Origin of the sequence: Sporosarcina sp. D27 (assembly GCF_000586555.1) — a bacterium.
Taxonomy (GTDB): Bacteria; Bacillota; Bacilli; order Bacillales_A; family Planococcaceae; genus Sporosarcina.
On record NZ_AZUC01000047.1, the window covers coordinates 346,028 to 403,698 of the forward strand.

Annotated in this window: 61 protein-coding genes and 1 other annotated feature (2 of these 62 running past the window's edge); of the genes, 8 read left to right on the forward strand and 53 right to left on the reverse strand. The window is 42.4% G+C overall.

The window, feature by feature from the left end; all coding sequences use genetic code 11:
* The 38 genes from N693_RS0112330 to N693_RS0112515 all read right to left on the reverse strand — a co-directional run.
* Positions 1–893, reverse strand: partial view of a dihydroorotase gene (locus tag N693_RS0112330; protein ID WP_025785119.1) — the 5' portion only. The gene continues 382 nt to the left of window position 1, outside the view; 893 of the gene's 1,275 nt are visible here — the first part of the coding sequence; its start codon is at positions 891–893; its stop codon lies off the left edge, out of view.
* The gene (locus tag N693_RS0112335) at positions 859–1,770 is read right to left on the reverse strand and encodes an aspartate carbamoyltransferase catalytic subunit (RefSeq protein WP_025785120.1); all 912 of its coding nucleotides are present in this window, start codon (positions 1,768–1,770) and stop codon (positions 859–861) included. The genes N693_RS0112330 and N693_RS0112335 overlap by 35 nt, the downstream gene beginning before the upstream one ends.
* A gap of 151 nt (positions 1,771–1,921) precedes the next feature.
* Entirely contained in the window at positions 1,922–3,235 is a 1,314-nt protein-coding gene (locus N693_RS0112340) for a solute carrier family 23 protein (protein ID WP_025785121.1), read from the reverse strand.
* Positions 3,236–3,263: 28 nt separating this feature from the next.
* On the reverse strand, positions 3,264–3,806 hold the full coding sequence (pyrR, locus tag N693_RS0112345) for a bifunctional pyr operon transcriptional regulator/uracil phosphoribosyltransferase PyrR (protein WP_025785123.1): 543 nt from the start codon (positions 3,804–3,806) through the stop codon (positions 3,264–3,266).
* 266 nt (positions 3,807–4,072) lie between these two features.
* Positions 4,073–4,987 carry an RluA family pseudouridine synthase gene (locus N693_RS0112350; protein WP_025785125.1) on the reverse strand — a complete coding sequence of 305 codons (915 nt, stop codon included), beginning with the start codon at positions 4,985–4,987 and terminating at the stop codon, positions 4,073–4,075.
* Complete coding sequence (gene lspA, locus N693_RS0112355) at positions 4,987–5,466, reverse strand: signal peptidase II (RefSeq protein ID WP_025785126.1); 480 nt, start codon at positions 5,464–5,466, stop codon at positions 4,987–4,989. The genes N693_RS0112350 and lspA overlap by 1 nt, the downstream gene beginning before the upstream one ends.
* 130 nt (positions 5,467–5,596) lie before the next feature.
* Positions 5,597–8,353 carry an isoleucine--tRNA ligase gene (gene ileS, locus N693_RS0112360; protein ID WP_025785127.1) on the reverse strand — a complete coding sequence of 919 codons (2,757 nt, stop codon included), beginning with the start codon at positions 8,351–8,353 and terminating at the stop codon, positions 5,597–5,599.
* Between the two features lie 235 nt (positions 8,354–8,588).
* Positions 8,589–8,805 (reverse strand) — a binding site (T-box leader).
* A gap of 52 nt (positions 8,806–8,857) precedes the next feature.
* The gene (locus N693_RS0112365; protein WP_025785128.1) at positions 8,858–9,364 is read right to left on the reverse strand and encodes a DivIVA domain-containing protein; all 507 of its coding nucleotides are present in this window, start codon (positions 9,362–9,364) and stop codon (positions 8,858–8,860) included.
* Positions 9,365–9,452: 88 nt separating this feature from the next.
* The gene (locus tag N693_RS0112370) at positions 9,453–10,229 is read right to left on the reverse strand and encodes an RNA-binding protein (protein WP_025785129.1); all 777 of its coding nucleotides are present in this window, start codon (positions 10,227–10,229) and stop codon (positions 9,453–9,455) included.
* Between the two features lie 75 nt (positions 10,230–10,304).
* The gene (locus N693_RS0112375) at positions 10,305–10,589 is read right to left on the reverse strand and encodes a YggT family protein (RefSeq protein WP_037593185.1); all 285 of its coding nucleotides are present in this window, start codon (positions 10,587–10,589) and stop codon (positions 10,305–10,307) included.
* Between the two features lie 19 nt (positions 10,590–10,608).
* A complete protein-coding gene (locus N693_RS0112380; protein WP_025785131.1) occupies positions 10,609–11,088 on the reverse strand; it encodes a cell division protein SepF in 480 nt (159 codons plus the stop codon).
* Positions 11,085–11,777 (reverse strand): YggS family pyridoxal phosphate-dependent enzyme, encoded by a 693-nt coding sequence (locus tag N693_RS0112385; protein WP_025785132.1) that lies wholly within the window; start codon positions 11,775–11,777, stop codon positions 11,085–11,087. The genes N693_RS0112380 and N693_RS0112385 overlap by 4 nt, the downstream gene beginning before the upstream one ends.
* Before the next feature lie 68 nt (positions 11,778–11,845).
* The gene (locus tag N693_RS0112390) at positions 11,846–12,091 is read right to left on the reverse strand and encodes a PRC-barrel domain-containing protein (RefSeq protein WP_025785133.1); all 246 of its coding nucleotides are present in this window, start codon (positions 12,089–12,091) and stop codon (positions 11,846–11,848) included.
* Between the two features lie 78 nt (positions 12,092–12,169).
* Positions 12,170–12,955: an RNA polymerase sporulation sigma factor SigG gene (gene sigG, locus N693_RS0112395; RefSeq protein WP_025785134.1), complete on the reverse strand. Its 786-nt coding sequence runs from the start codon at positions 12,953–12,955 to the stop codon at positions 12,170–12,172.
* Between the two features lie 93 nt (positions 12,956–13,048).
* Entirely contained in the window at positions 13,049–13,759 is a 711-nt protein-coding gene (gene sigE, locus N693_RS0112400) for an RNA polymerase sporulation sigma factor SigE (RefSeq protein ID WP_025785135.1), read from the reverse strand.
* Positions 13,749–14,609 carry a sigma-E processing peptidase SpoIIGA gene (locus N693_RS19695; protein WP_025785136.1) on the reverse strand — a complete coding sequence of 287 codons (861 nt, stop codon included), beginning with the start codon at positions 14,607–14,609 and terminating at the stop codon, positions 13,749–13,751. The genes sigE and N693_RS19695 overlap by 11 nt, the downstream gene beginning before the upstream one ends.
* Positions 14,610–14,759: 150 nt before the next feature.
* A complete protein-coding gene (ftsZ, locus tag N693_RS0112410) occupies positions 14,760–15,938 on the reverse strand; it encodes a cell division protein FtsZ (RefSeq protein WP_025785137.1) in 1,179 nt (392 codons plus the stop codon).
* Positions 15,939–15,982: 44 nt separating this feature from the next.
* Positions 15,983–17,260: a cell division protein FtsA gene (ftsA, locus tag N693_RS0112415; RefSeq protein WP_025785138.1), complete on the reverse strand. Its 1,278-nt coding sequence runs from the start codon at positions 17,258–17,260 to the stop codon at positions 15,983–15,985.
* A 91-nt stretch (positions 17,261–17,351) separates the two neighbouring features.
* Entirely contained in the window at positions 17,352–17,723 is a 372-nt protein-coding gene (locus N693_RS0112420; RefSeq protein WP_025785139.1) for a small basic family protein, read from the reverse strand.
* 2 nt (positions 17,724–17,725) lie between these two features.
* The gene (locus N693_RS0112425) at positions 17,726–18,439 is read right to left on the reverse strand and encodes a DUF881 domain-containing protein (protein ID WP_025785140.1); all 714 of its coding nucleotides are present in this window, start codon (positions 18,437–18,439) and stop codon (positions 17,726–17,728) included.
* A gap of 29 nt (positions 18,440–18,468) precedes the next feature.
* Positions 18,469–19,230, reverse strand: a complete 762-nt coding sequence (locus N693_RS0112430; protein ID WP_037593187.1) for a DUF881 domain-containing protein — start codon at positions 19,228–19,230, stop codon at positions 18,469–18,471.
* Entirely contained in the window at positions 19,175–19,990 is an 816-nt protein-coding gene (locus N693_RS0112435) for a cell division protein FtsQ/DivIB (protein WP_025785142.1), read from the reverse strand. Before N693_RS0112435 ends, N693_RS0112430 begins: the two co-directional genes overlap by 56 nt.
* Before the next feature lie 20 nt (positions 19,991–20,010).
* The gene (gene ftsW, locus N693_RS0112440) at positions 20,011–21,063 is read right to left on the reverse strand and encodes a putative lipid II flippase FtsW (protein ID WP_253271188.1); all 1,053 of its coding nucleotides are present in this window, start codon (positions 21,061–21,063) and stop codon (positions 20,011–20,013) included.
* A 78-nt stretch (positions 21,064–21,141) separates the two neighbouring features.
* Positions 21,142–22,497: a UDP-N-acetylmuramoyl-L-alanine--D-glutamate ligase gene (gene murD / locus N693_RS0112445; protein ID WP_025785144.1), complete on the reverse strand. Its 1,356-nt coding sequence runs from the start codon at positions 22,495–22,497 to the stop codon at positions 21,142–21,144.
* Positions 22,498–23,469, reverse strand: coding sequence for a phospho-N-acetylmuramoyl-pentapeptide-transferase (gene mraY, locus N693_RS0112450; RefSeq protein WP_025785145.1), 972 nt, complete (start codon positions 23,467–23,469; stop codon positions 22,498–22,500). It abuts the gene before it with no gap.
* Positions 23,470–23,526: 57 nt separating this feature from the next.
* The gene (locus N693_RS0112455; RefSeq protein ID WP_037593256.1) at positions 23,527–25,422 is read right to left on the reverse strand and encodes a stage V sporulation protein D; all 1,896 of its coding nucleotides are present in this window, start codon (positions 25,420–25,422) and stop codon (positions 23,527–23,529) included.
* Positions 25,423–25,498: 76 nt separating this feature from the next.
* Positions 25,499–27,703, reverse strand: coding sequence for a penicillin-binding transpeptidase domain-containing protein (locus N693_RS0112460; RefSeq protein ID WP_025785147.1), 2,205 nt, complete (start codon positions 27,701–27,703; stop codon positions 25,499–25,501).
* Positions 27,700–28,068, reverse strand: a complete 369-nt coding sequence (gene ftsL / locus N693_RS0112465; RefSeq protein WP_025785149.1) for a cell division protein FtsL — start codon at positions 28,066–28,068, stop codon at positions 27,700–27,702. Before ftsL ends, N693_RS0112460 begins: the two co-directional genes overlap by 4 nt.
* 17 nt (positions 28,069–28,085) lie before the next feature.
* A complete protein-coding gene (gene rsmH / locus N693_RS0112470; RefSeq protein ID WP_025785151.1) occupies positions 28,086–29,018 on the reverse strand; it encodes a 16S rRNA (cytosine(1402)-N(4))-methyltransferase RsmH in 933 nt (310 codons plus the stop codon).
* Between the two features lie 48 nt (positions 29,019–29,066).
* Positions 29,067–29,498: a division/cell wall cluster transcriptional repressor MraZ gene (gene mraZ / locus N693_RS0112475; RefSeq protein WP_025785153.1), complete on the reverse strand. Its 432-nt coding sequence runs from the start codon at positions 29,496–29,498 to the stop codon at positions 29,067–29,069.
* Between the two features lie 182 nt (positions 29,499–29,680).
* Positions 29,681–31,288: a bacillithiol biosynthesis cysteine-adding enzyme BshC gene (gene bshC, locus N693_RS0112480; RefSeq protein ID WP_025785155.1), complete on the reverse strand. Its 1,608-nt coding sequence runs from the start codon at positions 31,286–31,288 to the stop codon at positions 29,681–29,683.
* A gap of 87 nt (positions 31,289–31,375) precedes the next feature.
* Complete coding sequence (locus N693_RS0112485) at positions 31,376–31,768, reverse strand: DUF3397 family protein (RefSeq protein ID WP_025785157.1); 393 nt, start codon at positions 31,766–31,768, stop codon at positions 31,376–31,378.
* On the reverse strand, positions 31,765–32,655 hold the full coding sequence (locus tag N693_RS0112490; RefSeq protein WP_025785159.1) for a 2-dehydropantoate 2-reductase: 891 nt from the start codon (positions 32,653–32,655) through the stop codon (positions 31,765–31,767). Before N693_RS0112490 ends, N693_RS0112485 begins: the two co-directional genes overlap by 4 nt.
* A gap of 58 nt (positions 32,656–32,713) precedes the next feature.
* Complete coding sequence (locus tag N693_RS0112495; protein ID WP_025785161.1) at positions 32,714–34,267, reverse strand: acyl-CoA carboxylase subunit beta; 1,554 nt, start codon at positions 34,265–34,267, stop codon at positions 32,714–32,716.
* A gap of 25 nt (positions 34,268–34,292) precedes the next feature.
* Complete coding sequence (locus N693_RS0112500; protein ID WP_025785162.1) at positions 34,293–34,508, reverse strand: biotin/lipoyl-binding carrier protein; 216 nt, start codon at positions 34,506–34,508, stop codon at positions 34,293–34,295.
* Positions 34,509–34,641: 133 nt separating this feature from the next.
* Positions 34,642–35,397, reverse strand: coding sequence for an enoyl-CoA hydratase/isomerase family protein (locus N693_RS0112505; protein WP_025785163.1), 756 nt, complete (start codon positions 35,395–35,397; stop codon positions 34,642–34,644).
* A gap of 105 nt (positions 35,398–35,502) precedes the next feature.
* Positions 35,503–35,676 carry a 50S ribosomal protein L32 gene (gene rpmF, locus N693_RS0112510; RefSeq protein ID WP_025785164.1) on the reverse strand — a complete coding sequence of 58 codons (174 nt, stop codon included), beginning with the start codon at positions 35,674–35,676 and terminating at the stop codon, positions 35,503–35,505.
* Positions 35,677–35,700: 24 nt separating this feature from the next.
* Positions 35,701–36,237 carry a DUF177 domain-containing protein gene (locus N693_RS0112515; RefSeq protein ID WP_025785166.1) on the reverse strand — a complete coding sequence of 179 codons (537 nt, stop codon included), beginning with the start codon at positions 36,235–36,237 and terminating at the stop codon, positions 35,701–35,703.
* A 131-nt stretch (positions 36,238–36,368) separates the two neighbouring features.
* Here N693_RS0112515 and N693_RS0112520 point away from each other — a divergent pair, with 131 nt between their 5' ends.
* A complete protein-coding gene (locus tag N693_RS0112520; protein ID WP_025785168.1) occupies positions 36,369–37,583 on the forward strand; it encodes a nucleotidyltransferase in 1,215 nt (404 codons plus the stop codon).
* Between the two features lies 1 nt (position 37,584).
* On the opposite strand, the gene N693_RS0112525 is transcribed toward N693_RS0112520, so the two are convergent.
* Entirely contained in the window at positions 37,585–38,634 is a 1,050-nt protein-coding gene (locus N693_RS0112525) for a SepM family pheromone-processing serine protease (RefSeq protein WP_305809372.1), read from the reverse strand.
* Between the two features lie 159 nt (positions 38,635–38,793).
* On the opposite strand from N693_RS0112525, the gene N693_RS0112530 reads away from it, so the two are divergent.
* A complete protein-coding gene (locus tag N693_RS0112530) occupies positions 38,794–39,684 on the forward strand; it encodes a hypothetical protein (protein WP_025785172.1) in 891 nt (296 codons plus the stop codon).
* Between the two features lie 132 nt (positions 39,685–39,816).
* Here N693_RS0112530 and coaD read toward each other — a convergent pair whose 3' ends face one another.
* Complete coding sequence (coaD, locus tag N693_RS19250; protein WP_037593191.1) at positions 39,817–40,296, reverse strand: pantetheine-phosphate adenylyltransferase; 480 nt, start codon at positions 40,294–40,296, stop codon at positions 39,817–39,819.
* A 9-nt stretch (positions 40,297–40,305) separates the two neighbouring features.
* Complete coding sequence (gene rsmD, locus N693_RS19255; protein WP_037593194.1) at positions 40,306–40,854, reverse strand: 16S rRNA (guanine(966)-N(2))-methyltransferase RsmD; 549 nt, start codon at positions 40,852–40,854, stop codon at positions 40,306–40,308.
* 100 nt (positions 40,855–40,954) lie between these two features.
* On the opposite strand from rsmD, the gene N693_RS0112545 reads away from it, so the two are divergent.
* Complete coding sequence (locus N693_RS0112545; protein ID WP_025785174.1) at positions 40,955–41,350, forward strand: hypothetical protein; 396 nt, start codon at positions 40,955–40,957, stop codon at positions 41,348–41,350.
* Between the two features lie 2 nt (positions 41,351–41,352).
* On the opposite strand, the gene N693_RS0112550 is transcribed toward N693_RS0112545, so the two are convergent.
* The gene (locus N693_RS0112550; RefSeq protein ID WP_025785176.1) at positions 41,353–41,625 is read right to left on the reverse strand and encodes a YlbG family protein; all 273 of its coding nucleotides are present in this window, start codon (positions 41,623–41,625) and stop codon (positions 41,353–41,355) included.
* Between the two features lie 128 nt (positions 41,626–41,753).
* On the opposite strand from N693_RS0112550, the gene N693_RS0112555 reads away from it, so the two are divergent.
* The gene (locus tag N693_RS0112555; protein ID WP_025785180.1) at positions 41,754–42,533 is read left to right on the forward strand and encodes a hypothetical protein; all 780 of its coding nucleotides are present in this window, start codon (positions 41,754–41,756) and stop codon (positions 42,531–42,533) included.
* 44 nt (positions 42,534–42,577) lie between these two features.
* Here N693_RS0112555 and N693_RS0112560 read toward each other — a convergent pair whose 3' ends face one another.
* Together N693_RS0112560 and N693_RS0112565 are read right to left on the reverse strand one after the other, a co-directional pair.
* The gene (locus N693_RS0112560; protein ID WP_025785182.1) at positions 42,578–43,021 is read right to left on the reverse strand and encodes a YlbF family regulator; all 444 of its coding nucleotides are present in this window, start codon (positions 43,019–43,021) and stop codon (positions 42,578–42,580) included.
* 61 nt (positions 43,022–43,082) lie between these two features.
* Entirely contained in the window at positions 43,083–44,513 is a 1,431-nt protein-coding gene (locus N693_RS0112565) for a Mur ligase family protein (protein ID WP_025785184.1), read from the reverse strand.
* 112 nt (positions 44,514–44,625) lie between these two features.
* Here N693_RS0112565 and N693_RS0112570 point away from each other — a divergent pair, with 112 nt between their 5' ends.
* On the forward strand, positions 44,626–45,366 hold the full coding sequence (locus tag N693_RS0112570; protein ID WP_025785186.1) for an aspartate kinase: 741 nt from the start codon (positions 44,626–44,628) through the stop codon (positions 45,364–45,366).
* Between the two features lie 5 nt (positions 45,367–45,371).
* Here the strand turns inward: N693_RS0112570 and N693_RS0112575 are convergent, their stop codons facing one another.
* The gene (locus N693_RS0112575; RefSeq protein ID WP_025785188.1) at positions 45,372–46,439 is read right to left on the reverse strand and encodes a CAP domain-containing protein; all 1,068 of its coding nucleotides are present in this window, start codon (positions 46,437–46,439) and stop codon (positions 45,372–45,374) included.
* 202 nt (positions 46,440–46,641) lie between these two features.
* On the opposite strand from N693_RS0112575, the gene N693_RS0112580 reads away from it, so the two are divergent.
* The gene (locus N693_RS0112580; RefSeq protein WP_025785190.1) at positions 46,642–47,007 is read left to right on the forward strand and encodes a YugN family protein; all 366 of its coding nucleotides are present in this window, start codon (positions 46,642–46,644) and stop codon (positions 47,005–47,007) included.
* Between the two features lie 97 nt (positions 47,008–47,104).
* Positions 47,105–48,163 carry a sporulation integral membrane protein YtvI gene (ytvI, locus tag N693_RS0112585; RefSeq protein ID WP_025785191.1) on the forward strand — a complete coding sequence of 353 codons (1,059 nt, stop codon included), beginning with the start codon at positions 47,105–47,107 and terminating at the stop codon, positions 48,161–48,163.
* A gap of 61 nt (positions 48,164–48,224) precedes the next feature.
* Here the strand turns inward: ytvI and N693_RS0112590 are convergent, their stop codons facing one another.
* The 7 genes from N693_RS0112590 to cyoE form a co-directional block, all read right to left on the reverse strand.
* Positions 48,225–48,686, reverse strand: a complete 462-nt coding sequence (locus N693_RS0112590; protein WP_025785192.1) for a DUF420 domain-containing protein — start codon at positions 48,684–48,686, stop codon at positions 48,225–48,227.
* Between the two features lie 32 nt (positions 48,687–48,718).
* Positions 48,719–49,633, reverse strand: coding sequence for a cytochrome c oxidase assembly factor CtaG (gene ctaG, locus N693_RS0112595; RefSeq protein ID WP_025785193.1), 915 nt, complete (start codon positions 49,631–49,633; stop codon positions 48,719–48,721).
* Between the two features lie 139 nt (positions 49,634–49,772).
* Positions 49,773–50,120 carry a cytochrome C oxidase subunit IV family protein gene (locus N693_RS0112600; RefSeq protein ID WP_025785194.1) on the reverse strand — a complete coding sequence of 116 codons (348 nt, stop codon included), beginning with the start codon at positions 50,118–50,120 and terminating at the stop codon, positions 49,773–49,775.
* Between the two features lies 1 nt (position 50,121).
* A complete protein-coding gene (locus tag N693_RS0112605) occupies positions 50,122–50,748 on the reverse strand; it encodes a cytochrome c oxidase subunit 3 (RefSeq protein WP_025785195.1) in 627 nt (208 codons plus the stop codon).
* Positions 50,748–52,628, reverse strand: coding sequence for a cytochrome c oxidase subunit I (locus N693_RS0112610; RefSeq protein ID WP_025785196.1), 1,881 nt, complete (start codon positions 52,626–52,628; stop codon positions 50,748–50,750). The genes N693_RS0112605 and N693_RS0112610 overlap by 1 nt, the downstream gene beginning before the upstream one ends.
* Positions 52,629–52,663: 35 nt before the next feature.
* Positions 52,664–53,728 (reverse strand): cytochrome c oxidase subunit II, encoded by a 1,065-nt coding sequence (gene coxB / locus N693_RS0112615; RefSeq protein WP_025785197.1) that lies wholly within the window; start codon positions 53,726–53,728, stop codon positions 52,664–52,666.
* A gap of 97 nt (positions 53,729–53,825) precedes the next feature.
* Complete coding sequence (cyoE, locus tag N693_RS0112620; protein ID WP_025785198.1) at positions 53,826–54,746, reverse strand: heme o synthase; 921 nt, start codon at positions 54,744–54,746, stop codon at positions 53,826–53,828.
* A 320-nt stretch (positions 54,747–55,066) separates the two neighbouring features.
* Here cyoE and N693_RS0112625 point away from each other — a divergent pair, with 320 nt between their 5' ends.
* Positions 55,067–55,978 carry a heme A synthase gene (locus N693_RS0112625; protein ID WP_025785199.1) on the forward strand — a complete coding sequence of 304 codons (912 nt, stop codon included), beginning with the start codon at positions 55,067–55,069 and terminating at the stop codon, positions 55,976–55,978.
* Between the two features lie 383 nt (positions 55,979–56,361).
* Here the strand turns inward: N693_RS0112625 and pyc are convergent, their stop codons facing one another.
* Positions 56,362–57,671 carry the 3' portion of a pyruvate carboxylase gene (pyc, locus tag N693_RS0112630; RefSeq protein ID WP_025785200.1) on the reverse strand. It continues 2,128 nt past the right edge of the window, so 1,310 of the gene's 3,438 nt are visible here — the last part of the coding sequence; its start codon lies beyond the right edge, outside the window; it ends in the stop codon at positions 56,362–56,364.

Below are 57,671 nucleotides of genomic sequence, written 5' to 3' on the forward strand. Positions count from 1 at the left end.
TCCAGTGTCCCGTCAAGAAGGCCTTCTCGTAATGCGGCCAAGTCTTCGTTTCCACGTAATGGTGGATTCATTTTCCAAACAGCATCATCTTCAGGAATATCATGTTCTGTCAGCAATAAATGATGAGGAGTCACTTCAGCTGTAACATGAACACCCGCACGTTTAGCATCACGGATTACGCGAACAGATTCTTTCGTACTAACGTGGCAAACGTGATAGTGTGCACCCGCAGCTTCAGCAAGAAGAATATCGCGTGCAATATGAACCGACTCTGCAACAGACGGAATGCCCGGCAGTACAAGTTCCTTATTCCGAATTCCTTCGTGCATCGCGCCTCCATAAATGAGCGTATTATCTTCACAATGTGCAACGACCGCCATGTTCAATTTTGCAGCATCTTGCATCGTCTCAAGCATCATACCTGCTTCTTGGATACCCACACCGTCGTCTGTAAACGCAAATGCTCCATGATCTTTTAGTTCCGCCAAATTCGTACGTTCTTTTCCGGCTTCTCGGATTGTTATGGATGCATATGGTAACACGCGAATGACTGCATTTTTTTCTATCAATTCATTTACATGTTCAATATTTTTAATCGTATCTGGAACTGGTCGTGTATTTGGCATCGCACAGATTGTCGTGTAACCGCCTTTTGCAGCAGCTTTCGTTCCACTTTCAATTGTTTCTTTATGCTCTCCACCTGGCTCACGTAAATGCACGTGAACATCGACAAACCCTGGTGCTAGACAGCAACCATTACCGTTGATTACTTCAGCATCACTTACATCTAAATTTTGTCCGATTTCAACAATCTTTCCATCTTTAATTCGTACATCTTTTAAATCTTGTGACGTTTCATTATATAGCCAAATATTTCGGAGCAGCTTGTGCATGAACATTTCCCCCTCTTAAGATCATTTCCATTGCTGCAGCTCGGATGTAAACTCCATTTTCAACCGCTTCGTAAACTCTTAGTTTTGGATGGGTCGAAAGTGGTTCTGCAATTTCCACTCCCCAGTTAATCGGTGCGGGATGCATGATGATTGCGTTATCCTTCATCATTGCTGCACGTTCCTCCGTCAATCCAAATTGTTCGTGATATTCTTCTTTCGTATAACTCATCTTTTCATCATGACGTTCATGTTGAACACGTAGTAGCATGACTACATCAGCTTGACCTATCACACCATCCCAATCTGAAAGTGTTTCATAATCCCCAGACCACTCAGCCGGACAGATGAATTGAACGTTCGCACCCAGTTTTTGTAAAGCTTCTGCATTTGAGGCTGCAACACGGCTATGTGATAAATCTCCAGCGATGACCACGTTAAGTCCTTCGAAATAGCCGAACTCTTCTTTGATCGTAAACAGGTCCAAGAGTGATTGACTTGGATGTTGTCCTGTACCATCTCCGCCGTTGAAAACTGGGATTTTAATGCCCTCGAGCTGTTTGTAATACTCTTTTTCGGGGTGACGAATGACAACTGCGTTAACACCCAATGCTTCCAAAGTTCTAACTGTATCGAAAAGCGTTTCCCCTTTTGTCGTGCTCGAATGACCTGGATCAAATTGGATAATTTCCAATCCTAGTTTTCTTTCAGCGATTTCGAAGCTCAGTTTTGTTCGTGTACTTGGCTCAAAAAACAAGTTGCTCACCAAATATTTCCCGGGCAATTCCCGAATTCCATGGCGCTTCAAGTACTCCGCATAATTCAAGATTTCCATAATATTCTCTTCGCTAAATTGTTTCATTGTAAGTAAGTTATCCATTTTGTCGTCCTCCTCTTAGTTAGGGGAAGGTTTTAAAAAAAGCCTTCCCAGCATATAGGAAGGCCATTTATGTGTACAGGTCCCTCAAAACAATCCCTGCCACATAAACCTTTCCTTGTCTCTCTGTACAATGTTAAAAGGTCTAACGTATTTAGTTGTCTTTATCCACAAGCAATGGTTCTTCTTGAACATCATCCAATGTGTTCTTCTCACGACCTGGGAGTACTAAATTTAGCACTACACCAACAATTGCCGCTAACGCCATTCCTTCAATATGGAAAGTTTCGCTAAAGTTGATGGATGCTCCACCGATTCCAATGACGAGAATGACAGATGTGATAACTAAATTCCGCTGTTTGTCGAAATCCACTTGATGATCGACGAGCATGCGTAATCCGGATGAAGCGATGATTCCGAATAGCAAGATTGAAATTCCACCGAGTACAGCTGTTGGGATGGTTGAAATGAGTGCCATTACTTTCCCCATGAAGGAGAATAGAATCGCAAACACTGCAGCTCCCACGATGACATAGACGCTGTATACTCGTGTGATTGCCATGACTCCGATGTTTTCACCGTAAGTCGTTTTCGGTGGACCACCGAGTAATCCACTTATCAATGTTCCAAGTCCGTCGCCTAGCAACGAACGATTCAGTCCCGGATCGCGGATGAAGTCACGTTCCACTACTTTCCCTAGTACAAGCTGGTGGCCGATATGCTCTGAAATAGTCACAATGGCAATCGGAACCATGACGAACAACAGGGTTGGTGTAACAACAAAGTCATAATCGACTCCTGGTATTAGGAATTCTGGAACTGCAAACCACTTCGCCTCAAGTACTGGCTGAAAGTTCAAAATACCGATTGCAGCCGAGTAAATGTAGCCTATGATAATCCCGATCAACACTGGCATTAAGCTAATGACACCTCTGAAAAACATTAGGCAGATGATTGCTGACGCCAATGTGACGAGAGCTGCTGAGAAATGAAGAAGACTGTAAGTTGACACTCCGTCAACGTCGATACGACTTGCCATACCAACCGCAGTTGGTGCAACTGCGAGACCGATGACCATGATAACTGGTCCCACAACGACTGGAGGTAGGATGTTCATGATCCATTTATGACCTGTCTTCCAAATTAGAAGGGAAACAATCGCGTAAACGAGTGCTACAAACATACTTCCGATCATCGCACTACCAATACCCCCAGTTTCAGTAGCAACTGTAATCGGTACGATGAAAGCGAATGAAGATCCTAAATAAGCCGGAACTTTACCTTGAGTAACGACTACAAAGATGAGTGTCGCGATACCACTCGTAAGTAAAGCGATTGCTGGGCTAAGTCCAACTAGTTGGGGGACTAGAATTGTTGCTCCGAACATCGCGAACATGTGCTGAATACTTAACGCAAGCCATTTACCTGCTTCGGGCTTTTCGTGAATATCCAATACTTTTTCTGCCATAGTCTGTGCGCCTCCAAGCTATTTTCAATTATCTAGAGTGAATGGTGACGCTGTCTTCTGAATCTGTTTCAACTAAGTTCACAACTACTTTTTCCTCACTTGAAGTAGGAATGTTTTTTCCGACGAAGTCGGGTCGAATCGGAAGTTCACGATGTCCACGATCTACCAAGACTCCGAGTTGGATGGATGAAGGTCTTCCTAAGTCCATGACCGCATCCATTGCAGCTCGCACTGTGCGTCCTGTATAGAGGACGTCATCAATCAAAACTACCTTTTCATCTGTTAAGCTGTAGTTGATGTCTACTTGTTTAACAAGCGGTTCTTTGTTTTCATATTTCAGGCCAAGATCATCGCGGTATAAGGAAATATCAAGTTCACCGATGCGGATAGGCTTGCCTTCAATTTGTTCAATTTTTTCTGCGAGTCGGTTTGCAAGGAAAGCTCCTCTTGTTTTGATGCCGACTAAGATACAATGATCAATGCCTTTGTTACGTTCAATGATTTCATGGGCGATACGGGTGAGTGCTCGGTTGATGGCACTTTCATCCAAAATATTAGCTTTTTCTGCCATGTCAAACGCCTCCTTCAGCTTTAGAATAATGCTTAAACCATGGTATTCCCTTTAACTCCAAATACTTTCCTCAAAAAAGCTTTCCATACAAAAAACCTTCCGGCCGTCTTTCGGGCAGGAAGGTGTGCGTGCGTGAAAATGATCCAGCAGTCTGCGCTCGCAAGCGTGACTCTGAACAACGTGCATCCTTCCCAACCTCTCTGGATTGGCGTTAAAGGTTCGCTATGAAGTTTCTATAACAAGCATACAGCTTGAATTTATTTACGTCAACCTTTTTTGGATTTCATTTCATTCAGCAACTGTTCGAAGTCTTCTGGCAGTGGCGCTTTGAATTCCATATACTCTTCCGTCACTGGATGTACAAATCCTAGTGTTCCTGCATGAAGGACTTGACCATCAAAATCGATGGTTTTTTTCGGACCATATTTAGGATCTCCTGCAAGTGGATGACCAATATATTTCATATGAACTCGAATCTGATGGGTTCTCCCTGTCTCTAAGCGGCACTCCACAAGTGTAAAGTCCCCGAATCGCTCAAGCACTTTAAAGTGAGTAACCGCATGCTTGCCTGTGTTCTCGACTGACATGCTTTGGCGATCTTTCTGATTTCTTCCGATAGGCGCATCGATTGTACCGTTATCGTGAGGAATATGGCCATGAACGAGTGCTGTATAAACTCGTGTCACGGACTTCTCCACAAGCTGATTAACGAGTGCCGTATGCGCTTTATCATTTTTTGCAACCATGAGTAATCCTGAAGTATCTTTATCGATACGGTGTACAATCCCTGGTCTCATGATGCCATTGATGCCTGACAAGTCTGTGCAATGATACATAAGACCGTTCACGAGTGTTCCTGTCGTATGTCCAGGCGCCGGGTGGACTACCATGCCACTTCTCTTGTTAACAACAAGTACATCACTGTCCTCATAGACAATTTCAAGGTTTAAATCCTCAGCAGGAATATTGAGTTCTTCAGGCTCTGGTTCATCGACTGTGAGTGTATCTCCAGACTTTACCTTATAATTCGATTTAACCGCAGCACCATTCACTAAGACAATTCCGTCTTTTACCCATTGCTGAATAAGAGTCCGGGACCAATCTGCATTTGCAGATGCAAGCGCTTTGTCAATCCGCTCACCTGCTGTCTGTTCTTCAATTACATATTGAAACTGTTCCATTATGCCACCTTATCTTTCTTATTCTTTTTTTCATCTAATATTAAATGAATGATCACGAGTACGACACCGAATGTCAAGGCTGCATCTGCTACGTTAAAAATCGGGAAATCGTAGTTGATAACTGGGATGAGGACGTTGACAAAGTCCACTACTTCGCCTCGCACCATACGGTCAATAAAGTTACCTATAGCACCACCCAGCAATAACATTAAACTCCATGCAAACAAAGGTTCATTCTTTCCTTCTTTTTGAAAATAGTAAACGATGCCGGCAACGACGACAATCGTAACAATTGCAAATAACCACATTTGCCCTTCCAGCATACCCCATGCCGCACCACGATTTCGATGAGACAGCAAGCCTAGATAGGGTTCGATTATAGGAATTCGTTCGCCGATTTCCATATTTGTAGCGACCAACCATTTTGTCAGCTGATCAACCAAAATGACAAGCGCTGCAATACCATAATAAATAAACAACCCGATTCCCTCCATCCTGCAGTATCTTGTATAGTTTATCATACCCTAACCCTACACGCGCAACTCTAACTAGTATGTATGAAAAAACGCTGCAAGACCCGATAGACGGATTGCAGCGCCTTTTTAGCTATTAAGCATAATGATGCGCGACTACGTCTGCGCAACGCTGACATAACTCAGGATAGTCAGCGTTTGAACAGACTGTCTCTGAAATTGTCCAGCAACGTTCACACTTTTCTCCAGATGCTTTGTCAACAGCTACTTGACCCGTCGCAAGTGAAACTGCGTTATCCGGAATTTCAGATGCAGCAACAGCACTGAATTTCGAAACGATGAAGAATTGAGCAAAGTCAATGTGCTCCGTCGCAAATAGTGGAGCGAGCTCATCACGGACAGCTACAGTTACGTGAGCTTCCAATGATTTACCGATTGTCTTGTTATTGCGTGCTTCTTCCAACGCTTTCAACACATCGTCCCGTACAAGCATCAACTGATCGAACTGCGCACGGAGCTCTGTTGCTTCAATCTCTTTTGCTTCTGGCATATCCGTAAGCTGGATACTTTCTGCTGTTTCATGCTCCAAGTATGCCCACATTTCGTCTGCTGTGTGTGGCAAGATTGGTGCCACTAGCTTCAATAGTGCTAAAAGTGCATCATACATAACTGTTTGCATCGCACGACGGTGTGGATGATTCACAGCTTCGATATAGACAACATCTTTCGCGATATCTAGATAGAAGGAGCTCAATGTACCTGTACAGAATGAATTGATCGCATGGTAGACATTCGCAAATTCATATTGGTCATAAGCAGTTCTCACGTCACGGATCAAATCTTGAAGCTTCACATACACATACTGATCTACTGGGCGTAAATCTTCAAACGCAACCGTATCTGTACCCGGTGTGAAATCAGAAGTATTTCCGTGAAGGAAACGGACTGTGTTACGGATTTTACGGTACACTTCAGAAACTTGCTTAAAGTTTGAATCGGAAACACGGACATCTGCTGTGTAATCGACTGAAGATACCCAAAGACGTAAAATATCAGCTCCGAATTGGTTAGTTACTTTAGAAGGAAGGATAACATTACCAATCGATTTACTCATCTTGCGTCCTTCGCCGTCTAATGTGAATCCGTGGCTCAGCAAGCCTTTATATGGTGCAATCCCGTTAATCGCCACACTTGTCGTCAAGGATGAGTTGAACCATCCACGATATTGGTCAGATCCTTCGAGATAGAGATCTGCCGGATAAGAGAGATCATTGCGCTCCTCAAGAACTCCTTGATGAGTAGAACCGGAGTCGAACCACACGTCCATAATATCCGTTTCTTTCGTAAATGTACCATTCGGGCTGCCATTATGTGAGAAGTCTTTTGGAAGTAAATCTTTTGTATCCCACTCAAACCAGATGTTTGAACCGTGTTCACGGAACAATGCTGAAATGTGTTCGATTGTCTCATCTGTAATGATTGGTTCGCCATCTTCTGCATAAAACACAGGAATCGGAACACCCCATACGCGTTGACGTGAAATACACCAGTCACCACGGTCACGGACCATATTGTAGAGACGCGTTTCACCCCAAGATGGCGTAAAGTTCGTCTTACGGATTGCTTCAAGAAGATCCTCACGGAATGTTTCAATCGATGCAAACCATTGTGCGGTAGCACGGTAAATAACCGGCTTTTTCGTACGCCAATCATGCGGATATGAGTGCGTGAAGAACGAAAGCTTTTCAAGTGCTCCTACTTCTTTCAATTTCTCAGTCACGGCTTTGTTTGCATCTTCATAAAATAATCCTTCAAACAATGGTGCTTCTGCAGTCATTACACCACGGTCGTTGATAGGTGACAAGACACCTAGACCATATTGTTTCGCCACGTAGAAGTCATCTTCACCGTGTCCTGGCGCTGTGTGAACACATCCCGTACCAGCATCAGCTGTCACGTGTTCACCAAGCATTACGAGTGATTCACGATCGTAAATCGGGTGACTTGCTGTGATGCGCTCGAGTTCGCGACCTTTGAATTCTCCTGCTGTCGAATAGTTTTCCCATCCAAGTTCAGTTGCTAGGCCTTCGACTAAGTCTTTTGCGACTAGGAACTTCTTATCGTTTGCTTCTACAATCGTATAAACAAAGTCAGGATGTACGGAAATTCCTAAGTTTGCTGGAATCGTCCAAGGTGTTGTTGTCCAGATCAGAATATTGACGTCTGTATCTAACACACCTTTACCGTCACGAACTGGGAAGCTGACATAAATAGATGGTGACTTTTTGTCTTGGTATTCAATTTCAGCTTCAGCTAATGCTGTTTCAGATGATGGCGACCAGTAGACTGGCTTTAATCCTTTATAGATATAGCCTTTTTTTGCCATGTCGCCGAATACTTTAATTTGACGAGATTCAAATTCAGGTTTTAGTGTGATATACGGGTTATCCCAATCGCCTCGAACTCCTAGACGTTTAAACTGGGTACGCTGATTGTCGATTTGAGTGAGAGCATAGTCTTTACACATTTCACGGAACTCCGCAATGCTGTGCTCTTTACGCTTTACACCTTTGTTCACAAGTGCTTGTTCGATTGGTAGACCATGTGTGTCCCAGCCTGGAACGTATGGTGCATGGAAGCCAGTCATGGATTTATGACGTACGATGATGTCTTTGAGCACTTTGTTAAGCGCATGACCCATGTGAAGGTCGCCGTTAGCATATGGAGGTCCGTCATGTAGAATGAACGTCGGTTTTCCCTTTGTGCGTTCCTGAACTTTTGCATACATATCGTCCTTTTCCCACTGTTCTTGCATTTGCGGTTCTTTCGTCGGTAAACCGCCTCTCATCGGAAAGTCAGTTTTCGGCATAAGTAACGTGTCTTTATAATCCATTCCAATTCCTCCTTTGATGTATGTTACTTTTAACATAGAAATAGCTGATAGTAAGAATAGCCGTTGATTGTAGCGCAGGGCGGCGACTCCGGAGGGATCAGCGAAGATCGAAGACCCTGGACTGAGCTCGGAGAAGGAAGCAGCTGAGATCAAGCCCCTCGGAAAGCGTCCGCCAAAGCGGAAATCAACAAATTAAAACTTAACCTATAAAACACTAAAAAATCCCCGTCCCTGTAAAAGGGACGAGGACTGTGCTCGCGATACCACCCTAGTTGCAGTCGTATGGAAATCACGACTACCTCTCGAACACCGTAACGGGGTGTGCTCCGGGATTGCTGATGCAATCCGGCTCCAGAGTGATTTTCCTTTCCAACCTGCAATCGGGCTCCCACTATCCCCGACTCGCTACATACAGCCTACTTGGAAAGTACTGTCTCTTTCAATGCCTGTCATTCAATATGAACAATATTATAGGGGCGAACTGCCCTTTAAGTCAAGTGACGATTACTCCTGATCAGCAGCTGCTTCCAGTTGTTTCGTGTTCTGCTCATAATCGAGTAGTGTATCCCAATCGTCCATTTTCACTAAATCCAACTGCGCTTCAATTAGCATACGGAAACGGTTGCGGAATACTTTAGACTGTTTTTTCAAATCCTCGATTTCCATTGAAATTTCACGTGAGCGAGAAAGCGCTTCGTTCACAATGCGATCCGCATTCTTTTCAGCTTCTTTAATAATGAGCTTGGATTCTTGTGTAGAATTTCTACGAACATCTTCAGCTGCTTCTTGAGCGATCATGATCGATTTCTGCAACGTTTCTTCGATCGCATTGAAATGCGCTACTTGCTCTTCTGTTTCTTTCAGTTTACGTGTCAACTCTCTGTTTTCATCAAGCAAGTTCTCATAATCTTTCATGAGTTGCTCCAGGAATTCGTTCACTTCATCTTCATCGTATCCACGCCATCTGCTACCGAACGTTTTATTATGTATATCAATTGGTGTAAGCGCCATGCAAGTCTCTCCCCTTTTGATGTTCGTTATTCGTTATATCGTTGACTATAACAGAAAACAGACTTTTTCTAAAGTCTGTCCATAAAAATCATTCCAACTTCCCAGTAACCAATCGAATTTTATCCTTCTTAGTCCTACCTTCAATCGCGATTACTTTAAATCGACCATGACCTCTGATGGAAAGCATATCAGATTCATTCAGCTCAAACGATGGCTGTTCCACCACACGCCAATTCACTTTTACTTTGCCTCCATGGATGTATGTCGAAGCTTTCTGCCTTGCAACATTTAATAATGAAGCAATGACTGTATCTAGTCGAAGCGAACTAATGACTTGCGTTTCTTCGGACCAAACTTCTTCAAGAGTTATCCATCCTTCATGATCGGGCAGCTCTGTAAGATGAATTTTTGCTTTACCAGCTGAAGTGAAATTGACAGCGAGGTACGTATTCAGCTCCAATACAGTCGCAAGTTGTACTTCTCCGTCTTTCAAACGAATGTCGCCAAATTTTCCTCGATCCAATCCAAGCCCCATTAGCGCTCCAAGAATCTCAGGATGTTCTAACGTCAGGAACTTGGAAGCGTAACGCACGTCGAATACAGCTATTTGGAAATCTTGGCGCGTCGGTTCGTAATAATCTGGATAGATGAGCACCCTTTTTCGCTCAGCTCCATCAAATCCTCCGTCCTCAGCTACAAGCAAGCCGCTTCCCTTTACGACGGATTCCACAATAAAACGCTGACGCGGATCAAGAAAATCGGTCAATTTAGGTGAGTATAAATCCTCGACCTCTCTTGCCCAATCCATCGCCATTTCTATAAAAGGCTGCTCTTCTTTTCTAAAGTGTTGTAAGATGCCATCCATTGTACGTGTCTCCTTATAGAAAAATCCCCACAGCGTGAGGATTGGTTCAACGAAATGATTGTTCAGTTCAGCACATTAAAGTAAGCGTAATAAGAAATTAAATACTGGTACAAGCCCTTTCCCAATTAGCTGCAATGCAAACAAGGCAACAATAGGGGAGATATCAATCATTCCAAGAGGTGGAATGAAGTTACGGAAAAACCCTAAATATGGCTCTGCAATTTTTTCAAGGATTTTACCGAACTTCGTGTCTCTGGAAGCCGGTACCCAGGACATCAAAATATAAATGACGAGAAAAATGGAATAGATGGAAAGAGCATACGTAATTATTCGATAAAGCTGGATTAATAATTCTGCCATTACAGTCGGTACACCTCATTTAGTTTCTTTCGTTCAAATAGTCGGAGATCGAACCATTCACTTCAACGTTTTCCGGTACGCAAAGGAAAATATCTGTGCCTATTCGTTGGATATCACCATTTAACGCATATACTGCACCACTAAGGAAATCGACAATTCGTATTCCTTGTTCACGATCAATACGCTGCAAATTCACAATAACCGCACGTTTGTTAGTCAAATGTTCTGAGATATCTTGTGCTTCCGCATAGACACGAGGCTCCACTAAAATAACTTTTGATGACTTTTGGACGCTTTGCAAGCTCACAATGTTCCCTGCTGTCTGAGGTTCTTTGCGATTTTGTTTTGGCAAGGGAGCATTTTTCATCGAGGATTGTTTGCTCGGCTTCCTCTCTGGTTGTGTCGTAGCAACTTGCTGCTTTGCCGCTGCTTCCTGCGCCGCCGCTTCCTCTTCTTCGTCAAGGTAAAACCATTTTTCGAATTTGCCTTTAATACTCATACGTCTCCCTCGCTCTCCGAACCGACGAGTGCAGCCCCAATTCGCACATGGGTTGCGCCCTCTTCGATTGCAATACTGTAATCATTCGACATCCCCATGGACAATTTGGTTAACGGTGCGTGTTGCATCTTTTTAGCCGCAAGTTCATCACGCAGTTCACGCAAGTCTCTAAAAACTTTTCGGATTGTATCTTGATCTTCAGTCAATGGAGCCATAGTCATCAGACCAATTACTCTTATTTTATCATAATCCCTCAATGCCTCAATAAATCCAAGTGTCTCAGCTGGTGACAATCCTGATTTCGAATCTTCAAAAGAAACGTTAACTTGTACGAAACAGTCTACTGGTTCAACAGCACGTTTCTGAATTTCTTTTGCTAAACTCAATCGATCCAACGAATGTAGATAATCAATACGTTCAATAATTTCTTTCACTTTACGACTTTGTACATTTCCGATGAAATGCCAAACAGCGCCTTGAGGAATCGTATGTTGTTTAGCTATAAGCCCTTCAGGTCGGTTCTCACCTAAATGGATGATCCCTTCGTCCAACACGTTTTGTGTACGTTCTTCAGACACTTGTTTTGTGACTGCGATAACCGTAACTTCATCACGCTTTCTACCAACACGCTCACACGCCTGACAGATTGTTTCTTCGATGGTATTTATCCGTTGCTGTAATGGTTTCATCTTAATCACTACTTTTCTCGATACTTTGTTCTATTGTATCAAGCGGCCACTGAGTTATCAACGATTAGTCACTTTTTAGACTCTTTCTTTTGAATTAGTACAATATCCTTTCCAATTGTCACAACCTCATCGTACCCAAATTGCTTTTGGTCTTTCACACGCATTTCCATAAACAAAGATCGTTCCGTATCACCGATATGAAGCGTATCAATTTTCCCTTTCGTTATGTCAATCGCCGCATCTTGAATGAATCCAAGAAATTTCCCGCGTTGCATATCAATCACTTCTTTTTTTTGAAATTCTGAAAAGCGCATAGAAATCCCCCCTTTCCATATTCTATGCAAATAGACGTACAAAAAAAACGCAATGCAGTGATCGCATTGCGTCCAAAATTAATTACTTTGTTCCATTCCTTCACGAATTTGTGCGATTGCTTGCTTCTCCAATCGAGATATTTGAGCTTGAGAAATTCCTAGCTCTCGGGCAATTTCAGTCTGTGTTTGTCCAAGATAAAACCGCTTCGATAAAATCAGTTGCTGGCGATCATCCAGTCCCGTCATAGTTTCCTTCATCGACACATAAGTTGACCAACGCTCTTCCGAGACAGTTTTGTCGTGTAACTGATCCATCATATACACAGGGTCTCCTCCATCACCATTCATCGGTTCATGGAGGGACATCGGATCTTGTATCGCATCGAGTGCAAATAAGATATCTTCTTCCGGTATATCCGTCATTTTAGCTAAGTCTGAAATTCTCGGTTCCTTTTGGTGTTCATTGATGAATTCTTCTTTTGCACGGATTGCTTTATATGCAATATCTCGGAGCGAGCGTGACACCCGAACGGAATGATGATCTCTCAAATGTCGCTTGATTTCTCCGACAATCATAGGAACTGCATATGTCGAAAACCGGACATTGTGTTTTAAATCAAAGTTGTCAATCGACTTAAGCAGTCCCACACATCCTACTTGAAACAAATCATCTGCTTGTTCCCCACGATAGGCAAATCGCTGCACAAGGCTAAGGACGAGGCGCAAATTCGCTGTTACGAGTTCGTCTCTAGCTGATTCATCCCCACTTTGCAACCGGATGAATGTCTCTTTCATGACCTCACTCGACAGAAGAGGCAAAGTAGATGTATCGATACCGCAAATTTCCACTCTTGTACGTACCATCTGAATTCCTCCGTATTCTGTAGATGACTGTACGAAATAGCTTATCCTCTGAGTGGAGTTCTATGCGGTTTTCTGTAACGCCAATTTCAACCATTATGCAATTGGATGATTCAACTGCTCACGAAGTTCCGAAATAATTTTCTTCTCTAAACGAGAGATATACGATTGTGAAATGCCTAATAAATCTGCAACTTCCTTTTGAGTCATCTCGATTTTTCCTGTTAACCCAAATCTACATTCCATAATATGACGTTCTCGATCACTGAGAGTCGTGACTGCGTCTATCATATGCTGTCGTTCAATTTTCTTTTCAACATCATCTGTAATAATATCTTCATCCGTCCCTAAAATGTCAGACAGCAAGAGTTCGTTCCCATCTGCATCAGAATTCAGTGGTTCGTCAAAAGAAATCTCAGAACGCGTACGATTCGTTTTCCGTAGATGCATTAAAATTTCGTTTTCAATACAACGCGAAGCATATGTTGCCAGCTTAATATTTTTATCACTTTTGAATGTTTCAATTGCTTTGATTAGACCTATTGCCCCTATGCTGATTAAATCTTCAATATGCGTATTTGTATTGTCGAAACGGCGAGCGATATAAACAACTAGACGCAAATTTTTCTCTATAAGCCGGTCTCTAGCTTGTTGGTCTCCCGCCATATATGCAGCAATAGTTTCCGCTTCTTCTTCTCTAGTAAGAGGTTTCGGTAACGATTCATGTCCCCCAATATAGTACGTTCCATTTTTCTTTTTAAATATCCCTGCAAGTACGGATAGCCATTTTTTCAATTCATGTAGCATGAAGCATTCCCCTTTCTTCTTCTCTAGTTTCCAAGGCAGATACATGCAAAATCGCAGATGCATTATGTGGATAACGTGCATCGTCAGCTGTTAGAACAATATAACCTTTTTCAAGTAGCCGGTTTCCTTCCAATTCCCACTCGTCAAATCTAATTCCTATCGCCCAATTCGCTCCTTCGACAGTTTGAATACGAATAAGACGTAAATCCTTCCTGTATTGTTCAGGAAATTGGGTAATATCCGGAATAACGCCTTTTGTAGTTCCAATTTGCTGTAGGCTTTCAAGGAATTCATCTGGAATAATTGGTTTTAAAGCCCGAAGTGCGACAAAATGGACAGCATCATTCGATAATGGTTCGGTACAGCTATTGCCTGTATCTATGAATACATGAAGAGGTATAGAAGAGCCGAAAAGATGTAATTGTGAACTACAAGCAAACTCTGAAAACCGGCTGATTTTGCGAACATCGAGCCATTTAACTTTTACAATTTGAAGACAACAATAGGCAAGGGCTACATAGATTATTAAGCGATATTGAAAATCTTGCCCCCACTGACTAAATGGAAGTGCCGATAGTAGCCCTCCAGCTAAAAATGCACCGATTAGCACTAAACCCACTGATGATTTCCAGAGTCGCGCTGAAAAACCGAATGCACAGCCTGTCATGATCGCAAACGCAGTCAACGACGCTATGATGGAACCAGGGAAAGCAACGGCTGGAATTGCTCCTGCAAAGGCTGCTAACGCTAATCGTTTTCTGCTGATTTTTGTATTTCCCGTTGCATTTGCAAATGACAGAACTGTATAATTGAAAACCATATTTATGCCAATCATGACTTCCCCATACATAGGCTGTCCTCCTTGTTTGCAAGACTACCATTTTTCAATTACGAGTTTTGTCACTTTGCGGTACCTAAATGAAAGAAAAGTTCGACAGATTGTTTGAAAGAAAAACACAAAAAACCTCCGACTCGATTGCCGGAGGTTTGTACATTTTAATTATTTGCGACGACGATTACGTAAAAACGTAGGAATATCTAAGCCATCGTCTTGTTGGGTCTGTTGCTGACTGCGCACAGGTTCTTGATGAACTGGTTGCTGATGCTGTGGCTCTTCATGACGAATTTGATTGTTTGGAGTCGGATTACTTTGTGGTGCTTGCGTCTCACGTTGACGAATTCCACCATATCCAGCTGCGCGTGTTCCTCGAACTTGAGCAATCTGCTCATCTGTGAAACCGGTTGCGATGACGGTCACAATGATTTCATCTTTCAAGTCATCATTAATGACAGAACCAAAAATCATATTCACATCTTCATCGGATGCAGAAGCGACAATATCAGCAGCTTCTTGTACTTCGAACAGGCTTAAGTTAGAACCACCGGTAATGTTCATCAACACACCTTTTGCTCCATCAATTGACGTTTCAAGCAATGGACTGGAGATGGCTTTTTTAGCCGCTTCAGATGCGCGATTTTCACCAGTGGACATCCCGATTCCCATGAGAGCCGATCCCTTATTGGACATAATTGTCTTCACATCGGCAAAGTCCAAGTTGATCAATCCAGGTACAGCGATCAAATCTGAAATACCTTGGACACCTTGACGAAGAACATTATCTGCTTCTCGGAATGCTTCGAGCATCGGTGTATTTTTGTCCACAATTTCAAGCAACTTATCATTAGGAATAACAATAAGTGTATCAACAGATTCTTTCATTGCTGTAATTCCACCGATTGCTTGTGTTGAACGTTTACGTCCTTCAAACGTAAATGGACGAGTCACAACACCTACTGTCAACGCACCCAAATCTTTGGCGATTTGTGCAATGACAGGAGCAGCTCCTGTACCTGTACCGCCACCCATACCTGCAGTGACAAATACCATATCAGCGCCTCGAAGCGCCTCTTCCAACTGTTCACGGCTTTCTTCAGCAGCCTTCTTACCCACCTCTGGGTTAGCTCCCGCTCCCAAACCACGTGTCAATTTCCCACCAATTTGAAGTTTCACTTCGGCTTGAGATAAGTTAAGTGCTTGTGCGTCGGTGTTCACCGCTATGAACTCTACACCTTGTACTCCATGCTCAATCATTCTATTTACTGCATTATTACCGCCACCACCAACACCGATTACTTTGATGACTGCGAGCGCTTCAATATTCGTATCAAACTCTAGCATCTCTTCTCCTCCTAATCATTCAACGTCTCATTTGGGTCTTGAATTTATTCGAAAAAGCTGTCGAAAAAGCGTTTTGTTTTACCAAGTAGTGAATCTTTTGCTTGTTTCGGTTCGTGACTCTTTCTTGCAGCTGGTGCAGCTGCCGTTTCTTCATACGCTTGTCCCATTGGTTCAGAGTGTCCTTCCCCAAAGAATGTATCTTCCATACTCGCATAACGAATTAGGCCAACCGCTGTTGAGTACATCGGCTCACGAACGCCGATATATTCTGGCGTATGGATTCGTACGCGCGTGTTGAGTACATGACGTGCCAGTTGCAAAATGCCATCCATTTTGGTCGTGCCACCAGTCAACACAACACCACCCGGAAGATCCCGGATCCCCAAGCGATACAACTCTTCAAGGACAAGCTCAAAGAGTTCCTCGAGCCTTACACCGATAATCTCCGATATGTATTTTTGGCTATACTGATCTTTTGTTTCTGCACCAATTACCGGAACTTCAAATAGCTCGTCATCAGATGCATCATCGTAAAATGCATGACCATATTGGTGCTTGATTTTTCTTGCTTGTTCAGTCGGCGTTTTGAGAATAATCGAGAGATCCTTTGTAATATGATCCCCACCCACAGGTAATACTGTCGTTGCGGCGAATCGATTTTCCCAGAACACGGAAACTGTCGTTGAGCCGCCACCGATATCGATGAACGCCGTTCCATGATTCATTTCGTCTTCTGTTAACGCGAACGTTCCGGAAGCGAGCGGTTGCAAATAGATTTCACGAATGGACAGCCCAGCCCGTTCTACACAACGAAGGATATTGTGCACAAGTGTTTTCGATGTTGTAATCATTGTACCGTCCATTTCAAGACGAACTCCGATCATCCCTCTAGGATCTTTTATCTCATCATAATCATCCACGATGAATTGCTTCGGAATGATATTTACAATTTCTCGTTCAGGTGCAACAGACATTACTTGCGCAGACTCCATGACTCGGTCTAAATCGTCATCTGTAATTTCACGGTTCACGGAATTTACAGCGACAACACCTTTTACATCTTGAAGAGTAACACCATTTGATGGTATTCCAAGTACAACCTCTTTAACTTGTAATCCTGTCATCCGTTCTGCCTGTTCTACCGCTTTACGGATAGATTGTACTGTTGCGTCAATGTCCACAATGGATCCTTTACGAATACCGGCAGATTGAACATTACCCACTCCGATCACATGTAGGGACCCGCCATCCACCTCGCCGATTAGGACTTTGATAGTGGAGGACCCGATGTCGAGTGATACATACATATTTGACTGACTCATCTTTGGCACCTCCCATTGTGACTCTTCTTCCATTCTATTGTATTCTTACTGCATTGTCTAAATATTTTCGCCATCCCCTCTCGAAATCCTCTCATTTTGAAGTATTTGTCGTAGAAACTTTTCGATACTCTGACCATTTAGTGAGTAATACCCGTCGAATAACAGCTAGATTCTGGAATAACCGGACGCCAAATGCAAATATAGCAGCTAAATAAAGATCCACACCTAAGTGTACGCCAAGGAATGCAAGTCCTGCAGCCAGTAAAATATTGAAGAAAAATCCTGTGATGAACACTTGATCATCATATACTCTTTGTAAGTGCGCTCGGATCCCTCCGAGCAATGTATCGAGTGCTGCCAACACGGCAATTGACAAATAATTACCGTATTCTTGTGGAATCTGGATATCCGAAAGAAATCCAAGCGATACCCCAAGTATTAACCCCAATATTGGTAACCACATTGTCAGCCCCCCTTTGGCAGTTCTTTAAGAAAGTGATTTTCAAATTGTTCGATTCGGCCATTTATCGTCACTTCAGATTGGGGTTGTCCAACCTCTAACACAAAATCATCTAAATAGAAGTCATCGAGAATTGATGAGGATTGCAAAAAGTTATATAACTTTTCACTACTCTTCAAATCCGCAGAAAGGATTTTTATTTGAAAGGGTGGTAACGACACGGCCAATCCATTCACGGTAGTTTCACCGTTTATGTCCCGAACGGCACTTAACCCAGTTACACGTTTTCCGTCTATTTCCATGTCAATCCCTTTAAAACGGTTCACTTCGTTGACAAAGCGCGTCAGTAGTTCAGGGCTCACTTCGTGAAGTGGTGTACCGAATGCAATACTTTCTTCTGAAGGAACGACATCTATTACGATGCCAGGACCCGTTTGGTCTATCATTCCTGCTTGTTCGTGTAAATCGTGAACCGTATCGGCTAATGCTTTACCTGCACTTGCTCCTTCAGATGCATTGTATTTCCCTATTGTTTTATCCAGTTCACGAACTTCCGTCAATAGTTCCGAATGGAGTTTCCGTTCCTTTGCTAACTCGTTTCTGATTGCCCACAAGTCCCGCGTATCTCGCTCTTCCGGCTGCTGAACAGTATTGTACTGTACCGCAACCATAAAACCGACAATGAGCAGGATGAAAGTGAACATCCATTTACGCCTCATACACACTCATCCTCCCTCGTCGGATTGAATTATCCTTGGATATCATCCCGTAATGCTGGCATGAGAATCTCTTTCCGCTTCTCGATTTTCATCTCAATGTTATCTGATAACAAACTGTCCATTACGCCACCTTTTAGCAACAGAGAGGAGTTAAGCGCATCGGAATCTCCAATTGCTTCTACAACGAAAGGAGCAGGATAGGTTTGTCCATCAATTGTAATGACGGGACCTGTACATTTTATGCTGGAATTCGCATTCAAACGTTGTCCATTAATCGAAAGCGCTTGAGCCCCTGCTATTTTGAGCTCGTTGACTACTAATAGAACTTGGCTTTCATGGACAATATATTCGTTCGGATTTTGCTCAGCCGGATCGTAATCTCCGTCAGCCAGTTCCACACGAACCCCTTGTCCACTTGCTGGTACAACTCCAAGGAGTAAACGGAGATTTTTTGCTTCTTTAACGAGCAAATCATGATTTTCTTCCGTGTCACTTAGAGTTTGTTCAACTTCTGCAATCGTCTTTTGTTTTGATGAAATTTCATCAGTCAGCTGCTTGTTTCGTTCTTTTTGTTCGATTAATTCCTCTCGAAACCCCTCTTCTTTCGAATCGATTTCAGAGCGCAGTTGTTGCGTCTCAGACCCTGGACCGAGCGTACGATACGAAAAGGATAAAATGAAACCAAGCACTAAAAAAACGAGGGCATAAGAAATTCGGTTATTCCTTTTTTTTCGATCACTCGTCTTCAGACTCACTGTCATCACCTTTTTCTTCGTCCGCATTTTCTTCATCCACTTTACCTTTTTCACTTCCATATAACTTACTATATGGTGTGAAATACGTTCCTACTTCCACGTCAATCACGCCTTTTTCTGAACCATTCAGCTGATTCACAATTTCAGGATAATAAGATAGCTTGTCCGATAGTGTCCCTAGTGACGCGTGAACTTCATATCCATCGTTCATATACAAAATCACGCCATCACCATCTGACTCTTCCTGCTCTACAATTTCAGAAACAAGTTGGTAAACCGAGTCGTCTAATTCCATCAGCTGTGAGGCAAGAAGTTTTCGCATATCTTCATCTTCAAACCCTTCCACAATCGGAATGTCCACTAAAGGTTTTTCATCTGGCGCGAAAACATCTCCATTTTCAAGAATGAGCTCGTATTGTCCTTTTCTATCCATCCACGCAATCGGGCTCCATTCCTGAACCGTAACTTGGACATTCCGAAACCATTCCCGTGAAACTGAAGCCTCTTGCACGCCTTCTACAGCAAGAAGACGTTTGGTCGCATCCTCGATTTCAAATCCCCATATGGAATCACCTGGAGAAATTCCAGCCTGCTCTAAATAGTAATCCTTATCATGAAGCACAGATCCTTTTAGAACGACTTCATCGATTTTACTCGCTTGCGATTGAAAGTAAAGGAGGACGAGGAGGATGGTGACAAATAAGAGTAAAATGAACACAAACTTCCTATTCGTCTTTTTACGACGCTTTTTGCGCATAGACGGAATTCGTTCTTCAATATCGATAACCTTCTCCATTTCCTCCCCCTCCTTTTCACTCAATCTTTCTTTTGTCTAGAGAAGTGTAAAATCGTACCTACGGCAAGCCATGTCGTCAGCATCGAAGATCCACCGTAGCTGATGAATGGTAAGGTGACGCCTGTTACTGGAAGCAGGCCAGAAACAACCCCGACATTCAAGAATGTCTGGAAGATAATGATGGATGCCATTCCAGATACAACTAGACATTCTTTCCATCCAGATGTTCTAATAGCAACCCCGAATGCACCTATAAGTAAACAGACAAACAGCAACAAAACAACTGTAGCACCTATAAAGCCCGTCTCTTCTGCAATAATCGAAAAGATAAAATCATTTTGAGGCTCAGGTAAGTACAAATATTTTTGTCTACTATTTCCAAATCCATGTCCTAGTAACCCTCCGGGTGCAATTGCAAAAAGCGACTGGATACCTTGGAACCCTTTACCGAGTGGGTCACTCCATGGATCGATGTACGATTTAATGCGAGCTAAACGGTAAGGTGCTGCTGCTATTAGCGCAGCGAACGCTCCAACACCTGTTACTCCTAACAAAGAAAAGAAAGTGAGAGGATAACCTGCAACAAACAATACGACAAAAGCTGAAACGATCATTATGACGGCTGAACCTAAGTCAGGTTGCATCATAATCAACGCAAAGGGTAATAAGATCAATGCGAAATGACGCCAATCCCAAACTTTCTGACCAGATTTAGTCTTCATACTCATTGCAAGTTTCCCAATCAAAGCCACTTTCACAAACTCTGCAGGTTGCAAACTGATTGGACCAAATGCAATCCAACTTTGAGAACCATTTCTAACTGCCCCAATACCCGGAATGAGCACCAACGTTAATAACACGACAGCTACAACATAGAATAACGTCCAAAACCTCTGTGTTGATAAGACAGGGGTCCGCATCATCAAATAGGCAATTGTAATGGATACACCTATGTAAATAAGTTGTTTGACGGCAAATGGAGCGGCATCAGCATATCGGATTTCTCCCCAATAAGCCGCGGCTGAGTGGACAAAGAGCACACCGATTATTGTGAGTGCTATCGCCGATAACATAAAGAGCATTCTATACTTTGAAAGCAGTGGATGCATCCTTTCGCTGTTAGATTTAAAGAATTAACGAATACTGATAATTCATGCTTTTAGTTTTTGAACAGCTTCGATAAATTCATCGCCTCTTGCTTCAAAGTTAGGATACTGATCCCAGCTCGCGCATGCCGGAGATAGTAGAACTGTGTCTCCTATTTCAGATACGGCGTATGCTTTCAGTACCGCTTCATGAAGAGTTCCTGCCTCATAAACAATTCCTACGCCACATGACTCGGCGAACTGTAAGAGTCGATCACCCGTTTCACCAATCCCAATTAGCGCTTTGACATGGTTCATATGGGGACGTAATTCCTCAAATGAGTGTCCTCGATCCAAACCTCCAGCAATTAGAATTGTCGGTGTTTCAAATGAAGATAGCGCACTTTTCGTTGCCAATGTATTTGTTGCCTTCGAATCATTATAAAATTTCCGTCCGTCATATTCCGTTACAAATTGCATGCGATGCCTAACACCTGTAAACGAACTGAGTACACTTTCTATCGCACTTCGTTCACAGCCATACAACAACGCAGCAGCAGTTGCAGACAAGATATTTTCTAAGTTGTGCGCTCCAGGTAGCGTAATTTTATTCCTCGAGATAATCGGTTCACCTAGCCAGTAAATCGACTCACTGTCTGCTGAAATTCCTTCAGAGCATCTTCCTTTTGTTGTAAAAGGAACAAGAGTGGCTTTTGAGTTTTCTATGAACCGCTTTATTACTGGTTGATCTGCGTTATAAATCAGGAAATCAGTTGCTGTTTGATTTTTTGTGATTTGAGCTTTCGCTTCAGCGTACGCTGTTGCATTGCCATGATAATCCAAGTGCGCCTCGTATAAATTTGTCCATATTGCGATATGCGGACGGAATTTATCAACACCCATCAATTGGAACGAAGATGCTTCTAAAACAATGACTTCATCAGCTGTTGCTTTTGAAGCAACTGTGCTTGCAACCGTCCCAATATTACCAGCTATTAGAGGATGTCTATCGCCGATATTTAACATGTGATAAAGCAGTGTAGTCGTTGTAGTTTTTCCATTTGAACCAGTAATTCCAATAAACGGTGCTTCGCTAATCAGATAGGCAAGTTCAATTTCTGTCCAAATCGGAATCCCAAGTTGCTCAGCCTGTAAAATAACAGAATTGGTATAAGGAATACCAGGATTTTTAACGATGAAGTCGAATCCGGCTTCTAAGATATCTTCTGGATGCCCACCGCAAATCACATGGACTCCTTGTACCCGTAACTCTTCAGCCAATGGGTTTCCATCTTCAGGTGCAGAGTCATTTAACGTAACCGATGCCCCGCAAGCTGATAGCAACGAGGCAGCTGCATGACCACTTTTTGCTAATCCTAGGACGAGTGCTTTTTTCCCTAAAAACTGCGCTGCATTGTGCATTTACATCACCTCCATAAGTACAGGTACGATTGCAGCAAGAAATGCAATTCCCCAAAAGACAAGAACCACTTTCCATTCAGACCATCCAGAAAGTTCAAAATGATGATGAATCGGACTCATCTTGAATACCCGTTTGCCTGTCGTTTTAAAACTAATCACTTGAATTATTACGGATAGTGTTTCAATTACATAAACAATCCCGATAATGAGCAACAAGAACTCTTGCTTAATAAGCATTGAAATCATTGCCAATGCCCCACCAAGTGCTAGTGAGCCCGTATCTCCCATAAATACTCGCGCGGGTTTCATGTTGAACAATAGGAAACCAAGCATGGCTCCAGAAACGACAAATGAAAACATTGCGATATCTTGCTGATTATAGGAAACTGCTAGAATACCGAAGGCAGAAAATGCAATCGATGACGTACCTGATACAAGGCCATCCAATCCATCTGTGAGATTCACAGCATTCGAAAATCCAACGAGCCAGAAAATTAGGAATACGACATAAAAGATACCCATATCGATTTCAAAACCTGTGAATGGAATCGATATCACTGTATCAAAAGGTCCTAGTTTCAATAGGAAAAACGCGAAGATCGCAATAATGATTTGACCAATGAGTTTTTGCAGAGATGTCAGACCAAGATTTCGTTTCATAACCACAATGATGAAGTCATCTATAAACCCAATGACCCCGAAACCGACCAGTACAAGCAATAGAACGATTGTCTGAGTAGTGAGTACGCCATTTATGTAAGACAAAATAGGCGTTGCGATAAGAATCGCGACAAGAAAAATCAGACCGCCCATTGTTGGTGTCCCTGCTTTTTTTAAATGGGCTTGAGGACCTTCTTCTCGAATGCTTTGACCGAATTTCATCCGTCTCAGCAGTGGAATGATCGCATAACCCAGTAGAGCCGTAAGGCCAAATGTTACGGCAATAGCCGTGATTGTTGTGACGAGCGTCATGTCTAGTTCTCCTTCTGTGTTCCCAAACAAATTGTTGGTTCAGTCATATTCGCACAATTACTCTGTATAAACGTGAATCACATCTCCTTCATTCACTTCTGTTCCAGGTACAGGTAACTGCTTACTAACTTTCTTACCATTTCCATGCCATTCAATTTTAAGCGTATATTGCTGTTGTGCAACTTCGTCTTTGGTCAATCCTCGAAGATCTGGAATTTGTTGCGTAATTGGATCGCCCCAACGATATTCTTTTTCCATCTGATTTTTTTGTGGTTTGACACCTGCCAATGGAGAAATTTCCTCAATGATTCTTCCGACAATTGGTGCTGCAATGACTCCCCCAAATTGAACTGAGTTTTTAGGACTATCAATTGCAACATAGACGACTAATTCCGGATCGTTTGAAGGTGCAACCCCGATGAATGAGACAATATAGTCTCCTTCTTTATACTTTCCATCTTGAACTTTTTGCGCTGTCCCCGTTTTCCCACCAACTCTGATTTCATCGACAAACGCATTTCGCCCTGAACCATTGGCAACAACAGATTCCAATGCTCTTCTAACTTCAGCAGAAGTTTCCTCACTGATGACACGGCGCTTCATTTCAGGTACGTACGATTGAGTTGCTTTCCCATCGGGTCCAATAATTTCCTTGACGATATATGGTTTATACAGCATTCCACCGTTAACCGCTGCTGCTACAGCCTGCACTTGTTGAATTGGAGTTACCGCTATTCCTTGACCAAAAGAAGTGGTTGCTTGCTCAACAGGTCCAAATGCATCCTTAGCAAACAAAATACCATTTGCTTCACCTGCAATACCCGATTCTGTAGACTCACCAAAACCAAAATCACGGATATAAGAAGAAAGTTTCTCTTCTCCTAGTCGACGGCCAATTTCTATGAAGCCTGGGTTACAAGAGTTTTCAACGACTTCTAGAAATGATTGATGGCCATGGCCTTCGCGCTTCCAGCATCGCAAGCGAGCTCCACCTACCATAGTATACCCTGGATCATTGAAGGTTTCATGGTCTAAGTCAATAACTTTTTCTTCCAGTCCTGCCGCTAATGTCATAATCTTAAATGTAGAACCCGGTTCAAACGTCATCCAAACCGGTAAGTTTCGGTTGTAAATATTCGGATCCGCTTCCTGATAGTTTGCTGGATCGAAAGTTGGTGCAGACGCTAAAGATAGAAGCTCCCCTGTTTTAGGGTTCATCACAATCGCAAGTGCTTGACTGGCATCATATTTTTCCATCGCTTGTGAGAGTTCTCGTTCAACAATTTTTTGTATCTCGGCATCGATTGTCAAAACTACGGATGAGCCCTCTTTACCGTCTTTGAAATCATCATCTACATGGGGGAGCGGCACTCCTCTTGCATCAGTATACATTCGAATTCTGTCCCCTGTTCCGTTCAGAAATTCGTTATATGCGTATTCAATACCAGCAAGACCTTGACCATCATATCCTGTAAATCCTAAAAGACGTGAAAGTAGTTCGCCATTTGGATAATTGCGCATAAAATCTACACCTGTGTAAAGACCAGGAATTTTCAACGCAGAAATCTCATCCGCTTGAGCTTTCGCAATATTCTTTCCTTCTGGTGCCAGTTTGACCATGTAATCTTTTTTACTCATTTTCTCGGCTAACTTTTCCTGATCGACTTGGAGGATGGGCGCTAGTTTCGCTGCCGCATCTTCAGGATCAGGGTTTTGAGCAGGCATGAAGTAAAGAGTCGGGGCAAGTTGGTTGCCGACAATCAACTTGCCATTTCGATCCACAATCTCTCCTCTAACCCCGCCAAATGGAATTTCTCGATCCCAGTTTGCTTGTGCGCGCTCTTTCAGCCATTCATGTTTAATGATTTGTGCATGAAATAATTTCCCTACAGTTGCCCCCAGTAGGAGTAAAAAAATAACGAAAACGGCTCGCAGTCTCTTTTTTGACCGCATTCCGATTATTTCTTTCAAAGAGCTTCACACCTCTCGTTTTATTGCTAATTTATGAGAGTGTATGCTCAGCTATTCATCAACCACCAATAATTTCAGGTTCTTCTTCTGATTCTGGCACCGGTTGGTTAAGTTGTTCGGGTTCTTCTAATGTAATTACGATTGGGTCATTCCCTGAGACGGATGCACCTTTAGATAGGCTTTGTTTCACAACGAATCCTTCCCCATTAAAGCGAATATCTAGACCCGAGAAATTCTTGAACACTAAAACTTGTTTCTTGGACCATCCTGTAAAGTCAGGAAGGGTAGTTTCGCCAGAAGTTTTGAGAAGCACAAGTGAGCCTTTTGTTACCTTAGTATTGACTGCAGGAGACTGCTGAACAACTTCACCTTGTTTTCCAACAACGATTGGTTTTAAACCTAATTTGGTCAAATCCGCAGCCACTTCTTCTGATGATTTACCTGTATAATCTTTCAGTTCCAACGAGTTATCAGCTTGTTTAGCATCAGGTGCGATATTTAAATATTTCAAGCTACTTTCCATAATAGATGTGAAAATTTCTGAAGTCGGGTCTGATCCATATTGACCTGCTTTCAATTTAGGTTTTTGAACTAGTACATACGTTAATAACTGTGGATCGTCAATTGGCGCCATTCCAAGGAATGAATACAGGTAATTACCATCTCCTGCAATATATCCACCACCTGATGATTTTGGAATTTGTGCAGTACCTGTTTTCCCACCAGCATCATATCCCTCTAGAGCGAATTTTTTACCAGTTCCATGTTCAGAAGTAATTACCGTCGCTAGAATTTCTCGCACTTCCTTAGCCGTTGCTTCACTAATTGGGCTCTTTTTCTCAGCAGGTTCATGTTTCTCTAAGACTTTGTCTGTATTGGGATCAATAATTTGATCGATTACATAAGGGGTCATCATCTTACCGTTATTAGCGATGGCTGTTGCTGCCTGCACCATCTGAATTGGCGTTACAGTTGAACCTTGTCCGTAAGAAGTTGTAAGTCTCTCACTTGGATAGTTCGCTAACAGAATACCAGATGCCTCATTCGGCAAGTCGATTCCAACTTTCTTTCCAAATCCGAATTCCTCAAAGTATTCAATAAGTGTCTGATCTCCCAGTTTCTCAAGCAAGTATGCCATAGATACATTGGATGAACGTTGGAATCCTTCAAGAAATGTGATCATCCCCCACCCCACTTTATTTACATCGCGAATGGTTTGATCATAAATTTCATATTGTCCTGATTTGTAATAGGCATTCGGGTCCCATTTTTTTTCTTCAATTGCTGCAGCAAGTGTAAACATTTTCATCGTTGACCCTGGTTCAAATGTTTCTTCCACAGCTTCATTGAGCCAATTCCCTGTCAACCCTTCGCGTGTTCCCGGATGGAAAGATGGACGTTGACTCATGGAAAGAATTTCACCAGTTTTCGGATTCACAACGACTGCAAGCATTTTTTCAGGGTGGTATTTCTCCTCAGCCCGATTGAGTGCATCTTCCGTGAAGTTCTCAATGGTTTTGTCGAGGGTTAGTTGAATCGTCTGACCATCTTGAGGCGCTTGGATATTCTTTTCTGTGTCACGGAGTGGGATTCCCCAACGGTCTGTTTTGAAGTCCACTTTACCGTCAATTCCTGTAAGTTGTTTATTATAGGTTTTTTCCAGTCCCATTTTCCCTACTGTTTTCACAGTTTTGTCTTCCGTTTCTTCTGGCATTGCAAAGCCTACCAAATAAGAAGCAAAATTCCCATTCGGATAAAGTCGTTTTTTGTCCTCGAAGAAACGGATACCTGGTAATTCCTCTTTCTTGATAGCATCTGCAGTCTCATTCGATATGGAGCGTCCAGCCTTGCCGAATTCCACTTGATATGCTTGTTCAGGAGCATCTTCGAATCGTTTCAGGATCGCTTCCTTGTCCATATCAATATACTTACTTAGTACTTCTGCCGTATGTTCAAAATCTGTGACATGCTGTGGTTTTTTAGAACCCTTACTCGCATCCTTACTAAGAACGGCTACCAACCGGTAACTTAACGTATCCGTCGCAATGACTTCCCCCGCCCGGTCAACAATCTGTCCTCGGTTTGCTTTTAACACACTTTCTTTTAAGTATTTCTGATCTGCCATTGTTGCAAGGGGGCGCCCATCGATCTGTCCGGTAATTTGAATTAGCAACATTCTTCCGAACAAAAGGAAAAAGAGCCCTCCAAATAACAAAAGCATTAGAAAGGCTCCACCTTGAAATCGAAATTTCTTTTTCTTCATCGTCCAGGCACGACCTTTACGTTACTTTCATTCAGATTCAAGCCGAGTTCTTTTGCTTTCTCCCAAATACGTTCGTACGTCGATTTCTCGTTTACTTGATTGGACAATTCAATATTCTGTTTTGATGTTTCCTCAATTTTGTTTGAAAGATAGTGCATATCTTTGTTTGTATCATTGATCTGCGCCTGTGTATGAAGTACCATCGTTGAAAACATCACAACAGCCGCAATGAACACAACAGCTAGAAATTTTTCACCCGGCGAGAAAATCTTCCGGGTTTTCGGAGCAGGTATCGATGCAGGATTCGCTTGAGTTTCCTGTTCCGGTATGTAATTCGGTTGGATTTTACGTTGCTCTAGAGCCATTCATCCTCATCCCCTTTTCATTTTCTTTCAGCTATTCTAAGCTTCGCAGATCTTGCTCGTTTGTTGGCTTCTATTTCTTCTTCACTTGGCAAAATGGGTTTACGGGTAATCAATTTCAATTTGACGTCAAGACCTTCTGGAATTACAGGCAAGTTGGGTGGAAGTTCCGGAAGCGAGGAAGCTTCCTTGAAAATTGTCTTGCACAATCGATCTTCCAACGAGTGAAAAGTGATGACACTAATTCGCCCTTTGGGATTGAGGAGCTCAATAGCATCTGTCAGCGACGTTTCTGCTGCTCCTAATTCATCATTGACGGCAATTCGAATGGCTTGAAACACTCGTTTTGCAGGGTGACCACCTGTTCTTCTTGCAGCTGCAGGGATACCAGTTTTAATAAGCTCTGCAAGTTCCGCAGTCGTTTGAATCGGCTTTTCAGCACGTGCTTCCTCGATTTTTCGAGCAATACTTTTTGAGAACTTCTCTTCTCCATAGCGGAAGAAGATACGAAGCAGATCTTGATAACTCCATTCGTTCACAACTTCAAAAGCAGTTAAAGCAGCTGTAGTATCCATCCTCATGTCCAATGGTGCATCATGGTTGTAACTAAATCCTCGTTCAGGAGTATCCAATTGCGGTGAAGAAACACCAAGATCATACAAAATACCATCAACAGATTCTATATCAATTCTATGGAGTTCTTCTTTTAGTTGACTGAAATTAGCATGGATGAAAGTCACTCTATCCAAATACTCGGATAACGTATCTTTCGCCGCTTCGATAGCAGTCATATCTTGGTCAAAACAAATAAGTCTTCCTTTACCTGATAAGCGCTTTGCAATCTCCGTACTGTGTCCCGCACCGCCAAGTGTACAGTCCACATAGATTCCTTCAGGTTGTATGGAAAGGCCTTCTACAGCTTCGTGAAGTAAAACAGTTGTATGATCGAACATTGGTACCGCCTGCTTTCTAAAATTAACGTCAAAAGTCAAAGTAACTAATCAAAAGTCAAAATCCATAATATTTTCTGCGATATCGTTAAAGGATTCCTCGGATTCCTCGTAATACGTCTGCCAATTTTCTTCAGACCATATTTCAAATCTTCCGGAAACACCAATAACCATGCAGTCTTTAGAGATTTTGGCATAGCCAAGTAGTGAAGATGGAATATTTACACGTCCTTGCTTGTCCAGTTCAACTTCAGTTGCACCAGAAAAGAAAAATCGTGTGAATGCTCGGGCGTCTTTCTTTGTCACGGGCAACGCTTTCAATTTCTCTTCAAGCTTTTTCCATTCATGCATCGGATAGCCGAAGAGGCAATTGTCCAGACCACGAGTCAACACAAAGCCACCCGCAAGATCCTCCCTGAATTTTGAAGGGATTATCAAACGGCCTTTTGTATCGATAGTATGCTGATATTCACCCATGAACATACCCTTCACCCCACTATATAAATTTAATGTACCACATCCCCCCACTTTCCTCCACCAATTTCCCATATTGCAATGAAAATGTATCAATAGTACTTCATTTATTGAGATTGTTACATTTATTACAAAGAAAAGCACCCCAATACGCACAGTTACTGTGCATAAGAGATGCTCACATAAATGATTTATAAGTAAATAACAACATGTTGACCATTAATCGGTAAAGAGGCATTCAACAAATCGTCGATTAACGTAGGTCCATATACATTTAAATATGGGTACGGTGTATACGTACGTTCCTGAAGATTTCTTTCGGGATACAAATCCCCTTCTGCAATACTGTAATCACGGATCGCTGCGGCGTATTTCCTTAACAACGCGTCCTCTGCTTTATCTTGAAGATAGGTAAGCTGACGTAAATGATATGCACGATTTTTTTCAGCGAGATTCGCCAAGCCCTTATCAGAGATGTGTTGCTCCATTTTGTTGTATTGTTCCTGGATGACATTTTCAGTTTCTTGCAGAAGCTGTTCGAGTTCAATGTCTCGTTGCTCGTCTAGAAAATCTGCTCTTCTGCTAATGACTTCTCCAGCCATCACTTCAGCAACAGTCAGTTTTGACTTTTCTAGTGCATGCAAGGTTTGTTGAGTAACTAGCGTCATGGATATTCTAGGTACGAGTATCGGCATCTTCATGTCTAAATGATTAAAAGCATCTTTCAACAACGACCAATAAGCAATTTCACCAGGACCTCCGACAAATGCAAGAACAGGGAATACCATATCTTGCATTAAAGGTCTCGTCGCAACGTTATTGCTTAGTATCCAAGGAGTTTGTTCAGCGATTTCAAGCATTTCTGCAGTTGTAAACTGAATACCTGCAGACTCATTGACAAACAAATCACCTTTCCTGCTCAATAAGACTCGGCCAGTGTCGTGAATATAAAACAAATGAGCCGCATCTTTTGCTGATTGAATAGGTGTCCCGAAGCCTTGTTCTTTAAATAGGCTCTCCTTACCTGTAATCATTTCAGCAATCGTTTCAGACTCTTTAATGAGTTTCTTGAAATAGTCGGATTCGAGCATACGCAACGACTTTTCCGCTGAGTCTATGAACAACAGACCGTGTTTTTGGAATAGACCATTCATCAATCGAACAAAGAAACCAGTAAAAGTATGTTCTCGATCTGCTGATTGAAGCACTTCTTCTAATAATTCCTTAGTATATGCGGTTTCTTCGAAATCTCTGAAAACTTGACGTATGTAGCTAGTCATCTGCACAGCATCATACTCAGTATCCGAAGCCATCGTCTTTAAGACATATCTTTCCGGATATTGCTGTTTCAGCAGTCTGCCATCTTGTTCTGAAAAGACATGATTGATTTCTTCTAAATCATGGTCCTCACCTGCCACCCAAAATACAGGGATAACAGGTACATCCAACTCTTTCCGTTGTTGTGCCGCAAGTAAAATAACGGTTATCGCTTTATGGATAGAATAGAGTGGCCCTGTCAAGAGTCCAGCTTGTTGTCCTCCGACGATAACAACTCCATTATTTGAGAGTTCGTCTAAATGCGCAGAAGCGGCATCCGAAATTCCGAAAGGCTCCATATAAGAGCGGATTGTACGCGCAAGCTCCTGTCGTTGGTACAGACGACTGTTCAATTCAGCTAGTCTCTGTGGGTAACTTTCAGCGCTAAGTGGATAATCATAGAATGCTTTGTTGAACTGCGCGTCTTGTCCATACGCCTCCATAACGGCGCTTTTATGTACGTTTTGTGATGCAATTTCCATCGTTCAAGCCCCTTTTTTCACCATCTATTTATGGATTGAGTATATCACTCCACTGTCATTGTTAAAAAACATACGCTTGCTCAGAACCTAACCTCTTAAAAATTCAGCAACCGTTCGCCCGACACCTAACAACAACAAGACGATGTAGAGCATTGATAATATTAGAAACAGCAATCTCCATAGATTGCGGAACATATACTTCATTCGAAACTCTTTACTTCGAATTCTCTCCGCAATTGCAAAACCAATCCCTATAATAAGCACCCCTACAATTAGGAAGACACCGCCTTGTATCCCCGTAATCATTCTGAATAACACACTCACAGATAGGAACAAAAAAGGTACAGTTACATCTGCTGCAATTCGAAATGACCTTACAGAAGAATAACCACTCACTATTACAATTACAAACAATACCATAGTCAACAAGTATGGCACGATGACGATGAGTGACAACAAAAACTGTAACATCTCTTTCATGTGTATTCTTTCCTTTCATCAATTGCTTTAAGCAATGTTTCAAACAATTTTAGCGTTGGCATTTTCTCTTCATGTCCTTCTAGAATGGCACTAATAATCGTGTCGATTTCCATCGGTATCTGATTTGTTTTATCAACAAACATAGATGAACGGTTATTTGCTGTACGCCTGCAAACTTCTTCCACTTCTGAAAAAGACAGTTTTTTTGCTACCTCTGGATATTCAGCTGCAAGTTCTCCATAGATCACTTGCATAAGATGATTAGCGTAATTATTAGTGAGTAATTCACCATTTTTCAACTCCAAAATAGCCGTCAATGGGTTAATGCAACAATTCACAAACACCTTTCGTAGCAACATCTGAAATGCATCCTTTTCATGCAGAATAGGAAATGCAAGTGAATTTGCTTCAAATATCGGAAAAGAAAATTTCTGACTGCCTTTTATTGAAGCGATACTCATTACTCCGATACCATTGTGAATCACAGTTCTGTCATCTATTTTCCCTGCGCCATGTGTTAACGAAGCAGCTTCTACAGATGGGATGGACGTTGAGAGTCCAAGTTCATAATGACGGAGTCCGTTTTGGATGAATAGCAGATGTTCTGGAAGTACATGGTTTTCAAGCTTCTTCACTACCCCCTCGAGATCATTCGATTTTACTGCAAGTATCCACATGGCTTTTTGTGGGGCACTCGCCAAATCTGAAAACGCAGCAACTTGAAAAGTTTTTGCTCGGTCATTCTGTATTCTTGTCACACCCTGGTCGCGAAGTTCACTAGCTTGGTCTTCACGTCTAGTTAAAAATGACACCGACATTCCCGCTTCTGCTAAGTAAGAGCCAATTAATAGTCCCATCGCTCCCGCTCCTGCAATAACAACTTCCACTCTATCCCCCCTTTCACGAGAAAAGTCCGCCCTTTAGGCGGACAGAAACTCTTATCACTTATACTGGATAAACCGGGTGTTTCCGTGGAGGCTGCGGAATATTCTTCGTACTATACAGTTCAAAACGCGCAGCAAGAACTGTTCGTAAATCAGAAGGTTTCACGATTTCATCGATAATCATTTCTGAAGCTAATCGATAAATATCAATTTCTTCTTTGTATTCCTGCTGTTTTTCCTGTACATACGCGCGGCGCTCTTTCGGATCTTCAATTGCTTCAATTTTGTTTGAGTAGACAGCATTCACAGCCGCTTCAGGTCCCATCACTGCGATTTGTGCAGTTGGTAACGCGATACATACATCCGGTTCAAAAGCAGGACCCGCCATCGCATACAGTCCAGCGCCATATGCTTTTCGAACAACAACTGAAATTTTCGGTACAGTCGCAGAACTCATCGCCATAATCAGTTTTGCTCCATGACGTATGATCCCCTCTTTTTCCACTTTAGTCCCGATCATGAACCCCGGGACATCTGCTAGAAATAGCAGAGGAATTGAAAAGGCATCACATAGGTTAATGAATTTCGCGCCTTTATCTGCCGAGTCCACAAACAACACGCCGCCATTGGCTTTTGGCTGGTTTGCGATAATCCCTACGGACCTGCCGTTAATACGCGCGAGTCCTGTTATCAATTCTGGCGCAAATTTCTTTTTCACTTCAAAGAAACTACCCTCGTCAATCAGCACATCCAACGCTTCATACATATTGAACGGTGCGTTTTGGTTTTCAGGTATAATTTCTTCCAATGATCGTCCCACTTTCGCCGCCACAGCTTCTGCTACAGGTGCTGGCTCCGTAAAGTTCGCAGGAAAGAATGCAAGATAACGTTTCGCTTCAGCGATCGCTTCCTCCTCGTCCTCTGCCAGTACATCCCCACATCCACTGACGGAACAATGCATTTCTGCACCGCCCATTTCCTCTAACGATACTTTCTGACCAATGACCTTCTCTGCCATTCTCGGAGAGCCTAAATACATCGATGCATTCCCCTTGACCATGATGACAAGATCGCAAAAAGCTGGTATGTACGCACCTCCAGCAGCTGACGGTCCGAACAGAACGCAAATTTGTGGGATAAACCCTGACAGTCTCACTTGGTTATGGAAAATTCGTCCTGCGCCTCTGCGATTCGGAAACATATCCAACTGATCCGTAATACGAGCGCCTGCAGAATCGACTAAATATAGCATAGGTACCCGATGCATTTCTGCCGTTTCTTGGATTCTAATAATCTTCTCAACTGTACGAGAACCCCATGAGCCAGCTTTAATTGTTGAATCATTTGCCATAACGCAAACAGTTTGGCCACCGACTTTCCCCATAGCGGTGACGACACCATCTGCCGGCAAGTCTCCTGCTTCACAATTCGCGAAGCGTCCATCTTCTGTATACTCACCGTCGTCAAAAAGTAACTCAAGACGTTTGCGTACAAACAACTTTCCTTGTTGTGCAGCTTTTTCATGATATTTAGGTTGCCCGCCAGCAAAGATTTTCTCGAGCTGCTGTTCTAGCTTATGATTATACCCCTTTTGTTCTTCTGTGTGGTTTGTCATGTGAACTCCCCCTTAACTAATTCGCTTATCCTTCAAACGTCAGAATGAGGTCTCCTTCGTCAACAAAATCCTCTTCTTTAACAGCAATTGACGCCACTTTTCCATCCATTTCAGCTTCAACAGGAATTTCCATCTTCATCGATTCAAGGATAACAACGACATCCCCTTTTTTCACTTCTTGCCCCACTTCAACTTCAATTGTGAAAACTGTTCCCGTCATTGTAGAAAGTACTTGAGCCATATTATTTCCTCCTCAACTTTTGCTTGCTGTAGATAGATGATTTTCATTTATCTATTTACTAGTTTATCTGAACAATGAAACCGTTTTCAACTATTCATTTATCTTTTGAATATTCAATCTACTAAACAAGTGTTTACCGGCTTCGAAATTGATGAACAGCTGCATGGTGCGCCTCTGATTCCCAGAGAATTGAACACCGCTTACACTCATCAATCATCCGGCTTTTCAGGTCAGATTGTTCCCATTTGCGGATCGCAATCGCTTTATAAGCTTTCAGTACTGAAGACTCAATGTGGTCGAATTTAGCAGTGAATTTATCAAGCGCAACTTGTTTGTCGCCTGAATATGTATCTGTAATCCATCCCCATTCAAGTAGTTCTTCAGCTGTATGGACACGAGCTTCTGTTAATAGTTGCAGTACTTCACTATGCCCAGACTCTTTCTCATATAGCAACGATGCCCCACCCCAGCCTGTTGTAATTGCCAGAGTCCCTTGGATGAACCCTGCTTTGGCACCAGACTTCATCAATCTGTAATCACAAGCCGCTGCAATTTCGCAACCACCACCGACTGCTGTACCATCCATCAGTGCAATAACAGGGATCGGTAACGTTGCAAGTCTGTATAACAACTCTGTCATTCGAGAAAGCATTGGAAGTGCTTGAGCAGACGTTTCTAACGAATGGAACTCACCGAGATCTCCTCCCGAACAAAATGCTTTTCCACCTTCAGACGTGATGACACCCCATTCCACATCCCCATCTTGCTCAACAAAGTCAATGAATTGTTCAAGTCCGTCCATCACTTCATGATTTACAGCATTGCGAACTTCAGGGCGCGTGATTGTAAACGTGACAATACCCCGATCAGATGTAATGTTAACTGACATGCTGATGCCTCCTAATTATATGTATAAAAAAAGACTACCGTGAGCCATGGTCTCACGGTAGTCTTTAGATAGCAAATGCTATCCGGGAGTTGCGGCAGAATCTAATTATTCGCCTACAACGACTTTCCCTTTGTATTGACCGCAAGATTTACAGATGCGGTGTGCCAATTTCATTTCACCACAGTTTTCACAAGTTGTCATACCTGGAACTTGTAACTTGTAATGTGTACGGCGCATGTTCTTTTTGGTTTTAGATGTTCTTCTCTTTGGTACTGCCATTAGAGGGCACCTCCTTTATTTCGACTAGTCGTTATCGGATTCAAAAAATCTTGCTAAGCCTGCAAGTCTAGGATCCGTTTTCTTATCCTGTTCTTCTGTCAATTGTAGATTGTACTCTTCGTCAGTCGCATACGACCAACCCTTGCCGGAGGCTTCCGTCATGGTATCGGCATCATCACAGTAGACCTGTAATGGTACTTCCAAAAGAATGAGTTCTTCAAAGATCGGCATTGGATCGACTACATCTCCCGTAATCGGATGGATTTCATCGTCTTGTGCTAACACGTCTTCATCCCAACTGTATTGCTCGTCCGACTCAATAGAGAACGGAAAATGAACATCCTCCCATGTGCGTGCACACGGTAATGTTAACGAACCTTCCAAATGGAAATGAAACGATATCTTTTTCGAACCAACTGTACAACTCCCTTTTAACTGAACAGGTGAAATTGCCCGGATTTCCGGGTTTCTTTCCCTTACAGATCCAAGATCAACCACTTCGTCAAGCGGCATTGCTGCTCCCTGCCTGAACTTACGCAATTGATGAATTGACCATTTCATGCCTATCACCTCAAGACAACACTTTTGATTATATAGCGGATAAAAAAAGATGTCAAGATATTTTCTTGTCACTTGAACGCTTAGTTCATTATACTAAACGAATAGAATTCTTCAAACAGGAGTGATTTTCCATGAAAGCTGTTGGCATTGTTGTAGAATATAATCCTTTTCACAACGGGCACTTGCACCATGCAATCTCTGCGAAGGCTCAAACCGAATCAGATTTAGTTATCGCAGTAATGAGTGGAAACTTTCTGCAGCGCGGTGAACCTGCACTAATCGACAAATGGACACGTACAAAAATGGCCATTGACAATGGAGTAGACCTAGTTTTCGAATTGCCTTATGAACGGGCAACCTCGAACGCACCTTCGTTTGCATCCGGTGCCATCCAACTTTTAGATGCTGCAGGCTGCTCCAGTTATTGTTTCGGAAGTGAAAACGGTTCAATCGCCCCCTTTATTGAAACGCTAAACCGCATCGACTCGGTTCAAGCGCAGTATGACGCAACTATTCGTGATGCAGTTCAGGAAGGTATCAGTTATCCAAAAGCGCTGAACAGAGCCTACTCAACACTCATTCGTTCTTCTATGAACGAACATGAAACAGTGGATTTATCGCTACCTAACAACATTTTAGGTTTCCACTATATGGAGTCGGCTAAAAAAATGGGGTCTGCAATGGTCCCCTCAACCCTCCCACGACTTGGTGCCGGATATCATGATGATGTTGCACATGACACGCCAATTGCAAGTGCAACAGGTATTCGGAAAGCATTTTTTGAAAGCATGAGCACAGAAAACATTCAGCAGTTTGTACCCTATTCAGTCGTTCAATCACTGAACGATTGGCTTGCGCAGCGCGGACGTTTCGGTAGCTGGGATGGCTTTTATCCACTTCTTCGATTCCAAATTCTTCGAGAAGGTCCTGATAGGCTAGCTACCATTGCAGATGTTTCAGAAGGACTTGAAAACCTTTTGTACAAAGCAGCAAAAAAAGCAGATACGTTTCAGCAATTCATGGCAATCGTAAAATCGAAGCGATATACCTGGACAAGGATCCAGCGCATGCTTACTCATATCTTCACAGGTTTCACATACAATGATCGAACAGCCATGCAGAACCCAGATCACTTGCGACTCCTTGGGATGACCTCCGTCGGCCAATCCTATTTGAAAGAAATGAAAGAGGAGATGAAACTGCCTGTAGTTAGTCGCCTAGCCAATTCCGAAAGTGCGTCTGCTATTTTCTCTGCATCTATTTCGGATTTGTACGCTTTTGGCATTGACTCAACCCAGCCACAGCTCGGGCTAGACTATACAATTCCCCCGATTCGGAATTACTAACTCAGTTTTTCGGTTCTAACTTCTCTAGATAGTTCAATGCATCATCTACTGTTTTAACAGGTACGATTTTCATTTTCGTACCTATTTTTTTTGCGGTTTCTGCGGCTTCTTCATAATTGGTCTTAATACCTGGGTTCGCAGCTTTCACTTCTTCAGGTAATTCGTCATCCGGAGCGAAGAAAATTTCCATCCCGTCACGATCAGCAGCCATGACTTTAAAGTCAATCCCACCGATTCGCCCAACAGTTCCACCCGGCATCATTTCACCTGTTCCTGCGATGGTATACCCTTTTGAGATATCTTCTGCTTTTAATTGGTTAATAATTTCTAACGTAAACATTAATCCCGCAGAAGGACCTCCGATTTCAGATGTATTGAAATTCACTTTCGGAATCGTTTTCAAAGAGCGATCTTCTAAAAATTGGATCCCTAATCCTACTTTTCCATTTGCTTCTGGAATTTCTTTTAATGTAATGTCTGTTTGGAATTTTTTCTTGTCTCGCTCTGCTTCAACTTGAATCGTGTCCCCTTTTCGCTGATCTGCAATATAAGTAGCGAACTGGTCTGGCTCAATCAGTGGCTTCCCATCTACTCCAACAACACGATCACCAGCTTCTAGTTTGCCATCTGATGCACTTCCCTCGACAACGTGTTGAATGTAAATGCCTGCAAAATCGATATCCACTGGTTTCCCGGCTTTTTCAAAGGCAACTGTAATAGCGTTGAATTGTGAATCACTCATTAAACGCAACTGTCGCACATTGTATTCCTGATCACTCTCTCCATGTCGTCTTACTTTGTTCGCTGGAAGTAACTGCATTTTGTCTGAAACCTTAGACCAAAAATAGGTTGCAGGCGTTGCTTTCCCAACAGATATTGTCATGAGACTAAACGTTCCTGAATCGTCTTCGTCGCCATCTTCCACTTTGACAAGCGGTGATAATTCATAGGCGCCACCAGGTTGGGATATGTAACTGTCAAGTGGATAGAGCATGAACAATGCAATCAAAATTGTAAGCATTGCGGTTATGCCAATTCGTTTAAATGTAATTTTCCTGCACCTCCATTAATAGCCTGTACCTATTTTACATATGGTTAAGTGTACCATCCGAAAAAAGAGCGGCACAATATTTTTGGTTTGAGCTTCTCACACATTAGAGAAAGGAGCCGCAAGCGTGCAAACAAAGCTACCTATACTTGCAAGAGAAGCATGATCAACGTCATCATGATTTGGGCGCTTATTGCCTTATTCATTTTACAACCGGGGATTGCACATGACGGCGCAGAGACAGGTGCGAAATTATTTGTGCAGGCATTGCTCCCCTATTTACTTCCTTACATCATTCTAACCCAATGGCTCTTAAAATTACCCGTTTCCAAAAATTCTTCTCCTCCTTGGATGCGCTACTTGAAAGCGTACACCCTTGGCTCATTTGGAGGATTTCCAGTCGGGGCGGTTACAGTAAGTGAAATGAAACGAAACGGGCAACTTTCTGCTTACGAAAGCAGCCTTCTTCTAGCAGCTTGTCATGCACCTGGTCCGATGTTCATTGTTGGATATGTCGGGCTAGAACTATTTGGGAATTCGATGTCAGGATGGAAATTACTTATTGCAATACATGTCGCTAACATACTTTTTTTCCTATTCGTACTTTTGTTAATGGCATCACGACGCTCTCATCAGGAGACGACAAAAAATTCGCCAACCTCAGCACCAAGCTCAGCGCCTCTATTGGATGCCTTTAAAGAAAGCTCGTCCATTATCATTTTAGTCGCAACAACTGTCGTGTTCTTCTCTTCACTCGGTAACGTACTGACCACTGTTATTCAAGCCGCTGCATCAGTGGAGATGGGGATTGTGAAAACAGTTGTACTCTCGTTCTTCGAAATGACATCGGGTGTCCAATCCGCCACGCAGCATTTTTATGGTTCCCCCATCTTTCCGTATTTAATCGCCGCCATTCTTTCGATCAATGGCCTAAGTATTCACATGCAAGTATTCGTTATTGCACGTTCAGCAGAACTGTCACTTAAACCTTATGTAATAGGTCGTATCTGGAGTGTCCTAGCAGTACCCGTATTTCTTTATATACTTCTTTGACCAACTACTTTTTGACCCTGTGGTGAATTCCGCTTCAACCAAAAGAGCTGATCTGTAGTTAAAAGCAAATTCAAAAAATAAGCTGAACAAAAACAAAGGGTATGGCAAATGCCATACCCTTTGTTTGCTCTGTTATGTATACACTTTCTTTAATGCCCGATTGACCATCTCCGGAACCAAAGCCGAGACATCTCCACCATACTTCGCCACTTCCTTCACAATACTAGAGCTGAGGAAAGAGTACTGATTCTTTGTCATGACAAAAAATGTCTCAATGTCTTCATCCAAAAAGCGGTTCATCGAGGTAATTTGCATTTCATACTCAAAATCCGATACTGCACGTAATCCTCTAACAATCGCAATCGCTTTAATACTTTTAGCATAGTCAATTAGCAAACCTGAAGAGGAGTCAATCTTCACAGAGGGATACTCTGCTGTTGCCTGTGCAATTAGCTGTTGGCGTTCCTCAACCGTGAATAGCGGATTTTTAGATGAATTATTCATGACCACAACGTGGACTTCATCGAAAATTTTTACCGCCCGCTTAATAATATCAAGATGACCATTCGTCAGCGGATCAAAACTTCCTGGCACCACTGCCACTCTAGACATGATAGACCCTCATTTCTTGTAAATAGTGATTGCACTTCCGCCATACACTGTAGTCCCGACTGTTGCAAATGCACCGTATGAAGGTGGAAGAGTGAGTTGTTTTTCGTGTTCACAAACAATAATTGCATGATTTGACAACAAATCCTGTTCAACAAACTGTAAAGCAAGATTGTAAAATTCTTCTTTGGCATAGGGAGGATCTAAAAATAATAAATCTGCTTGAATGCCTGCTTTAGCAAATTTACTGGCTGCAGATCTGGCATCCCCTCGAACGATGTGAAGTTCGTCATTAAACTTGCATTTCTCTGCATTCGCTTTAATAATCGCACATGCTTTAGGATTCTTCTCAAAAATCCAAGCGCTGTCCGAGCCACGCGAGAGCGCTTCCAAAGTAAGCGAGCCACTTCCTCCAAATAACTCGACCGCAATGCCTCCGTCGAAAAAGGGGCCGATTTTACTAAACAACGCTTCTTTTACTTTGTCAGACGTCGGCCGTGTATCCGTTCCTGTAATCGATTTTAAAGGGATTCCCCTTCTCGTTCCAGCGATCACTCTCATTTTATAACTCCTTTATTTATCCCTTTCATACCGATCTGCAAAGAATTCCTTAGCGTGCTATGATGGAAAAGATTCTTTTTGAAAGGTGTGTGCATCACATATGCGACAACAACGATTCATCGAACTAGGTGAAGGGTACTCAGATATTTTTGAATTATGCGAACTAATGACTACAAACGCAAACAGACTTGAAAGAACCTTCCTATTCAAAACAGCCACTAAAGACGGCAAACCTTCACTATCTTTAGCTGCTTCTTTTTCGCCTGCTGGTGAAGGTGGCTTTTACCCAATCTACATTTGCCGTGAAGGAATTTCATCCAAAGAAGGTAGCGTTTCTAAACGACAACTCATGTTTGAAGAAGCCGCTGCATCTGTCGGCAGCAAGCCAGTTCCAATAGAACTTAAACATTCCTCTGAGTTTCCAGAAACAAAATTATTTTACCAATATGTAACTGGGGTTTTACGGCTCAATCACTTATTGCCGCCACTCGACTAACCTTATAGACCTGTTTTGTAATCGTATTCCTTGGCTTTGTCAGGACGTACATTCTCGTATTCCGTGCTCACAAACGGTCGATAGGAAGGAATTGCCTTCTTTACCGACGAGAGCTTCTCGACTTTACGAATGACGTCCTCGACGTCGTCTTGACTGCAATAGAGGACAACGTACTTCATGCGTCGTGATATATAGTGAACGTGTCCGTATTTACGGAACGATTTCGCCTGTTTCAGATGATGGAGATAAATAATAACTCCTTGACGATCAACCAATAGTATCCCTCTTTTCTTCCCCTTACAATACCATAGGTTTGAAAAAAGCCGCAACCAGACTTTACTGACAGTTCGTCCGATTTGTTTTATAATGTACGTAACAGTTTCAAAACAAGGAGGAATTTGACATGGGAAGAAAAACAAAAGTTGCCCTATCCGTCGGTGCAGCGGGCGCAGCAGCCTGGGCTGCTTCAAAAGCAATCATTCGTCCGAACGCACGACCAGGAAAAAAAGCGCTTCACTTTGAAGGCCCTGTTGTCATTCAACAATTAACCGACGTCACTACTATTGAGCAACAAGCTGCTGAGGCAGCTTCCCTTGGAGTTCACGGATTTGCTTTGGGTGTAAAACTTACAGCCCATGAAGAGATCATTCTCGTAAATGATCAGCATCCTGAACCTCCTCATTGCTTACTTAAAGAGATGTTGGCTCGTTACCCCCATCTGCTTTTCATCATTCGTATCACTGATTCTCCAGATACCTATGAGGGAAGTCTGATGCCTTCGAAGTTATGGAAACTGCTAGAAGAATGTGAAGCACAAGAACAAGTCGCTGTCATCAGTCAATATGATGAACAAGTGGATCGTTTCAACTTGTATACTCAACATTTGGCTGCTGTAGGAGCAGGCGTGACCGAACTGAAGCAAGCATATGCAGCATATACTAGTCGTTTCGGCCATCTGTATCATCCTCGGACCGACCTTTTCGTATTAACGGGCAAGATAGGTCCATTTAAGCCCGCAAGTGAGGGGTTCATCCAATTTCTAAACAAACTGAACATCACTGTATATGTGGAAAATTATGAGACCGATGACGTAATTAAGCTAGCGCAAGCAGGCATTTCCGGTTTTATCACGAATTCTCCTGAAGGAACTATGACACAATTAGATACGTTACTTGAACACTAAAAAGCGGATGGCTGATGAGCCATCCGCTTTTTAGCGCTCTATCCTTAAGCAGAGCACGAGCAACCTCCACCGGTACCACAACTGCCACCGCATGATGAATCGGTTACAAATGTATTGTCACTTGGCAATTTTACGGATTCTGATACAGAATGGGCAATCGATGCACTAATTTCATCCAACATATATTGGACATCATTCTCCGCAAGTCGCAAAGCTGCAACTTTTTCATTCATATCTAATGCTCGTTTATCGAGTCGAATCGATTTCATAACTCTATTATAATCCGGATGGTATCTTCCGAAGCGCTGTACCTCTTCATAACGGTCTTTCATCTCAGAAAAGTCACGAATTTGCTTGACTAAATCCGGATCACTGTAAACTGCTTGATGAGAAGAGCGGTATTCAAAAAGTACGTCGGATGTCAAAATCATCTCGGCCAATTCGTCAGTCTGTTCGATGATGGCAAGCCATTCGTCGGTCATCATCATAAGTGAATTCCCTCCATTCTTCCCCATTATACCAAATAGAGGGAGTAAACGCATCACTTGTTCATTCCTGAAGTGTTTCCAATTGATGAAGGGCTGTCATCGCTTCAGCGATATCAGACATCTTAATTTCCTCACCAGCAATGTATTGCGACGTTTCATGACCTTTTCCAGCAATAAGCACAATATCATTCGGCTCGCTCGCAGCGATTGCTTGGTGAATTGCACGTTTTCTATCCATTACAACATGGATTGCCGAAGGATTTTCCGTTCCTTTTAAAATATTCTGAACAATCTCTAATGGATGCTCACTTCGAGGATTATCAGATGTGAGTACTACGGTGTCACAACAATTTTCAGCGATTTTACCCATGATAGGCCGCTTCTCTTTGTCTCGATCTCCCCCACAACCGAATACACAAATGAGCTTTCTTGGTTCCAAACTCGCTACCGCTTGCAAGGCTGCAGATAGCGCATCCGGGGTATGTGCATAATCGATGAACACCCGCCTCCCTTCATGCTCCACAAGTTGCATACGTCCTTCAGGTAATTTTAAGAAACGAAAAGATGAAAAAATCTCCCTCTCCGGAAACCCTAATAATTTCAAAACAGATGCAGCGGCCATCGCATTTAACCGATTATGTTCTCCCGGAGGCAACGTTCCGATTAACTCTTCTGAGGGCATATACCCCCCCGCGACATTTCTCCCAAATAAGTGTGTTGGTAACTCGACATCTCTTACAATCTCCATACATTCTCTATCTTCACAATTTACTACTAGTTGTTCAGACAACGAACACAGCTTTTTTTTCGCTGCGATATAATTTTCACGGCCACCATGCTCTTCAAAATGATCTGTTCCGATATTCAAAAAGACACCGATTGATACTGGGCAATGAGCGAGCCTCTCCATTTCTAATCCGAGGGAAGAAGCTTCGAGTGCAACATGAGTAACACCTCGATCTCTGCATTTCCTTAACAAGGGATGTAAGTATTCTGCAGTAGGCGTTGTAAGAGGGGGGATCTCTTCATCCAGCCTTTCCCCATCTATATAACAACCAGTTGTTCCAAGTACAGCCGTCTTAATACCAAATTGCGAAAGCAGCTGGCCAATGAAATGGGTCACAGTAGTTTTTCCATTTGTCCCTGTGACTGCAATTATCGTCAAATCATCTGCAGGAACACCTGCCAATTGTGCACTACTATAAGATAGGAACCGTTTACAGTCTGGTACTGTCACAATTGCTACTCCTCGCTGACTCCATTCGGAAAACTTACTTTCCGATACTGATCGGTCGATAACAATCGCTGCGACGCCTTTCTCAAGTGCTTCTTCAATCGACTCGATTCCATCATGCTTCGCTCCTTTTCTAGCGACAAACAAACAATCCTTGTTAATACGTTCCGGATGCTCTGTAACTGACTTAATTGTGACGTCCCTCCAGTTTCCACAGATCGTACACGGCCAATCTTTTAATAATTCGATCAGATGCAAATCAGCTTCTCCTTCCCGAACGTTTTTACTTTCAGGGAATATAGTAAGAGTGAACCTACCACAGCGTATGAAATGTTTCGGGTAAATGTCACGAAGAAAGTTGGGAGAAGAGATGATCATCCAAAAGTTTGGTGGTGCGGCGATGAAAGATCGTGCTATGCGCCGTTTATGTATTGATCGAATTCAAGAAGGTTTGATTTTTAACGAAAAGGTCATTGTTGTTGTGTCTGCGATTGGAAGGCAAGAAAGCCCGTATTCAACAGACAGGCTCTTGGGCATTACACCGTCTTTAAAATACTCTACAGCTTCCTGGGACCTAGCTGCAGCATGCGGAGAGCTACTTGCATCCGCTATCCTTAGTGCAGAATTAGAGGAAGCTGGTACTCCTAACAGGGTTATGCACAGTGTGAACTCAGGCATAAGAACCGCTGGCTCCTTTGGTAACGCAATAATCGAGACAATCGAGACAAGCTATATCGAACAGACCTTTCAGGATCATAATTGTTTAATTGTCCCCGGGTTTCAAGGGATGAATGTAGCCGGAGATTACATGACACTAGGGCGAGGAGGTAGTGATTTAACTGCAATCGCACTTGGCAGCAGTCTGGATGCCTGCCATGTCGAGTTTTTCAAGGATGTCCCAGGTGTTATGTCGGCAGACCCTAATATCGATCCAGATGCTAAAAAATTCGATTCACTGACAATCGATGAGTTCCTTCCCCTATTAGACTGCGCGAGACCGATTATTCAAAAACGGGCAGCTCTTCATGCAAAAAAAACAGCAATCCCTCTCTGTGTAAGAGGAATCGCTGTATCTGAAGAGGGTACGTGGATTGTTCCCCACACATCTTAAATAACCTATTCTCGAATTGGTTTCTCAACTTCTTGTATTAAATTTTGTGTATAATAATTTCCATACACCCCAGTACCAATATGTGTAAAATTTTTATCCAACAAGACTTCTTGATGAGCAGGAGAGTTCAACCAACCATGAACCGCTTCAATCGCATCTGTATAATTTAACGCTATATTTTCTCCTGCTTTTTTAACGTCTATCTCAGCAAGCTTCAGCCGATCGGCAAGTGTACCAGATGTCGGCGAATCTTGGGAAAAATAATTTTGTAACGCCATTTCTTTACTATGTTCCCGGGCTACCAATTGAAGTTGGTAATCACGCTTTAACTTGTCAACATCATGATTCGCCCGATAAATGTTAGTGATATCGAGGATTTGACGTTCGAGAGCCCTATCTACAGCCATCTGATCTTCTGACGAAGGTTTCTTCACTTCCATGAGTTCCCCTTTATAGAAAAGATCATAAGGTTGCTGCATGACAAGAGTCATCGGGTCAATGAACCGTACACCTTCCAACTCTTCACCGGTTTCGTCTATATATAGTTGAGTGAAAAGCCCTTCTGATTGAATAAGCATTTTGTTTTTAATGTCATCCCCATTTAGCACAAATGTATACTGATTGTCCCCAACAACCACTTCCAGTTCTGACTCAATAATTGTGCTACGATAGATGTCCTCACTATTTTGTCCATTTACATAAGGATAGACATCTGCCTCACGATCCGCACTATATATCTGATTCACTATACCGTCTGCGACTCCTGCCATAATCATTGGATTTGCACTATAAATCCACCATTCGAATCCAAATACTGAAAGATCTTTTCGATCTGGTTCTCCAAACTGTTTCGTCAATTCTTCTGAAGATTGACCAACCAGTGTCGAAATTCCTTTTTCGGGCCGCTTTGCATTACTATCTCCTTGTTGTTCGAATGAGCTCTCCCCACTAATAGCAGTTCCAGGCTGAACAGGTGACTCCAATGGTTCATTTTCCCTAATTCCATCATCCCAAAAGTAGAATGCCAGAAGCGCAATCAGGAATAACACTAGCACTTTCCATAATCGTTTCAATTCCCCACCCCTTCTTCCAGCTCACACACATAACTCTCTACCTTATTGTAATCAACATTAGATGAATAAGTCATCCATTTCTCACCTGTCTCCGAAAATACACTTCCAAACACAATGTTGCCATTGCAACCGACATCCTTTTGTTCTATGATTATAGACGAATAGCAATCGATTGACTGTTGCAAAAGGAGGAAGCTAATCAATGGATTTTGTAAACACAGGTATTGAAGAGCTGGCTGTTAGCCTAATCGATCTTGAAGACATTGCCAAAAGATATGATTTAGTTCTCGCTGGACAATGGGACTACGAACGTGTCACATTTGACAAAAAGTATACAGTGAGCGAAGGAGTATATTATTTACGCGTCTATGGACTCACTCCGAATGGTGACGTTGGTAAGAATGAGGCAGTTATTGAATTCATCACTCCTCAACTCGGTAAACACTATTATCCTCACGGCGTTGAATACGGAGATGACGAGTTCTATCCATCATTCGTTGTGAATGATTGCAAAAAAACATTGACAGGCTTGGTTAAAGATTTGCAAGCATTTAACTTAAAAAAATGATTATCCACCGGAGACTAATTTGTTCTCCGGTTTTTCATATCCATTTTCATTTTTTTTGGCTATAATAGAAATAATACACGAATTGGAGGAATGCCGGGTGTCGAAACGGTTAACAAAACGAACTTTGCTTATTTTAGTAACTGCAATTATTGCAGCTGCTGCTCTATTCTTTATACTCCCGGTTTCCATACCACTAATATTAGCCCTATTGACAGCGCTGATTATCGATCCGCTTGTCAAGTTAGTAGAGCGAAAGTTCAAATGGAAACGAAAGTTATCAGTTATTTCCGTATTTATCTTTGTTGTTTTGCTAGTTGCGGTAGGAATCTATTATTCCGTAACGTCGTTAATCGGAAGAATTATTCAATTCACAAAAGATGCACCAGACTATTTAAACTCGTTATCCGGAGTCTGGATTGATATGCAGGAGAAAGTATTTAAATATACTTCAGGAATGCCTTCAGACATCGTCAAAGCTACACAAGAACAATTGACTGCTGCGCTCACTTCCTTCAAAAATTCCCTTCTTGAACTGTTGAGCTATGAAAAGATCATTGCACTCGCTTCTGAAATCCCAAATTTCCTCGTGAGTTTCATCGTTTTCTTGATTGCCTTGTTCTTGTTTATGCTTGAACTACCTCAACTAAAACAAAGTGCGTTTAATCTGCTAACGGACCGTACAGCAGAAAAAGTACGATATATGACTACTAAACTAAATGCAACTGTCATTGGATTTATGAAAGCACAATTGCTCGTCAGTTTCATTATTTTAGCTGTTGCATTCGTCGGATTGTTATTAATCGTTCCGAAATACGCAGTCATTATGGCGATTATCATCTGGGTTATCGACGTCATTCCTATTCTAGGTTCCATTATCATTCTTGCGCCATGGTCCCTTTATGAATACGTAAGTGGAGACGTTGCGATGGGTACAAAACTCGCAATATTAGCTGCAGTACTCCTAATTATTCGGAGAACTGTGGAACCAAAAGTGATGGGTTCTCAAATCGGTTTATCCCCCCTACCTACGTTGATTGGGATGTTTATCGGCTTAAAATTATTTGGGGTACTTGGATTCTTTATCGGCCCAATGGTCGTCATTCTTTTTACTACCGCAATCGAAGCAGGTATTATAAAGCTCAATTTTAGAATTTAGCTGATATGCAAAGCATACAAAAACACGCATGTCCCAATTAGAGGGGCATGCGTGTTTTACGTTAAAATCCAAGAATTGCTTTGATCATTGAAGTCGTCTCTCCGCCTTTGTAAAACACATAAAGGAGCAAATAGACGGCAACACCAGTCAAGGCTGCAAAAACCCACACGGTGCTCGTTACAGGGCCAAGACGACGGTGCTTTGGTAAGTTGTTCTTAAATCCTGAGATAAGCGATAGAACGCCTAGAACGGCTCCAGTCGTAGCCAAACAAATATGGAATATCAAAAACACGGTGTAATAGATTTTAATGTTATCTGGGCCACCGAAAGACGTGTTCCCAATGATAATTGTACGGGATAAGTATATCACTAAAAACAGAAGTGCTGAAATAGATGCTGCAATCATCACATTTTTGTGTGCTTGCTTCCGCTTCTTGCGGATCAGCATCCATCCGATCACCACTAAAACGCCAGAAATAATAATGAGCAATGTGCTCAATGTCGGCAGAAAAGGCAAATTCATAAGGGTTCTCCATTTCTATTTAGATGTAACTCTCAGCCATGAGCTGATAATTTCTTTCGGTTAATCAAATCTTGGCGTGTAATTTCATCAGCGTTATCTTGTTCATCACGGTACCAAGTAATAAAGATCTTCCCAATGATAAACACATACAATAATTCTTGAATGACCTTCATAATAATGCCACCAAGTTGCTGGTCATAAAGAGTTGGCATACTTGTAAATAACTCGGGACCTGAGATTGTTAAACCAGATAGCGTCCCTGCAGGAACACATAATGCCATAGCTTGCAACCAGGCTTCACCACTACTGTACGTCTCATACACGGGAACATCCGCAAAGATAATCAACGAACAGGCAGGAGTTAACAGAAGCGCACTCAATATGACATAACCGATCTTCTTCAAACCATGTAATTGAGGCTCGCCCGGTAATGTATTGAATATCGGCCACCACAAGAACAAAGCAGATAAGAAAAGCGTCAACGTAAATGCAGTATGCAAGGGTAAACTAAGTTTTATGGTATCCAAAACTAATGGGTAGTGATTTAAAGAAAACATAATCGTAAAGGCAATCAAGCTAATAATTGGCTTTGTGAAGAAGCGGATTACGGCCGCAATTTTCGGGTAACTAAAAACTTTTTTCCATAAGAAGTTAGGAATCCCTGCGATAAATAACGGTGCAATGACCAGGAGTAAAAGTGCCATTTGTGACATATGGATAGAAAACAAGATATGTCCCATTAAATCCATTGGTGAACCTTTTACAATATACAACAGTACAATTGCAGATAAGAAAATTGTGATCTGTCTTTTTGTAACTTCCTCATTTCCTTCAAATCGAGATCTCCACTTTTTTGTCAGCAAAAAGTACAGGACCGTCACAAGGACGAGAAATAAGAAAAAATACGGACTCCATAAAGCGCGGAAGCCAAAAATACTTAACGACAAGTGTCCCAGCTCCTTTTATAAGTTCTGTTCTTATTATAGGCTGTTCTTTTATGTAAAACAATGGACGTTCTTTGACATCCATAAAAATAAGAAAACCTCTGGCCTTGGCAATTGGCCAAAGACAGAGGTTTTGTAAAGCTTACCACCAAACAATCGTAACGAAAGTAAGTGGAATTAGGAACGCAAACACGACTCCTGTGAACATGAACATTTGAGGAACTCCGTGTCCCTTGTCTTTCATGTGCATGAAATAGTAAAGCTGTAGTCCAACTTGAACCGCAGCAAAGAGGAAAAGTACTGGAATGACTAAATACTTCGTAAATCCTTCTACTCCTTGCTGATAAGCCACGACGAATGTAAACGAGACAAGTGTCATGAAGATCATGAGTGAGAACATCATAACTTGACCACGCATTGTTTCCTTCGAACGACGGACAAATAGATCCTGTTCAATAGGGGTTCTCTTGTACATTTCTACTTCTGCCATGTTATCCGATCACTCCCATCAAGTAAACTACCGTAAAGATGAATACCCATACGACGTCAATGAAGTGCCAGTAAAGTGAGAAAGTGTAGTACTTAGATGCATTATACAGGTTCAAACCACGCTTTGCATTTCGGAAGATCAATAGTGTTATCCAAACGAGTCCGACAGCAACGTGGAAACCGTGTGTTCCTACAAGTGTAAAGAACGAAGAACTAAATGCACTATTTCCAAACGTAAATCCTTCATGTACGTAATGATTGAACTCATATACTTCCAGTCCAAGGAAACAAAGTCCTAGGATTGCAGTAATAGCTAACCAAAGTTGCATTTTCTTGAAGTTGTAGTTCTTCATATGGTGCATAGCATACACACTTGTAAGTGAAGAAGTTAATAGCAACAAGGTCATGACAAACACTAATGGAAGCTGGTACAACTCTTGCGTTGAAAATCCGAAACCACTTGGTCCCTTGTTTTTTAACGCCATATAAGTAGCAAATAATGTTGCGAATAGAATGGTTTCTCCACCAAGGAAGAGCCAGAATCCAACAAACTTATTTTTTCCTTCAAGCGTTGCACGCTCAGGGTGTTCCGGCCAAGTTTCCGGAGTGAATTTTTTATTCAAATCCATCAGTTTTGACCCCCTTTGCTAGCATTGTTAACATCACGCTGAATTTCTTCTTTAGTTACATGGTAGCCTAGGTCATCTTTCAATGAACGCATGGCCATTGCTACGAACGTCCAAGCAAGACCGAAGATGAGCAATGGAAGTCCCCAAGAAGTTTCTTGGTGGAACATAGCACCAAATCCAGCGATGAACAAACCGACTGACATGAAGAATGGAATGATTGAACCATGCGGCATGTGAATATCGGTTACAGGTTCAGCAAATGTAAGCCCAGTTGCATTCCCTTCCTGCTTTTCAATCCAAACAGTATCAAGTCCACGGACGAGTGGAGTTTGAGTAAAGTTGTAGAACGGTGGTGGTGACGGAATTGCCCATTCAAGCGTACGTCCATCGCCCCATGGATCATTTCCAACACGCACGTTTTTAACAGTTGTCATGATGATATTGATTACTAACACAATAACACCAATCGCCATTAGAAGTGCTCCGAAGGAACTGATCATGTTTGCTGTATTCCAGCCTTGTCCATCCATATATGTCCAAACTCGACGTGGCATTCCCCAGAATCCAAGCCAGTGCTGGATAAGGAATGTACAGTGGAATCCAACAAAGAAGAATACAAATGTGATTTTACCAAGTGTTTCACTGAGCATTGTTCCAAACATCTTAGGCCAGTAAAGGTGTACTCCAGCTAAGATTGCAAGTACAACTCCACCGACAATTACGTAGTGGAAGTGAGCAACAATGAAATAACTATCGTGTAACTGATAGTCAAGAGGTGCAGCACCCTGCATAACCCCAGTAACTCCACCCATTACGAACGATGGGATGAAACCAAGTGCATACAACATTGGAGTTGTAACGGAAATGCTTCCGCCCCAAATTGTAAGCAACCAGTTAAAGATTTTAACACCAGTTGGTACAGCAATCGCCATCGTCGCAACTGCGAAAATTGCGTTAGCTGTTGGCCCAAGACCTACTGTAAACATGTGGTGAGCCCATACCATGAATCCTAAGAAACCAATCAATACTGTCGCAAATACCATCGCCGGATACCCGAAGAGACGTTTACGAGAGAAAATTGAAAAGATTTCAGAGAAAATACCGAATGCCGGCAAGATCAGGATATATACTTCAGGGTGACCGAAAATCCAGAAAATATGCTCCCAGATAATTGTGTTTCCACCCATCTGATGGTCGAAGAAGTTCGCATCGAACATTCGATCGAATGTCAAGAAGAACAATCCTACAGTAAGTGGTGGGAATGCGAATAAGATCATTGCTGAAGCGACAAACGTCGTCCAAGTGAACAATGGCATCCTCATATACGTCATACCTGGTGCACGCATATTAATGATGGTTACAAGGAAGTTAATCCCGCCCATCAGCGTACCTCCACCTGCGATTTGAAGTCCTATCGCATAAAAGTCAATACCATGTCCAGGAGATGCAAGTGAAAGTGATGCATATGAAGTCCATCCAGCATCAGGAACCTGTCCGAAAAACCAAGAAACGTTTAAGAACACGCCTCCCAAGAAGAACATCCAGAATCCAAGTGAGTTAATGAATGGGAATGCAACGTCACGTGCTCCAATTTGGAGTGGCATGATATAGTTCATAAAACCAAATAGTATCGGCATGGCGGCCAGGAAAATCATCGTAGTACCATGCATTGTGATTAAATCATTAAAAAGACCTGCACTTACAAGGTCATTGTTCGGCTTTAACAGCTGGAGACGAATAATCATCGCTTCAATACCGCCGACGACGAAGAAGAAACCGCCGCCAATGAGGTAAAGAATTCCGATTTTCTTATGGTCGACGGTTGTCATCCAATCCCAAAGCGCTGCGCCGAATCCTCTTTTTTGAGCAACAGAACTCACGTTGTTTTACCTCCTCTTCAATATCGCGTTACGTATTACTGCTCAACAGACAAGCCAAGCAAGTACTCAGCTAAGTCATCCAATTCTTGTTCAGATAGCTGATTTTCAAAAGAAGGCATTGTGTTGCCCGGTTTAACTTTTTGTGGATTTTTAATCCATTCTTTCAAGTCTTCTTCATTATGTTTTAAGAAACCAGCTACGCGGTTACGGTCACCGAAAGATGCCAGGTTTGGACCTTGAGTTCCACCTTCACCAGCACCAGATGTCGCGTGACAACCGATACAGCTTTGCTTAAAGACTTCTTCTCCTGCTGCGTTTGCTACATTGTTTCCATCTTCAGTTGCTTTCATGTTTTTCGCCCATGCGTTGAACTCATCACGTGGTAAAGTTTTCACTTTGAAATCCATCAGTGAGTGAGACGGTCCGCACAGCTCAGCACATTTACCATAGAATACGCCGTCTTTAAGACCTTCTGATTCTTTGTCAAATGTCAGATAGAATTTGTTCAAGTTCTCAACGTTCGTATCCATCTTCCCGCCAATTGCCGGAATCCAGAAGGAGTGTTTCACGTCTGCCGCTTTTAAGTTAAAGTAGATTTTTTCCTTTGTTGGTACTACGAGCTCTTGAGCTGTCACAATACCAAGTTCAGGGTATTCGAATTCCCACCAGTAAAGCTTAGCGGTTACATCTACAACAAGGTGTTTAGCTTTTCCATCATCAGTAACTTCTTCCATTGCTTTTACGTCCCCAAGTTTGTAAGTGTAATATACGGTAGGAACTGCAAGAATGATAATGAGGATAATTGGAATAATAGTCCAAACAAGCTCCAATTTATGGCTACCTTCAACTTGTTCAGGTATGAAATCCTCACCTAGTTTCGAACGTCTGAAACGAATCAGTGCTACTACATAAATTGCGACTACAACAAGAATGACGAACAGCATGATTCCCGAAGCAAGCATCAGTAGTTTAAACTGATCTTTACCTACCTGACCAGCTGGTAGAAGCGTGGATAATTCCTCTTGGCCACATCCTGCTAAAAATACAGTCAGAACCGCTAACAAGGAAAAGAGACGCCATTTTTTGAGTCCTTTCATCATCGCTTCATAATCCCTCTCTTTCTAATAGTGTTTTCTTCCATCGAGGAGTGAAGACCTCTCTATAATGAATTCCTGTCAAAGAAAGAATTCCATACATTTAGATGAAAATCGAAAAGATAATCATCGAGACAAAAAGAATTGTCATATAATTCAGCGAGTAGATGAACATGGACGTCGCCCACTTTAAATCATCTTTTACACGGAATCCTTTTAGTGCGAGTAATAACCAACCTACGTTCAACAATGTGGCAAGAACTAAAAACGCAGTTCCTAGCTCACTTAGCATGAATGGCAAAGGAAACAACAGCACAACCCATGCAAGCATTGATTTTTTTGTGCGGGCAAACCCTTTTACGACAGGTAACATCGGAATCCCGGCTGCTCCGTATTCATCTGTTTTCTTCATAGCAAGCGCGTAAAAATGAGGTGGCTGCCAGACAAACATAATTAGAAACAGTGACCAAGCTCCAAGTCCAAGTGACGGTTCCACTGCTGCCCAACCAATTAGTGGTGGAATAGCACCAGACAAACTTCCGACAATCGTATTGGATACGTGACGGCGTTTTGACCACATAGAATAGAGAACCACGTAACTGAATACTCCAGCTAGTCCAAGAAGCCCTGTAGTAGCATTTGCAGAAAACAGCAATATTTCTCCGATAGCTACAAAGCCCAACGCCATGGCGAGCACTGCAGGGGCCTTAAATCGCCCAGTTACTGTTGGTCTAGTTCTTGTCCTCGTCATAATCGGATCGATATCACGATCGATCAAGTTATTAAGCGCTGCTGAACCGGCTATGATCAGGGCAGTTCCGAATAGCGTAGCAATCATAAGGTCCAGTCTATGTACAAAGCTGATGTTCGCAAACTGGAACGCTAAGAAGAGACCTGTAAATGCAGTAATCAGGTTAGAATTTACAATTCCAATTTTAATAAGTGCTAAAAAGTCCTTCATGAATGTTGGTGCAATTACTGTTTCCGGTACCCTCTCTGCAGCAGTCGTACGACTATTTGACATGTTACTCCCCCTTTCAAAGCCTAATAAAAATGACCGCTGTACTTAACTATATCGAAAATCCTTCACAATTTCTATACAAAATCGCAATTTGTATAGAATTGCACAATCTCTCGAGGAATTATACAGCGCACACTCTATAGTAAATCATTCCACCTACCCATTTGTGAAGTTATCAGGTCTTTTTTATGAACATTTTGTGAAAAACAGAACCAATTTTCGTGTTCTTCGTTTCTGCCATTGTGTTTTAAGGTCTGATTCTCTATCATTAAAAATTAGAGACCTTTCAACGGTCGACATATTATAAAAGAAGGTGTCTTTGTTTGAAACGATACAACTACTTAAAATGGTTTGCGGTAGCTGCGACAATTGGGATGCTGCTCATCCTGCTCGGCGGTGCGCTCGTTACGAAAACAGACAGCGGTATGGGCTGTGGAAGACATTGGCCTGGCTGTAATGGACAACTCATTCCGGACGAGATTACCGCAGAAGTTCTCATTGAGTTTTCTCATCGCCTCGTTACAGGTGCTGTCGGAATTTTAATAGTGATTTTATCTGTATGGTCATGGAAAGCAATTGGACATGTTCGCGAAACTAAATTTCTTTCGGTTATGGCCTTATTTTTCCTCATTTTACAAGCACTCATTGGAGCAGCACAGGTCAAATGGGGACAAGGGGATTTTATCCTCGCTCTGCATTTCGGAATTTCATTGATTTCTTTTGCGGCCGTCTTGCTTCTCACCCTTCTCATATTTGAAGTGGATAAAAAGTTCGATGCCGACAAGATTCAAGTTGGATCCAAATTGAAATTCCATACAATCGGGGTTACCGTCTACTCGTACATCGTCATTTATACAGGTGCTCTTGTTCGGCATACAGAATCCAGTCTCGCCTGTGCAGATTGGCCACTTTGTAGAAATGATCAGTTCGAGCTTCCTTCCAATCTAAATGAATGGGTACAAATGGGACATCGAACTGCAGCTGCACTGATTGTTATCTGGCTTGTGTACATTGCCATCCTGGTTTGGCGTAACTATCGTGACCAAAAAGTATTGGTATGGGGCTGGTCGATTGCATTGATACTTGTTCTTGCGCAAGCAACGACTGGTATGCTGTCCATCTTCACCCGGTTGAACCTTACAATCGCATTGCTCCATTCCTTATTCGTGACATTATTATTCGGATTGCTGACTTACATGATTTTGTTACTATCCAGAGTACGAATTCAAAAATAATAAAAAAACAGCCACTCGAGTTTTCTGAGCGGCTGTTTTTTTGTGGTTTCTATTTGATTGGAGTGCGAACGATTGGTCAATTAGGTTATGACTTGTACATTTTCTTACGGGTTATGAGCACTTCTCGGCTTTTATGATCACTTTCCGCGGGTTATGAGCACTTTCCTGTTTTTATGATCACTTTCCGCGGGTTATGAGCACTTTCCTGCTTTTATGATCACTTTCCACGGGTTATGAGCACTTTCCTGTTTTTATGATCACTTTCCGCGGGTTATGAGCATATAACTATCCCCAAGTTTTATGAGCACACCAATCACTGCATGTGCTCATTCTCACCTAGTACCAGTATTCAACTAGCACTCACTAAACAAGCGCATCCCCAATCAATGCTCGAGTTCAATCAGCAAATCTCCCGTTGAAATCGCTTCACCTGGGGTTACATGAATTTCTTTTACGATACCGTCATATGGCGTTTGGATCGTTGTTTCCATCTTCATCGCTTCAGTGATTAACAAGTGTTGACCTCGGCGGACACGATCTCCTCTCTCAACAGCGAGCTGCAGAACCGTACCAGGCATCGTCGCAGCGATATGGGCGTCATTACCAGGATCCGCTTTTTGCTTTTTCACAGAATCCGTTTCAACACTAACATCTTGAATGACCACTTCACGTGGCTGTCCGTTCATCTCAAAGTAAACGACACGTGTTCCGTCTGCTTGAGGTTCACCGATGGAAACGAGCTTAACAATGAGCGTCTTCCCTACTTCAATCTCGACCTCAATCTCCTCACCTAATCTCATACCATATAGGAATTCAGGCGTTTGAATGACAGATAGGTTACCAAAGTCTTTATACATCGCCAGATATTCTTCAAATACTTTCGGATACAACGAATACGCTAATGCGTCATGTATGGTTGCTGGTTTCTCCAGTTCCCCATTGAGTTTTTCAATGACTTGTTCAAAATCAACAGGTTCTAGTAACTCCCCTGGACGCACAGTTAACGGCTTACGTCCTTTTAACACGACCTTCTGTAATTCCTCTGGGAATCCACCATAAGGCTGACCGATGTACCCTTCAAAAAACTCAATGACAGACTCTGGGAAGTCAATCGAGTTTCCTCTAGCAAGTACCGCATCTTCATCCAAATCATTTTGGACCATAAACAGCGCCATATCTCCAACAACTTTGGACGAAGGTGTCACTTTCACAATATCCCCGAACAACATATTGACGCGGGAGAACATTTCTTTAACTTCTTTCCAACGATTTCCGAGTCCGACACCCTTCGCTTGTTGCTGTAAATTGGAGTATTGACCACCCGGCATTTCATGGACGTACACTTCAGAATGCGGACTGATCATACCACTTTCAAAGTGAGTATAGTACTCACGCACGTCCTCCCAGTAGAAGGATAACTCTTCAAGTGCTTGAACATTTGTACGGACTCCACGGCCACCATACTGCAACGCATAGTAAAGCGAGTTAGCTGAAGGTTGGGAAGTGAGTCCAGACATGGCACCAAGTGCAGTATCGACAATATCGACACCTGCTTCAATAGCGCGTGTATACATGGCGATTCCGTTACCACTTGTATCATGAGAATGTAAGTGGATCGGGATATCGACGGTTGCTTTCAATTCAGAAATAAGTTGATATGCCGCTTCAGGCTTCAACAAACCAGCCATATCTT

Bases quoted from the DNA above. Each gene is read 5' to 3' on its own strand.
- N693_RS0112335 (WP_025785120.1), bottom strand. From the start codon at position 1,770: ATGGATAACTTACTTACAATGAAACAATTTAGCGAAGAGAATATTATG.
- N693_RS0112340 (WP_025785121.1), bottom strand. From the start codon at position 3,235: ATGGCAGAAAAAGTATTGGATATTCACGAAAAGCCCGAAGCAGGTAAA.
- pyrR (WP_025785123.1), bottom strand. From the start codon at position 3,806: ATGGCAGAAAAAGCTAATATTTTGGATGAAAGTGCCATCAACCGAGCA.
- N693_RS0112350 (WP_025785125.1), bottom strand. From the start codon at position 4,987: ATGGAACAGTTTCAATATGTAATTGAAGAACAGACAGCAGGTGAGCGG.
- ileS (WP_025785127.1), bottom strand. From the start codon at position 8,353: ATGGATTATAAAGACACGTTACTTATGCCGAAAACTGACTTTCCGATG.
- N693_RS0112365 (WP_025785128.1), bottom strand. From the start codon at position 9,364: ATGGCGCTTACACCAATTGATATACATAATAAAACGTTCGGTAGCAGA.
- N693_RS0112370 (WP_025785129.1), bottom strand. From the start codon at position 10,229: ATGGATGGCATCTTACAACACTTTAGAAAAGAAGAGCAGCCTTTTATA.
- N693_RS0112375 (WP_037593185.1), bottom strand. From the start codon at position 10,589: ATGGCAGAATTATTAATCCAGCTTTATCGAATAATTACGTATGCTCTT.
- N693_RS0112380 (WP_025785131.1), bottom strand. From the start codon at position 11,088: ATGAGTATTAAAGGCAAATTCGAAAAATGGTTTTACCTTGACGAAGAA.
- N693_RS0112385 (WP_025785132.1), bottom strand. From the start codon at position 11,777: ATGAAACCATTACAGCAACGGATAAATACCATCGAAGAAACAATCTGT.
- N693_RS0112390 (WP_025785133.1), bottom strand. From the start codon at position 12,091: ATGCGCTTTTCAGAATTTCAAAAAAAAGAAGTGATTGATATGCAACGC.
- sigG (WP_025785134.1), bottom strand. From the start codon at position 12,955: ATGGTACGTACAAGAGTGGAAATTTGCGGTATCGATACATCTACTTTG.
- sigE (WP_025785135.1), bottom strand. From the start codon at position 13,759: ATGCTACATGAATTGAAAAAATGGCTATCCGTACTTGCAGGGATATTT.
- N693_RS19695 (WP_025785136.1), bottom strand. From the start codon at position 14,609: ATGTATGGGGAAGTCATGATTGGCATAAATATGGTTTTCAATTATACA.
- ftsZ (WP_025785137.1), bottom strand. From the start codon at position 15,938: ATGCTAGAGTTTGATACGAATATTGAAGCGCTCGCAGTCATCAAAGTA.
- ftsA (WP_025785138.1), bottom strand. From the start codon at position 17,260: ATGAGTCAGTCAAATATGTATGTATCACTCGACATCGGGTCCTCCACT.
- N693_RS0112420 (WP_025785139.1), bottom strand. From the start codon at position 17,723: ATGTGGTTACCAATATTGGGGTTAATACTTGGGGTATCGCTTGGATTT.
- N693_RS0112425 (WP_025785140.1), bottom strand. From the start codon at position 18,439: ATGAGGCGTAAATGGATGTTCACTTTCATCCTGCTCATTGTCGGTTTT.
- N693_RS0112430 (WP_037593187.1), bottom strand. From the start codon at position 19,230: ATGAAGAAAATGCGGACGAAGAAAAAGGTGATGACAGTGAGTCTGAAG.
- N693_RS0112435 (WP_025785142.1), bottom strand. From the start codon at position 19,990: ATGGAGAAGGTTATCGATATTGAAGAACGAATTCCGTCTATGCGCAAA.
- ftsW (WP_253271188.1), bottom strand. From the start codon at position 21,063: ATGTTATCGGCGATAGCACTCACAATAATCGGTGTGCTCTTTGTCCAC.
- murD (WP_025785144.1), bottom strand. From the start codon at position 22,497: ATGCACAATGCAGCGCAGTTTTTAGGGAAAAAAGCACTCGTCCTAGGA.
- mraY (WP_025785145.1), bottom strand. From the start codon at position 23,469: ATGACGCTCGTCACAACAATCACGGCTATTGCCGTAACATTTGGCCTT.
- N693_RS0112455 (WP_037593256.1), bottom strand. From the start codon at position 25,422: ATGCGGTCAAAAAAGAGACTGCGAGCCGTTTTCGTTATTTTTTTACTC.
- N693_RS0112460 (WP_025785147.1), bottom strand. From the start codon at position 27,703: ATGAAGAAAAAGAAATTTCGATTTCAAGGTGGAGCCTTTCTAATGCTT.
- ftsL (WP_025785149.1), bottom strand. From the start codon at position 28,068: ATGGCTCTAGAGCAACGTAAAATCCAACCGAATTACATACCGGAACAG.
- rsmH (WP_025785151.1), bottom strand. From the start codon at position 29,018: ATGTTCGATCATACAACTGTTTTACTTCACGAAGCTGTAGAAGGCCTT.
- mraZ (WP_025785153.1), bottom strand. From the start codon at position 29,498: ATGTTCATGGGTGAATATCAGCATACTATCGATACAAAAGGCCGTTTG.
- bshC (WP_025785155.1), bottom strand. From the start codon at position 31,288: ATGGAAATTGCATCACAAAACGTACATAAAAGCGCCGTTATGGAGGCG.
- N693_RS0112485 (WP_025785157.1), bottom strand. From the start codon at position 31,768: ATGAAAGAGATGTTACAGTTTTTGTTGTCACTCATCGTCATCGTGCCA.
- N693_RS0112495 (WP_025785161.1), bottom strand. From the start codon at position 34,267: ATGACAAACCACACAGAAGAACAAAAGGGGTATAATCATAAGCTAGAA.
- N693_RS0112500 (WP_025785162.1), bottom strand. From the start codon at position 34,508: ATGGCTCAAGTACTTTCTACAATGACGGGAACAGTTTTCACAATTGAA.
- N693_RS0112505 (WP_025785163.1), bottom strand. From the start codon at position 35,397: ATGTCAGTTAACATTACATCTGATCGGGGTATTGTCACGTTTACAATC.
- rpmF (WP_025785164.1), bottom strand. From the start codon at position 35,676: ATGGCAGTACCAAAGAGAAGAACATCTAAAACCAAAAAGAACATGCGC.
- N693_RS0112515 (WP_025785166.1), bottom strand. From the start codon at position 36,237: ATGAAATGGTCAATTCATCAATTGCGTAAGTTCAGGCAGGGAGCAGCA.
- N693_RS0112520 (WP_025785168.1), top strand. From the start codon at position 36,369: ATGAAAGCTGTTGGCATTGTTGTAGAATATAATCCTTTTCACAACGGG.
- N693_RS0112530 (WP_025785172.1), top strand. From the start codon at position 38,794: ATGATCAACGTCATCATGATTTGGGCGCTTATTGCCTTATTCATTTTA.
- coaD (WP_037593191.1), bottom strand. From the start codon at position 40,296: ATGTCTAGAGTGGCAGTGGTGCCAGGAAGTTTTGATCCGCTGACGAAT.
- rsmD (WP_037593194.1), bottom strand. From the start codon at position 40,854: ATGAGAGTGATCGCTGGAACGAGAAGGGGAATCCCTTTAAAATCGATT.
- N693_RS0112545 (WP_025785174.1), top strand. From the start codon at position 40,955: ATGCGACAACAACGATTCATCGAACTAGGTGAAGGGTACTCAGATATT.
- N693_RS0112555 (WP_025785180.1), top strand. From the start codon at position 41,754: ATGGGAAGAAAAACAAAAGTTGCCCTATCCGTCGGTGCAGCGGGCGCA.
- N693_RS0112560 (WP_025785182.1), bottom strand. From the start codon at position 43,021: ATGATGATGACCGACGAATGGCTTGCCATCATCGAACAGACTGACGAA.
- N693_RS0112570 (WP_025785186.1), top strand. From the start codon at position 44,626: ATGATCATCCAAAAGTTTGGTGGTGCGGCGATGAAAGATCGTGCTATG.
- N693_RS0112580 (WP_025785190.1), top strand. From the start codon at position 46,642: ATGGATTTTGTAAACACAGGTATTGAAGAGCTGGCTGTTAGCCTAATC.
- N693_RS0112590 (WP_025785192.1), bottom strand. From the start codon at position 48,686: ATGAATTTGCCTTTTCTGCCGACATTGAGCACATTGCTCATTATTATT.
- N693_RS0112600 (WP_025785194.1), bottom strand. From the start codon at position 50,120: ATGGCAGAAGTAGAAATGTACAAGAGAACCCCTATTGAACAGGATCTA.
- N693_RS0112605 (WP_025785195.1), bottom strand. From the start codon at position 50,748: ATGGATTTGAATAAAAAATTCACTCCGGAAACTTGGCCGGAACACCCT.
- coxB (WP_025785197.1), bottom strand. From the start codon at position 53,728: ATGATGAAAGGACTCAAAAAATGGCGTCTCTTTTCCTTGTTAGCGGTT.
- cyoE (WP_025785198.1), bottom strand. From the start codon at position 54,746: ATGTCAAATAGTCGTACGACTGCTGCAGAGAGGGTACCGGAAACAGTA.